The sequence below is a fragment of the Bacteroides sp. MSK.20.12 genome (genome assembly GCF_019052435.1).
Lineage (GTDB): Bacteria > Bacteroidota > Bacteroidia > Bacteroidales > Bacteroidaceae > Bacteroides > Bacteroides xylanisolvens.
The window spans coordinates 115,344-173,014 of the sequence record NZ_JAHQVH010000005.1 but is presented as its reverse complement, the minus strand read 5'-3'; the positions used below and the strand labels follow the sequence as shown (position 1 = coordinate 173,014).

The window sequence follows — 57,671 nt, the reverse complement described above, 5'->3', positions numbered from 1 at the left end:
ATCAACTACATTTATGTTAAAGAGAATGCGATCTTTTTTAGTGCTAGTAATGTTATTTATTACCGTCACGATGAGCGCGCAGGTTACTACAGCCACGATGAGTGGTAAAGTGACCGCACAGGATGAACCAATCATTGGAGCAACAATCGTTGCGGTTCATGAACCATCAGGTACTCGTTATGGTACTGTGACTAACGTTAGCGGTCAATTTAATCTGCAAGGTATGCGTACCGGCGGCCCTTACAAAGTAGAAATTTCTTATGTTGGTTATCAAACAGCAATTTACAAGGGAATTAATCTGTTGTTGGGAGAGAATTATGTTTTAAATGTTTCTTTAAAAGAGAGTTCTGAACTGTTGGACGAAGTAGTAGTGACTGCTTCTAAAGAGAGTAATATGAAGTCTGATAGAGCTGGTGCTATTATGAATGCTAATCGTGATATGATTAGTAACACTCCAACTATTTCTCGTAGCATTAGCGATATTATGCGTCTTTCTCCGCAAGGTGCTGATGTTGGTAACGGTTTTGCAGTAGGTGGTGGTAACTATCGTCAGTCATTTGTAACAGTTGATGGTGCTGCTTTTAATAATACATTCGGGTTGGGAGGTAATCTTCCAGCTAACGGATCTCCAATTTCTTTGGATGCTTTGGAACAAGTTACAGTTGCTGTAACTCCATTTGATGTGCGCCAGAGTGGTTTTACAGGAGGTGCAATTAATGCGGTAACTCGTTCGGGAGATAATCAATTCCGTGGAACGGTTTATGGTTATTTTAATAATGAGAACCTGCGTGGTGATAAGGTTGAGGATTATAAACTGACTCGTTCTAAATCACAGTATTATACTTATGGTGCAAGTTTTGGTGGTCCTATAATTAAAGATAAGTTGTTCTTTTTTGTGAATGGAGAATATGAGGACAATGTAACAGCTGGTTCAAGTTATCAACCACGTACATCTTTAGATCAAGAATATACGGGAAATGTACGTCGTCCTGTTGAAAATACAATTGTTGACGGAAATGAGACTTGGGTTGGCTTGAATGATATGAGACAATATTTGAAAGAGAAATATAACTATGATCCAGGACGTTATAATAACTATTCTGTAAATACTCCGGCATATCGTATTATGGCTCGTTTGGATTGGAATGCAAATCTGAATAATAAGTTAAGTCTCCGTTTTACAAAGACTCATACAAAAGATTCAAATTTCCCATCAAGCTCTACTAGTCCTTTGAGTGCTGATGATATTTATCCAGGTGATACAGGATTGGGTATTCCAAAAGGAAAGGACTCTGGACGTAGTACTAAATATTCTATGAGTTTTGAGAACTCAAACTATTATCAAGTGCGTGATTTTACATCTGTAGCTGGTGAATGGAACTCTCGTTTCGCTAATGGAGCTATGAATAATATGTTACGTTTTGCATATTCTTATCAGAATGAGCCGCGTGAATATGATGGTAATCCATTCCCGACCGTTGATATATTAAAAGATGGTGCATCATATGCAGGTTTTGGTATGGATGTATTTACACAAGGTAATTTACGTAAAACTTCAGTATATACAGTAACGGATGAGTTTAATTGGAATGTTGGGATAAATAAGTTTATGGCTGGTTTCCAGTATGAACATACTAAGGCTACAAATGGCTATATGCAAGCTGGTGGAGGTTACTATGTTTATAGCTCATGGGATGATTTTGTAAATGGTAAGAAACCTGCTGCTTTTGGTATAACTCACTCTAATGCTGCGGATTTATCACAGTTTTATGCAGAAATGAAATTTCAACAATTCTCTCTATATTTGCAGGATGAAATAGCATTGTCTGAAAATCTTAAGGTTACAGGTGGACTTCGCTTTGAATTACCAATTTATCCCTCATTGAAGAATAACTATAATGAAGACTTTGCAAAATTGGATTTTGGAGGAACTCGTTATTCTACTGATCAGTTACCTGATGCTAAGCTTTCTGTATCGCCTCGTGTTGGTTTTAACTGGGATTTGACAGGCGAACGTAAATATGTGCTTCGTGGTGGTACAGGATTATTCGTGGGACGTTTGCCGTTCGTATGGTTAGTATCTGCTGTCGGAAACTCAAATGTTGGGCAAACGCAATATTTTTATAATAAGGTGGATGCTAACACAGGCAAACAACCCGATTTCCATACAAATGTAAATGATATTTTGAAAGATCTTTATGATGGGAAATTTACTCCGAATGAAGTTGTTGCTCCACAATCTCCAACTATTATTGATACAAATTTGAAGATGCCATCCACTTGGAAAACATCTTTAGCATTTGATATGAAATTGCCTGGTGATATTGATTTTACAGTTGAGGGTATTTATAGTCGCGATTATAATCCTGTAGTTGTTTCCAATACAGGTTACAAACCATCTGAAACGACAGTAACTCTAGCTCCGGGAGATGTACGTAATACATATACAATGTATAGTGATGCAACTTGGAGAAATAAATATCAAAATGTATATTTGTTAGAGAATTGGAAAAAGGGTGCATACTATTATTCTATTTCTGCACAATTACGTAAGAATTTTGATTTTGGTCTTGATGTATCATTTGCTTATACTCACTCAAAGGCACGGTCTTACAGTGATGGTATTGGTGATCAGGTAACGTCTGCTTATAAGACTAATACTTATTCTGTTAATGGTATTAATGAACATGAATTGGGATATGGTACTTATGTAGCACCAGATAGAGTATTAGCGACAATCGGATATCGCAAAGAATACGGAAAACATTTTGCAACAAGTGTATCACTATTGTATGAAGGTATGCAAATGGGTTTTGCTGGTAGTTATTCATACAGTCGTTATTCATATACTTTTGGTGGAAATGTGGTTGGTGATTATGGAGCAAACAATCTGTTGTATGTTCCTGCAACACGTGAAGAATTAGACAGCTGGAACTTTGTAGATTCAAAAGATAAATCAGGTAATGTTACTTATGCAGCTAAAGATCAAAAAGATGATTTTTGGAATTACATTAACCAAGATAGTTATTTGAAAAGTCGCAAGGGTAAATATACAGAGAGAGGTGGAGCTAAAATGCCGTGGCATCATCAGATTGATTTTAAATTGAATCAGGACTTCTTCTTGAATGTTAATGGAAAGAAGAATATTCTACAAGTAGGTGTGGATATAAAGAATCTTCCTAACTTGCTTAATAATGATTGGGGGGTATATAAACAAGTAAATAATACTTCTTTGCTTAATTATAAGAATGGAGAGTTCACAATGAATAAGAATGGAAACAATGTGTTGACCGATACATATCGGACATATCAAAGTTTTAGATCTACTTATTCGGTACAATTTAGTGTACGTTACATTTTTAACTAATCGAGAATTAATCTTATAATATTAGAAAGCCGGACGACTTTGAGTTATCCGGCTTTTTTGTGTATAAAAATGGAATTGTATATAATTGGGATTTACAAATTGGTCATTATGAATATAGAGAGATAAATAAAAATAGAAGTAATCCCATGTTTAGGTTAAATAATGATTGTAAGGACCATAATAAGCGATTTACTACTTATATTATAATATGATTATTTTTTATATGTAGTTTACAACTTTACCCTCATCACCACCGGATTATGATCGCTATAATTAAGATCCGGCGAGAAGTAATCCGTGCTATTCAGTTCCGGTGAATGGAGAATGTAGTCGATTCTCAACAAATGCTTGAAGTACTTGAAAGTATACATATACCCATGCCCGCTCCTCTGAAAACCATCCTGCAACTTATCACCTTTTATAGTATGATAAACATACGAAGACGGCAGAGAGTTAAAGTCACCGCAGACTAGAGTAGGATAGGGGGAGGCGGCTATCAGTTGCTTGAGAAGATCAGCTTGTACGGCCCGTTTCCGGAAATTCTCATGTAAGCCGTCGATAAGTCCCAGGGCAGCATGTTCCACTCTTTGGGAATCATCCGTACGAAGTCCCTTTTCCAGTTTGCGCTTGTTCTGGCTTACTTCCGTTGTTTGGAGATGATTGTTGAACAGGCGGATAGTGCGACCATTGATTTCAATATCACATGCAAGACTGCAATTTTTCGAATCAGGATAGATGATAAGATGCTCCTCCTTGATAGGATAACGGCTGAAAACAGCCAGTTGCAACAGATTCTTCCCTTCGGGCGAAGAAGGAATATAGTGATACGGCCAATTAGAAAGAGCTGCGGATATACTATCGATGCCAAACTCATCGTTAATACCAAATTCTTGAAAACAGAGAATATCTGCTTGCAGATTTCTCATGTAAGAAGCAATCTCCTTGCATGAGTAGCCGGTATGTTCGTGGTTAAAGGCATCGACGTTGTAAGTAGCAACCGTCAACACTCCCGGAGTATATACATTCATTTTAACCATCGGTGACGAAGCCGGACTGAAAAAAGGCGATTGTAATACACAGCTCATATACCCCCAATTGCTGAATATAGCAATCAGAGGGATGAAAACCCAGCACCGCCAACGAATCGTCCAGTAGATAGCAGAAGCAAGATTAGCCAATAAAAGTATCGGTAGTATCAAACCGATGAAAGGCATAAATTTGAAACTATCCGGTGTGGCATTGCCTACGAAAGCACCCGCAATGGTAACTCCTGCCAAAATACTGGTCAGCACGATGGATATGTAATAAAACAGTCTGTAAAAGGCTTTCATTTAATCTAAATTATTTGCTGGTTATATCATGAGGGATTAAGCTCTCTACGAAGGAAGCAACCATTTATGAATCATTGCTTTCAACTTATCATCCGCTATTGGTTTAGCTATAAAATCATTGCATCCCGCTTCTTCAGCCGCTTTCCGGTCCTGTTCGTATGCAAAGGCACTTTGAGCAATAATAGGAACAGTGGCAGACAGTTCACGGATGATTTTTGTAGCTTCCAGTCCGTCCAGATTCGGCATCTTGATATCCATCAAGATAAGATCCGGTTTCACCTCATCGAACATCGTGACAGCTTCCATTCCGTCATGCGCACGTATAAGCCGGTGATCTTTACCTAAAATAGCCTCCAATAAGTCGAAGTTGCTGTCTGTATCTTCGGCAACCAAAATACAGGCATGCCGTGTATTTGCAGAACTGTCAACACTCGAATCTGCAGTTTTTCCGGCAGATGCTATTCCAGCAATGTTCCCTTCACCATTCTCTTTCTTTGAAGAATCCACATTTGCAGGATTTGCAATCGTGTATGGTAAAGTAAATGTAAACGTCGTCCCCTTGCCAAATTCGGAGTTGACGGAAATCTTTCCACCGAGCCGTTCAACAATAGACTTACAGATAGATAACCCCAACCCTGTGCCCTGCGCATGATTGTTCAGTTTTGCAAAACGCTCGAACACACGTCCCACTTTCTCCGGTTCAATTCCTGTTCCGGTATCCGTTACGTGGAATACAATCTGATTGTCCACCAGTTTGTAACCATAACTGATACTTCCTTCCTTCGTAAACTTGACAGCATTTCCAATCAGATTTGAAATCACCTGGAATACCCGGTTCTTGTCCGTTTCAATCATCAGACTTTCGTCCGAGGATTCATAGACAAGGCTTACTCCTTGCGGAGTACGGAATATATGAGCATCGTGCACTTCCCGGCAGAGATTATGGAGACTAGCCGGTCCGAAGGAAAACTCGATGGTTCCCGATTCAATCTTCGAGAGGTCGAGAATCTCGTTGATAAGTTGCAGGAGACGTTCGTTGTTCGCGTTTACGATGTTATAATACGTCTTCCGTTCTTCCGCATCATCGCTTTCGGCAATGAGATGCGAGAAACCTACGATAGCATTCAGCGGCGTACGTATTTCATGACTCATATTGGCGAGGAAGGCCGACTTCAGGCTATCAGACATTTCCGCTTTCTCTTTCGACGATTGAAGTTCCCGTTTTATTATTTCCAGCTCCGTGATGTCCCATTCGATGCTGACGATGATAGGCGAAGATAATTCGTCACCGTCCACCCGGATTTTCCGTTTGTCGAGGATAATCATGTTTCCGTTTCTGTCCTTTCCTTCAGCAGTCCAGTGCAGACCTTTTCCGGTGGTAGCCACCTGGATATCTTCTTGTCTCTTCTTTTCGGCTACGATAGGCGGGTAGAAATCGAAGTCATTCTTGCCGACAGGGTCGTTCTTATAAAGATCGCGGTTGTAGGCCTCCCGATTCCGGTAAATGTATCGGAAGTCGTTGTTGATTTCCTTCACTACAATCCCGGCAGGGAGATTGTTGATGGTTGTATCCATGATTTGGTTGAGCCGTTTGATTTGGGCTTCGTACCGAATCCTCTCGGAAATATCATGGGCAAACGACCAGTAACTTTCTTCTCCGGAATCATTGGTCACGTTGTACATCGTACCTTCATAAGCCAATATTCCTTTATTGATTTTAGATGGGTGATGGGCCACAAAGTTACTGCTGCCACCGTGTATGACATCTTTGCAACGTTCGTTCCAAGCCTCTTGTGTAGGCATATCTGCGGCGACATTGTAAATCTTTAATTGACTGATGTCTTCGTTTTCTGAAATACCATGATTGTACAGGAAACGACGGTTGGCAAAGATAATCGTGCCATCGGGCTTGGCGGCAAAGATACTTTCTTTGGCGTTGTTGATGGCATGAGTCAGTGTATTGATGTCATTTCTACGATGCTGTATGTCTGTGATGTTCTGGATATAGCCTTCGATGTTGAAACTACCGTCGGAGCGCTGTTCACGCAGATAAGTCTGGATACGCATATAGAAGATTTCTCCGTTCAGGCGGACACGGTAGCTGATGCTTTCCATGTTGAGTTCTTTTTCGTTCACCCGACACCATTCCATAAAACTCTGACGGTCTTCTTCTACAATCAGTTCCACATATTTCTCAATGGCAAGGTTTTGCACATTTTCCTCGCACAAAACACCGGTATATCCAAGATAATGAAAAATATTCTGTTTCGTATTGTACGTCCATTGTCCTATCTGGGCTACCTTTTGGATAGCCCGCAGGGTGAGATTTGCCTGTTCCAACTGTCTTTTTACGTTGCTTCTTTGCGTGATGTCGCGATATTGGCAAAGCACCATACCGTCATAAGGGAACATGAGGCATTTGAAGTAAAAAGTTTCGCCTTTCAGCACCAACTTGAAGTTCTTGCTGATGCTTCTTTGTTCTTCGAGTACAATCTGGAAGATGGGCATCACCCTCTCTCTCGTATATTCTGGTAAAAGCTCAAATATATTTTTTCCTAAAAGTATATCCTCTTGCAGAAACCATAGATCACAATGAGGCTCAATGTCTACGCAGACTCCGTGCCTGTCAACCAATAGCATTGTATCTGCCGTCAGTTTCAATATTCTTTGTGCGTTATTCGCATCATGTAATATTCTGTTCATGTCTGTTTTTTATTAGATGATAGAGACTAATGTCTTATAGTAAGGATAACAAAAGATAATAGCATTTGTTTTACTTTTCAGCGCGTTTCGCCTTTTCCCAGGCTCCGCTTCCTTTTTTCTTTTTCAGATAACGGATGCCTTTCAGCACATTGACATTCATAAATAAGAAATAGTAGGGGATAAAAAGCAACTTGTTTTTTATCTGTTTGGTGGATAGATAATATCCCCAATATCCCAATCCGTAAAAAAGAACCTGCATGGCAAGCAGCACTCCGTAGAATATCGCGGAACCGCCCAACAGCAGAATTGCAATATTCAGCGGGAAGAGAGCAAACAACAGGAACGGAGTAATAGACCATCGCAATACCCGGTGAGATGTATATTGAAAGCTAAGTATCCCGTAGCGGAAAGGATTCAGTAACGGACGAAGTCGCCAGATGGACTGCAATCCTCCGGCAGCGATGCGCACTTTCCGCTTTTCTTCTTCGCGCATATCTGCCGAACCGCTTTCGATGGCGTAAGCATTGGTGCAATAAGCAATGGTATAACCTTTCATGGTGATCCGGAGCGAAAGAATAAAATCATCGAGCAACGTATCCGGTTCCATTGCTTCGAATAGTTCACGACGCACGGCAAATAGTTCGCCTGCTGCTCCTACAGCAGAGTAGAGGCGGGCGTCAAGTGCTTTCAGTGTTGATTCGTATTTCCAGTAAATACCTTCCCCACCGGCAGCGGCTCCGTCTTTGGTCTGTACGGCGATCCGTTTTTCGCCGGCCACGCAGCCCACTTTCGGGTCTTGGAAAGCAAGTACGATTTCCCGTATTGCCTCCCGGTTTACCATGGTGTTGGCATCCGTAAAGACGACGAGCGGAGTGTCCACCAGCGTCATTCCACGTGTCATTGCGGCTGTCTTACCCTGTCGTAGGGGTTGGAAGTGTACGGTCGCTTTTCCCTGCCAACGGGTTTGCAGTCGTTCGTTTGTACTGTCGTCGCTTCCGTCTGTCACCCATACGATATGCAGTTTGTCCGCAGGGTAGTCCAGTTCAAGACTGTTCTCCATCTTTTCGTCTACAACATCTTCTTCGTTGAATGCTGTAATGAAGAGAGTCACTTCCGGCAAACCAGCGTCCGATGCCGGCAACGAACGCTTCACAGGTTTCACGAAAAGTTCTTTCAACTTGACGAGAACGTAAAGCACAATTCCGTAGCCCAGATAGGTGTAGAACACAATGAATAGGGCAAGCCAGAAAATAATTTCAAGGCAGAGGGTAATGGTTTCGTTCATGGTTAATATATATTTATTACTTTTTCTGTGTCTGATTTTTATAAACCGTTCACTTGATTCGCTTTTTTAATTCCTCCTTTTTATCCGAGTCTTTTAGCATATTTACAAAATAGAGGGCATCCGCTTTAACAGAAGCATCTGCTGTATTTGCTTCATACCGTTTCACGAAGTTTTCGGCATGTTCTGTCAGATACTTCCTGCAATCGATATTGAGCATAATCCCATTTTCATAGTTACTATAAGACAGTCCTGTAACACTGCTTCCGGCCTCAAGGGAGGTAATATCTTCTTTCTTTATACCAGATAGGTTGACTGTGAGAGAAGGATAATAAAAGTCTTCCTCACTGGGCAGATGAACGGTCAGTTTCAGTTTATGTTCATCTATCTTTGTCACTGCTGCTGTGCCGTGTGTACGATAGAAATTGTATTCATAATATTCTTCCTGGTTGGGTATCCACACGTTGTCCGCTCCCTTTTTTCCATAGTTATTGTTAATCCAGAGCAACAGATCCGCCCAAGAAGCATCTGTGCCATGAACACCGACATTGATAGCCATTCGTTCTTCCGGTGATAATTGTAGCTGTTTGTCGATTTCTTTTTTCAGATCCTCAATGGAATAGAACCCTCTGTTTAGTACCACCTTTTTTAAATCGTTTTCCGTTTTTGCCGGACATAGTGTTTCACCGTCGTTGGAAGTCATGGTCTGTATAGAAGAATGGACTTGTCCAGCGGTGATATATTCAGCAATTCCGCTTGGTTTAGCCAGCATTTTACATCCTCTGCCAGACAATTTCTCTTTGATGATATTCAAGGCAATGTCGTAATGTTTAAGTAGGTTATCGACAGTGATTTCTTCATTATCTATATTCACATCATGTATGGAGATGCCTGTTCCATAGTTCAGCATCTCTTTGACATCTCCCCATGTCAGCCCTGATTTCATGAAGAAGCGATAATATTCTTGCGTCTGTCCTTTGTAGATTTGTGTTTTGGCGTCCATCCATTCCCATTCCGGTGAGAGGGTGGTGGTAAATGAGAACCTGACTTCGTTTCCGGCTCCGTCCGTACTTCCCAATGTTTCACCAAGATAATAAATATCGGGTGGAAGGTCATCATATTGCAGGTGGCCGAGTTGATAATAATAACCGCTAGTCAAAGGTTTGCCATTGATGGCAGCCCACGTCCATGAGAAGGCGGCTTGTTTGCAGTCGTCTTGGGTAAGCATTAGGAGCCACGACTTATTGTATTTTAGTGCGGGAATAACCGTTTTTATGGTATTTTCTTCGGGCAAAGTGTTGCGGGTGTTGATTGTAATTTCCGCAGTATAGTTTTGGCTTTCATCCCCGAAAGGGTAGAAGAAGTCTGTGTCTACGATGATGTCTTTCCTTTGGGGAGAATTGTTGTTTCCTGAATTATCTTCTTTTTCATCGTCTTTGTCTCCTTGATATAAATTGATTTTTTTGATACAGGATACGTTAATAAGGCAGATTGCTAATAGCATGATGACTGTTTTTGTTTTTCCTAAAAACAATAAGCTGCTGAAGCGTGTCATTTCCAACAGTCTGATTATTCCCACGCAGAGAAGAATCAATAGAATGGAGATAGCTGGCGTTATAATAAAGTTGAACATGAAGAACCCGGTGTCCAACAGGTTGAACCGACTCAATACGTTGCCTTCAATCAAGATATGTATGGTATAGATGCCAAGTGTATATGTGCCCACTTTTTCGATTGCACGGAAATGCGGACGATAGATACGTTGCAGTAGCAAGAAGATAAACAGGCTTCCTGCGAAACCGATCAAATAGCGATAACAGATGATCGGCAATTTTTCCCATGGCGGATAACAAACGAACTTTCCTCCCAGATAATCGTACATACTCATTCCGGTGATGTAGATATAATCTTCTTTCTGATAGAAAGGGAGGAGTACAGCGAAAACGAGGAGTGAAGCGACCAGTAGTTTTCCCCGGTGTTTCATGATTACATCGATATATTTGTGCATAAAATACCCCATCCAAAAGAATGGATACATAAACTTGTCGAGGTGCAGACGTCCGTTGTCCGGCAATGCGAGGAAACACAGAAGCGAGATGACGAAAGCGGCTGTATCTTTTTTGAATATTTTCATGCTGACGATGGCAAGTGTGAAACAGATGAAAACGGAGCGTAAGAACCAGAAACGGGTGAATGTCTCTATAAAAAGAGATTTCAACGTTCCGGTTGGAGACGGGATCATTCCTTCATAGAGCATATATCCGATGTTGATTGCGACCAACACTAATGACCAGCCGAAACAAGGAATTATTAACTGTTTGAATCTTCGGGTTACATTCGGTATGAGTGGCTTTCCGATGGATTTACTGAAAAAGAAACCGCTGACCAACATGAATATGGGCATGTGGAAAGAACAGATAAATTCATGTACCGGATTGGTCCAGAAGTCGTTGCCGTCTCCCATATTTTGGATAGAATGTCCCCAGACTACAATAAAAATGCAGATACCTTTGATGAAGTCAATATATTCTATTCGTTTTCCCATACTTGTTTATTTGTTCTTTATCAGATTGCTGTCTTCGTCTTTATATTCTTTCTTTTTAGTAAATATTCCCCCCAGTCCTTTCAGACCTTTGGCAACGCGCACTTTAAAGCTGTTGAACAGGCTTCCGTCAGCTCCCACCGTTCCATATCCTGTTACGGCGCGTGCTTTGCGGTTGCGGATAAAGGCTATTTTGCCGAATTGCTTGAGTTGCAGAGCAAGATAACCGTCTTCACCTCGGATGATATCGGTGCGTATGCCGGTTTTCCGTGCATACTCTGTGCGATAGGCAAGAACCAATCCACGCACACTAAGTTCGGGACGTTTGAATGATTGCATCCACAAGTGCAAATCGCGGGCAGCTTCGTAGATTTTCAGTCCCCATCGCGAGTGTTTCTCATCCGGAATGTAGCTCCATAAAGAGCAGACGGCCACAATGCCCGGGCGTTCGAGGGTGTTTACCATCATTTCTACGTATTTCGGAGGGTACATAGTGTCGGAGTCAATATTGATATGATATTTACCTCGGGCATGGTTCAGTCCGCAAAGGCGGGCGAATCCGCAACTATGTTGGGTTTCTGTATAATAAGGTACACCGCATTGCCGGAATATCTCCGCCGTGCTGTCTTTCGATTCGTTGTCTACCCCGATAATTTCTACAGGATATTTGCATTCCATCTCGCTCAAAGACCACAGGCAGGCAAGCAGATGTTTCTCTTCGTTGTAGCCGATAATTGAAACGGTGACAAGCGGTTCATCACTTTGCAGCTTTGCAATATTCTGCCGCACTTCTTCAATGGCAGATGCGGGTGCTTCTGCAAACGGTTTTTCATAAACTTGTAAATACTTACTATACCAAATCATCTTTATAAAGGATTAAATTAAGTATTAAGTATCAAGTATTAGCCATGTGGGATAAATGTACTAGCAGCCACGCTTAATACTTGATACTTAATACTTAATACTTAAATTTGTTTCAAATAATTTTTTCCATTCTCGGGCAATATGTTCAATTTTAAAACGCTCTACGTCGGTGCGGGCTTGTATTCCCATCTTCCGGCGGACGTCTTCATGTTCTATCAGGTAGCAGATTTTGTCTGCCAGTCCTTCTATATCTCCATTTTCCACAAGCAGACCGTCTTTGCCATCGGTGATGATGTCTTTCGGGCCGCAGGGACACGTGAACGATACGGGTGGTACTCCACACGCCATTGCTTCGATGATCACCATGCCGAATCCTTCGAAACGTGAGGACAGAACAAAGATGGAACTTTCACAATATTTCTCAACAATATTCTGCACGTTATGTTCCAGGATACAGTTGGAGGTGATTCCGAGTTCGTCAATCTGCCGCTGGAGTTGCTCTCTCATGCCATCACCGTAGATTCGTAATACCCAGTCCGGATGTTTCTTGCTGACGATGCTCCATGCGGGGATAAGTCGGTCAAATCCTTTCTGCGGCACATATCTGCCTACTGCGATTACTTGTTTCCGTAATCCGTCGGACTGACGTTCGGGGAAGAAAGGAAGCGGATTATAGATTACTTTTACATTATCGAGTTCCGTCCATTCAGCGGCATCTTCGTGGCTAAGCACAATGAAATTCCGCAGTTGTTTCAATTGGCGGATGAGTTGGTGCCGCCAGTATTTCTTACCTAATTTTTTGAGGAATCCCGGTAGACGGTTGTTGTTGAAATCCCGATAGTTGGATTTGTTAAAATGTATCTCTCCCAACTTGACACTGCCGTCTTTCATTTGGTTGATGAAGTTGATGTCGCGGCGGAGAAGGGAGATTGTGATGTCCGGACGGATTTTACATAGACATTCGTTCAGCCTTTTCTTGAATAGCCGTTGCTTGGTGCTGTATTCAAGAATCCGTGCGAATAACGGGCGTCCGTATAATGCGTCGTAGTTGATGTCGAGTTGGTGTATGGTGATTGATGGGTGCAGTTTATAATATGGCTCCTTGTCTTTTCCGTCGGTAAGGATGATATGTATCTCGTAGCCGAAGTGCTCCGTAAAATAGTTCGCCTTTAGTGTGAGAACCCGCTCCATACCGCTGGGGTAATAGAGAGAGGGGATACAGTAGGCTATTTTTATCTTTTTATCCATCAGATATTGTTTGTTTTTTCAGATATATCTATGTGAAATCAGATTTCGGTTTCATGAATGACTTTTCTCATTTGTGCTGTCCATGACAGTGCTCTGACCGTTTCGCGTATCTCCGGTGGAGACATTTGTTGAGAGCGTTGGAAGTTTATCAGTCCGCAAATGTCGATGGGCGATTCATCCGGTGGCACTTTCCATACATAAGGCATCCGGTCGAAATCTTCGTCCGTTTCCGAGTAGGTGAACGAAAGCCCTCGTGCGGCATATTCACGGTTTTTTAGTGTTTTGATGTAGGTGATTCCGCTCCGGTGACGTCCCAGGCTGCCTATGGCAAAATCTGCTTTTTCAAATTGTTCGTCCAGTTTGTCACTGTGTAGGGGGCCGTGCAGGATGACGTACGGTTCCAGATGGTTGTCGCGGATGGCAGGCAGTATTTCTTCCTGTTCGCGTATGCCGGACAGGGGACCTACGATGTGGAAATAAACTTTGTATTCCGGATTTGTACGGTAGTATTCGGCTAGTCCGTGTATCAACCGGTCGAATCCGTGCCAGTAGTGCACTTCGGCCACTCCAATCAGATGAAGTTCGCGTGAGGTGTCGTTCATCGTTCGTTTGATAGGGATTGCTTCGAAGTCTATTCCGTTGGAGATCCGTATCGTTTTTCCTCCAAAAATATGTTCGGCGTTGGAGAAGGTGACGATACCGTCCAGCTCTTTGGCTAGCCGGTGGCGGAAACAGCGGTCGATGGCGAGATTGAATTTCATCGACCATGCCACATATTCCTGATCGTAAGGATAGGTAGGTATTTCCATTACCACTTTCGCTCCCATCCGTTTCAATTTTCTGACTAGTTGCAGGGTGAACGGGCTTGCGTTGTGAAAGGAACGCATATATATAAATTCTATTTTCTCGCGGCGTACATATTCAGTGATGGGGGAGTAGTAGACACGTTTCCATATCTTTGCAGTGAATCCGGTTCCGAAATCGGCAATGACTTCGTCGTCTATTATCCATCGGCGCTCACCGTTGGGAGTGGTTTGATAGTAACAGGTACGCACGTCCAATCCGCACTCTTTGAGGGCTTTTACCTGATAATGTATTTTTTTACTTATTCCATTCGCTTTATCAAAGCCGTGGAACATAAGAAATAAGGCTTTCATTCTTTGTTGTTGTCTCAAATCTATAATTGCTTATTTTGTTTTTTTATATACTTGCCAGCTATTTTTTTCACTTTTCCTATGATGTCATATTCATGTGTAGCCTGTATATATCCTCCAAAGATAATAAAACTAATGATACTTTTGGTAATAATTGTCACGAAAATGTTCATTCCTTCCGTTGTATACTGCACAGGCAGGAGGCACGCTGTCATTAACCCGCTGACTGCCAGCGGGGAAAGGAGTTGACGGACGAACGTCCATACCTTTCTCCGGAACGTTACGTGATACATCTGCCAGTAGCATTGCACGAAGTTGACGGTAAATGTCAATACGATACAGGTTGCCACTGCGGTGAGCGTGCCGAAATAGAAGATACCAATCAGCATTCCCGCCACGTTGAGGGTGGATGAGAATACGCCGCAGATGAACAGGCTCCGGGTGTCTCCGGCAGCCTGAAAAATGGAGCCGGAAGAGGAGAGTATAATTTGCACGCCTACCGAGAGGGAGAGTATGCGGAATACGGGTACGGAGGGCAGCCATTGGTTGCCGAATATAATCAGTGTCACTTCTTGTGCTGTAAAGAAAAGCAATACGCTCATGGGTAACCCTATGAAAGAGAGTATGCGGACAATGCGTTCATAGGAGGACGCCAGTTTTGCTTTGTCATCTTGGAAATCGCTGAAGATGGGGTGCATCACCGGAGTGATGACTTGTGTGATGTTTTGCAAGGGAAGCATCATGAGCCGGTAAGATTTTTCATAATATCCCAAGTCGGACATGCTCATGTGTTTTCCTATCAGCAGTTTGTCCAGATTACGACTGAAATAGTTGATGACGTTGAACAGGAATTGATAGGCCGAATATGAAAAGATCTTGCGGAGTGCTGTCAATCCCCATGTGAAGCGCAATCGTTGCGGATAGCGCTGGTAGGAAATGACAAATATCAGTATGCTGGAGATGATCGGGGTGATAATCAGTGCGTAGAGTCCTGCTCCGCAGAGGGCTGCCGTAACCGCTCCCGCACCTCCGGCTATCTGGATAGTGAAACTGCGGACAGCGATGTATTTGAATTCTTTGTTGCGATAGAACATGGCTCCGGGCACGATGGTGGCGGAGGCAAAGAAGAGGTTGACGGACAGAAGTTGGCACAGGATGCGCAAGATCTGGCTGTCGTAGTAGTCGGCAATCAGCCATGAGGCGGCGAAGAAAAGCAGGCTGATAGCAATTCCTGTCCATACGGTGAATGAAAAAATATCCGACAGTTCTTCTTTTGTCAGCGCTTTGTGCTGTATGATGGCCGGGGAGATTCCCATATCGGTGAACAGGTTGAAAAATGCGATGATTACGGTGGCGATAGCTACGATTCCGAAGTCGTCCGGGGAAAGCAGGCGTGCCAATATTCCGGCTACTACGAGGGAGATGATGATGCCGCTGTATTTGGCTAGTGCCGTGTAGAATACGCCCGAAAATAGTTGACGTTTGATGTTGTTAGCCATTGATTACATCTTTATAGGTTTGTGCATATTCCTTTCCTATTTTCCGGATGTTCATATTTTCCAATGCGTATGCATAGTTTTTTTCTCCTTGTCCCCATGCGGACAGTTGACGTGCTCTTTCAAGTGCCTCCAGAATGTCGGATCTGTCGTCCGGATGGAACGTCGGATTTCCGGTTGCGGATAGTATTTCTCCGATGTTTCCTGTTGTCGGGCCTACTACTACTTTGTGGAAGAGGAAACCTAGGGGGACATTTCCGGAGTTCAGAATATCTTTCCTTTGTATGAATATTACGTCTGAAGCAGCGATGTAATAGGGCAGGTCGCAGTTGTCTATCAATTCGTCATTGGCTCCGGCATGAAACTTCAGAAGGCGGTTGAGCAATGGCATGGCGAGATAGTAACCCAAGCGCGAAGCCCAGCGCTTGAAAAGATTCCATCCGTATTCGTTGCGTCTGGAGAAGGGGTAGAGGCGGGGAGCCAACAGTAGCTTGTTCTTTTCATTCCATTTGCAGAAAGCACTGGCTACCATGCGGATTTCTTCGCGGTTGCGGAATTTTCCGAAGGCGGTGACGATGAATGCTTCTTGTGGCAGGTTCAGATATTGACGTGCGCGCTCTATGCTGATATCTTCTTTGTAGGTGTATTGGTAGATGTGGTGCGGGATGACAACATTCCGGCTGCCGGGATGTTTTTCAATGAATTCCGTCAGGCTGTAATGTCCCATGTGTACCACGATATCGCTTTCCGACTCGATGATGTCGTAGGCTCGGCTGATGACTTCATTGGCGTAGTGGGGGCGGATATTATGTCGTGTGTATACGAAATGGGCTCCCCGTGAGCGGAAGAAAGCGATGCGTTCTTTCAGGCGGCGGATGACGTCGTGGTCTTCGCATATCCAGCCCACTACCTCCTCCGGCCATTGGAAATGGATGATGTCATAAGTGGTGTCCGATTCCCAGAATTCTTTTTGGGAGCATCGCACGTCGATTCCAGCCATTCTGATAGCATCGCATAAGATAGGAACAAATAGATTGTCGGTTTCTCCGTTTTCTCTGAAAACGATCAGTGCTTTTATTGATGGGCTGTCTGTTTCGCTATCACTCATTTTTTAAGTTTTAAAGACCTTTATTACATTGCAAATGTAATAAAACTTATGATAAGTTTCTCCTTTTCTGTGTTTTAATTGCAGTTTAAGTTGCTATTTGAGGAAATCTGAAACAGGTCTAATGTTTTTATAAGCCGTTTTTCTTCTTGGGTATAAGGAATGTGGTGACTTTCAATATATTGCTTGAGGAAGAGACAAGCATGTATGAAAATGTCTGCTTTCATATAGCTGGTGAAATTTATGTAACGGTAGTAGGAGGCTTCACTGATGTCGATATGCACGCAGAGGTCTACTGTGGCTAGCCGTGACGTTTTCAGGAGCTTTTTTATCAGCATTATTCTGTTCTGGTAATGCTCGTTCACTATTTTATTTTCTTCTATTTCTTCCAACGTTTGGTTGCGTTTTGTGTCCATATTGTTTGGGATTATTAATAATTTTTGGCAAAGGTCGGATAAAAAATATATAATCCCCCTCTCATTTTTGCGATAGCTGGAATAAAATACATTTTGCACCTTTGCGCCCCGGAAGTATTAAATGTGGAATAATAAATGATAAATGAAAATGAAGAAAGATCAGTATTTCAATTTGGAGGTAAATTTGTTGAATGACGACAATATTGCCTGTATGATGACGGAAATGAATGCCGCGGAAGCACTCGGAATTTACGTGATGTTGCTGTTGCATCTGCGCACTAAAGATACTTATGAGGCGTCGTGCAAACCGGTTTTACTGAAGGCCATGGCCCGGCGGTATGATGTGGATGAAGTTGCGGTGGAGCGGGTACTTCGCGAATTCGATCTCTTCGAACTGGATGAGGAACGACAGATGTTTCGTTCTTCCTACTTGGATAGGGTGATGAAAAGCTTGGAAGAGAAGCGGAAAATGGACATCGAAAACGGTAAAAAAGGAGGGCGTCCGAAAAAGGTGGCAAAAAGTGCTGAAACGCCCGTCAGTAAAGGGAGAAAACCCACTGAAAACCAGAAGAGGAGAGAAGAGGAGAGTAAAGAAGAGGAGAGTAAAGGAAGTGTTTCTGTTGTAAACAATAATAGGAGTAATATAGAAACACCGTCTCTTGTGAGCCGTTTGGCGGATGAAGGCAATCATTGTCCGTTACAACCCGTGTTGCCTTGGGAAAAGTTGGTGGACCAACTTTCTACTTTCCAGTCATATATGGAATTGGCCGGGCAGCATTCCGGTTTGGGAAAGCTTTTTGTAGACCATCAAAAACTTATTCTGGAAATCTTCAAAAAACATATCCGCCTTTATGACAAAGGAGCCGGACTGCTTTTCCCGGAGGACGTGAAACGGTATTTTTCAAATTATATCGCGGCCGGTTCCGTTACTTGCCGCACGTTGAGGGAAACCTTGCTGAAAGAGCTTGAGAATACGGTCGACAAGGATGTGAACCGCTTTGAAAGCGTCGTCGACGGGCGGCGAACGTATCTGGGACATCTTATTCCGGTTGATGCGCCGCCACGTCCCGATGCATCAGCTGTGTGGGATGATGTGAAGAAAAGATGGGCGCATTAATCCGGCAGATGACTGGCTTCGTCCGGCAGGTTGCCGATGTTCGTCCGGTAGGTAACGGAAGTTCGTCCGGTAGGTGGCAGACACTCGTCCGGCAGGTAAGTCCTCTGCGTGTGAATGATTATTTTAAACTATTTTTTAATTAGAAAAAAGGAAAAAAATATGAGAAATTTTGCCAACTATGATGTCGACATCCACGGTAAATCGAGTGGAGTCCTCAAGACGATTTGTAAAAAATGTCTTCCTACCCGCAAGAATAAGCGCGACCGTTCGCTACGTGTCAACGTCGACACGGGCCACTGTCACTGTTATCATTGTGGCGCTGATTTCTACGTCCCCGATGATGTGGAAGAGCGCAAGAATGCCGAACATGTGGCAGCCCGCAAGCGTCGTGCGGCAGCCATTCCGCAGCATTTTCAGCGTCCTGTGTTTGATGCCTCGAAAACCACACTTTCCGAAGACACGGAGCGTTGGCTGGTGGAGACGCGTTGCATCCCGCAGTCCGTCATAGCCGCCCTACGCATCACCGAACAGGAAGAATTTATGCCGCAATCCGGCAAAAAGGAACGTTGCATCTGCTTCAACTATTTTGAAGGGGAACAACTGATAAACACCAAATTTCGCGCTCTCCCGAAACTTTTCAAAATGGTGCAGGGTGCCGAACTGATTCCCTACAACATCGACTCCATCCTGGGGCAAACCTCCTGCATCATCCACGAGGGGGAACTGGATGCTGCTTCTTCCATCGCCGCCGGATTCAAAAGCGCCATCTCCGTGCCGGCCGGAGCCAATTCGAACCTCTCCTGGCTCGACCGTTTTATGGAGACGCACTTCGAGGACCTGGAAGAAATCATCATTGCCGTTGATGCTGATTCTGCCGGAATCCGGTTGCGCAATGAACTCATCAACCGGCTGGGAGCTGAACGCTGCCGGGTGGTGACTTACGGTCCGGAGTGTAAAGATGCCAACGAGCATCTCTGCAAATATGGTATCGCCAGTCTCCGTATCGCCATCGAACAGGCAGCAGAAGTTCCGCTCGAAGGTATCTTCACCGCTGCCGACTTGCATGACGATCTGCGGGCTCTTTTCGACAACGGCTTCGGTCCCGGAGCGGAAACGGGATGGGAGGAGATGGATAAGATCTGCACGTATGAACGTGGGCGAAGTGTCTACGTCACCGGAGTTCCCGGTGCAGGAAAATCCGAGTGGGTGGACGAATTGGTGTTGCGTCTCTGCCTGCGGCATCAATGGAAAATAGGTTTTTTTAGCCCGGAAAATACCCCTATCGTCTATCATCTCCGCAAACTGATTGAGAAACTCACCGGACACCGTTTTCAAAACGGCTGTGGCATGACGGAGGGACTCCTTGCGAACTCGGAAGATTTTCTGACTGAAAACGTCTCTCATATCTCTCTGAAAGGTAATGTTTCTCCGGATCGTGTACTGGCCAAGGCTCATGAACTCGTTGTCCGCCGTGGCTGCCGCATCATTGTCTTCGACCCGCTCAACCGTTTCGACCATAACCCGCAGCCTGGACAGACGGAAACGCAATATATTTCGAACCTGTTGAATAAATTTACAGAATTTGCCGTGCAACATAATTGCCTGCTCGTGGTCGTAGTCCATCCTCGTAAAATGAACCGTAATCCTGTCACGGGCATTACCCCTCGTGTGGAAATGTACGACATCAACGGCTCTGCCGATTTCTATAACAAAGCGGATTACGGTATCATTGTGGAACGTGACAAGGAGGTTGGTGTCACACGCGTATACGTGGACAAGGTGAAATTCAAGCATCTTGGTGTCGGTGGAATGGCATCCTTTGTCTACGATCCCGTAAGCGGACGATACCTGCCCTGTGAAGAATCTCACGACCCTTCTCTCTCCGCTGACCAGCGTGTCCGAAATACAATGTTCGACAATTCCTGCTGGCTACCTGAAAAAGAGCTGTTTTAAAGTATTAGGTATTAAGTATCAAGTATTAAGTATTATGATGTTATCCATTGTTGCGATGCGTTTACCATACTTAATACCTAATACTTAATACTTCAATTAGGGTTCTTGGAGTACTTCGACGATGAGCCTTACTTGTGCGGGAGTGTAGTATCTGCTGCGTGGATTCATGCCGGTGGCCAGGAGCCGTTCTTTTAGTCCGGGTGCAGCTTCAATCCATTCGTTGAATCGGTCTACTGCGCTTTGTTGCAGGATATTGGGGAGGTACAACAAGGCAAGTTCGCCTTTCCCATAGGTGCGGTATTGGAATGTTTTTTCCTCTTCTTTTTCGGGGAGAATCTTGTTTTTTGTTTTCATTTATAGTTGTGCTTTTAGGTTGCTGTATTTGAAGTAAAGTTACTCATTTTTAGTGGAATAGGCAAGTTTTGAGAACGGATGTTCGGGTGTATTCATAAAAGAATTGATACTAATAGAATACCGATTCTTGAAATTTATCGTATCTTTGTTTACGTTTCACGTTAAAAGCATAGAAAAAGGATGGAAGGAATATTCAGGCGTTATCCGATAGGGATACAGAGTTTCGAAGATTTACGCAATAATAATTGTGTGTATATTGATAAGACAGAGTTGATTTATCGTTTGACTAATTCGGCTAAGACTTGTTTTCTTAGTCGCCCTCGACGCTTTGGAAAGAGTCTGTTAGTTTCCACTCTTGAAGCCTATTTCTCTGGTAAAAAAGACCTGTTCAAGGGGCTGATGATGGAACAGTTGGAGAAAGACTGGACGGTTTATCCCGTGTTGCATATTGATTTCAGCATCAGTAAGTATATGGATGCGGGAATGTTGCGCTCTGCTATCAACAATCGCTTGGTGGAATGGGAACGAATTTACGGATGTGATACGAGCGAAGACACTTTCAGTCTCCGTCTGAAAGGTATTATCAAACGTGCTTACGAGCAGAGCGGACGTCAGGTTGTGTTACTTGTAGACGAATATGATTCTCCTATGTTGGATAGCAACAACAATGAGGAGTTGCAAGCTGAAATACGTGGCATCATGCGCGATTTTTTCAGTCCGTTGAAAGCGCAGGGAGAATATCTTCGTTTTCTTTTTCTGACCGGTATCAGTAAATTTAGTCAGATGAGCATCTTTAGTGAATTGAACAATCTTCAGAACATAAGTATGCAAGATGCTTATAGTGGCATTTGCGGTATAACGGAAAATGAATTGCGTACACAGTTGGAAGAAGATATAAGAAGGATGGCCGAGGCGAATGGTGAAACGTATGATGAAGCGTGTATGCATCTGAAGCAACAGTATGATGGGTATCATTTCAGTAAGAAATGTGAGGATGTGTACAATCCGTTTAGCTTATTTAATGCATTTGCGCAGAAAAGTTATGAGAATTTCTGGTTTTCTACCGGCACTCCTACTTTCTTGATAGACATCTTGCAGCAAAGCGATTTCGATATTCGTCAACTGGATGGCGTTTCGGCTACTGCCGAGCAGTTTGATGCACCTACCAATGTCATTACAGACCCGCTTCCGGTACTTTACCAAAGCGGTTATCTCACTATCAAAGAGTATGACCGGGATTTTCAGATCTATACGTTGGCTTATCCTAACAAAGAAGTTCGGAAAGGCTTTATCGAATCATTAATGCCGGCTTATGTGCATTTGCCTGCTCGCGAGAATACATTTTATGTAGTATCGTTTATCAAAGACTTACGGGTCGGCAATCTGGATCAATGTATGGAGCGGATCAAATCATTTTTCGCCTCTATCCCCAATGATATGAATAATAAGGAGGAGAAACACTATCAGACCATCTTCTACCTCCTGTTCCGGTTGATGGGGCAATATGTGGATGCAGAAGTAAAGAGCGCTGTTGGCAGGGCTGATGTTGTGATAAAGATGCAGGAGGCTATCTATGTATTCGAATTCAAAGTAGACGGTACTCCTGAAGAAGCGTTGGCACAGATCAATAGTAAGCAGTATGCGATTCCTTATCAGGCAGATCATCGGAAAGTTATCAAAGTGGGAGTTAATTTCGACAGTAGTACGCGAACTATTGGAGAATGGATCATTGAAAACTAGGGAATAATCTTACATATTCCTACATATTTCCACATATTTCGGTATAATTCGGTGTAATCCGTTTTAATCCGGCATAATCCGGTGTAGTCCGGTGTAGTCCGGTGCAATCCGGTAAGTCGTCAATGTGTTGTCGTATCTTTGTTTCATCAACAGAAAGGGAGAATGTACTTCTTTTCGTAGAAACAATTTTTAAATATGGCAACAGTTACAGTTGTGCGCTACAAGCGCAGAAAACGGCTCGGTGATGATAAATCACCGATGATGTATCTTCTCAAGCCCAAGGCTGGGGAGTCGAAAATCTATTCAATTGATTCACTGGCACAGGAAATCGAGTCTATCGGGTCGCTTTCGGTGGAAGACGTGTCGCATGTGATGAAATCCTTTGTCCGTGCGATGAAAAAAGTGCTTGTGGCAGGGAATAAGGTGAAAGTGGATGGACTGGGTATTTTTTATACCACGCTGACCTGTCCGGGTGTGGAACAGGAAAAGGATTGTACGGTGAAAAATATCACTCGCATCAATCTCCGTTTCAAAGTCGACAACTCATTGCGTCTTGCCAATGACAGCACGGCAACTACTCGTGGCGGGGATAATAACATGATGTTTGAATTGTATGCGGAGAAGAAGTCCGCTGCCGGAGGAAACGGCGGTGACGGCTCCGATGATGATGGTAAAGGCGATGGGGGAGAACCCGGTGGTGGTAGCGGTGGAGGAGAAGCTCCGGATCCGGCAGCATAAACCGCTTTGATTGACTCTGTTCTCAATTTATTAATTTATCATCTCAATCTATTAAAATGTTAGATAAAATTATCGAAATCATCATGACGATTCTGCCTTTCCTGGGCAGTAGCCGCAAGAAGCGCCAGATGATGGCGCAAGAAGTGAAAGAGTTCAGTGAACTAGTGAAAGACCAGTATACTTTTCTGATGCAGCAGTTGGAGAAAGTGTTGAAGGATTATTTCGACCTTAGTTCGAAAGTGAAAGAGATGCACGCGGAGATTTTCTCGTTGAGAGGACAGCTGACGCAAGCTGCGGCTCTGCAGTGTAGTAGCAAGGAATGTGTGCAACGAGTACAGATGGTCACTGAAACGGAGGGATGAATTTATGCGAACCATCAACTTGATTGTGATCCACTGTTCCGCCACAAGGGCGGACAGGGATTTTACGGAAGATGATTTGGAAGTGTGCCACCGTCGGCGTGGTTTCAACGGGACGGGGTATCATTTTTATATCCGTAAAAATGGAGATATAAAGACCACCCGTGAGATTGAACGAATCGGTGCGCACGCAAAAGGACACAACCAGAACAGTATTGGCATTTGTTATGAGGGCGGACTTGACTGCCACGGTCATCCCGCCGATACCCGTACCGAATGGCAAGTTCATTCAATGCACGTACTGATTCTTACGCTCTTACGCGATTATCCCGGCTGCCGGGTGTGCGGACATCGGGATTTGAGCCCCGATCTGAATGGAAACGGAGAGATTGAACCCGAAGAGTGGATTAAAGCGTGTCCGTGCTTCGAAGTGAAAAAAGAATGGAACTGATCACTGAAGAATGTCATAATAGACTTCTGTGACTTGCTGTGATACGCGTCGGCTGTCGAAACGTTCCTGAATGACAGCCATAGCTGCGTTTCCATAACTTTCTATCCATTCCGGATAATGGAGATATGTCAAATAACATTCCGCCAACTCCTCCGGTTGACCGAAATCTGCAATCAATCCGCTTTCCTGATGTGTGATTACTTCTCTGGTACCGTCTGTAGGGGTCACTACCAATGCTTTTTTCATAGCCATCGCTTCGAGCAACGCAATGGAAAGCCCTTCCCATAAACTTGGTAGACAGAAAACATTGATAGCGTGCAATACATCCGGCACATCATTACGAAATGGTGAGGTCCGGATGTATTCTTCTATTCCGTTTTGCCGGATTGCTTCCTTGGTCTCTTCTTCCATATCGCCTTCTCCTACCAGCAGTGCTTTGATTCTGGCATCTTTCTGGTGAGCGATAGCAATACTTTTTACGAAATCCAACGGAGCTTTCTGGAGAGTGATCCTGCTGACGAAGCCTATCACGAAATCATCTTCTGTAAATCCGAATTCCTTACGCAGGTCTTTGCGGTTTCCATCCGGATTGAATCGTTTCAGGTTGATACCATTTTCTATCACGAGTGCATTCTTCAGTCCGAAAGTTTCTTGGCCGGTAATCCAGTTGCTTTCGGATACACAGATGACTTTTCGGCTTAATTTACAGATAATTTTCTCACTCCATGCCCGGAGACTTTTGATTAGAAACGACTGGTCTTGATGAAAGCTCCATCCATGCACGGTGTATACCATCGGAATATGTAGCTTCCGGGCAATGAACGCTACATTGGAGGCCGCACGACTTCCGTGGGCGTGAATGAGTTGTATGTTTTCATCAAGTATCAACTTCTTGATTTGTTTTGTGATACGTATGTCAAAAGGATGCGCAGTGTTAATGACGTAACATCTGACACCTCTTCGGGTGAGCTCGTCAATCATTTGTCCGCCTGTGAACGCTAGTACGATGGGATTGACGCGTTCGTCAAACCCTGCTATGAGGTCGAGCAGATGAGATTCTCCGCCACCCACTTGGCCTTGTCTGATTACTTCCAATACATTAATGGTCATGTTCGGTATGTATAAATTGTTTGTTGACTCCTTTCAGTTTAAACAGATTACTCACAATGCCTGCCAGCAATGAGGGCAATTGAAGGATGCCTTGTAGCAGTCGCTTATTGAGCATACGCTTTGGAATTGCCGTAAATAATGCCAGAAAGAGGGAAAAGGACAATATCCACCATTTGATACTCATGTGCGGATGGACAATTGTGAATATGATTGTGAAGAAAAATGTGCAGAAAATCAGTACGATACGTGGTAGGAGTGTCCATTGGAATACCTTGTCACAGTAGTTGATATTACCGCGAAGCAGTTCTCCGGGAAAAGAGGGGAGTGCCCGGCTCAACGAATCGAACTGGGCAGCGATCCAACGTTTGCGCTGGTTTTTGATCACTTCTTTCTTTTGCGTTTTTTCATCTTTCACGTGGACGTGTTCCAGATATTCGATATGGATGCGCTGTTTAAGTAGCAGCGATTCCAGTTCTTTGTCTTCTCCTGCTGTCTCTAGTTGGGGAACATGCTGACGGAACCACTGTGCTTCCAATGCCATGCCGGAGCCAATAAGGGCGGAAGAAAATCCGAGAGCAATATGCCCGCTACGAAATATTGAGTTGTTGATTTCTTCGCTGGCGGCATCAAGAACGGCGACATCTGTATTCATATTTTTGGCGGTGCGATGTGCCTGAATAGCTTTTTCGCCTGCTTGAAAGGCACGATTGATTTCAGACAAAAAATCTGGGTCTGTTGTGTTGTCGGCATCCATGATGACGATCATGTCATAAGGAGTGTCAGCTGTAGCTTTCATGGCGAGATTCATGGCTTTTGCCTTGGAGCTGTCAGTATAGTCGGCTGTCAGCAGGCGGATCGGAAGTTGGCGTAAGGCTTCATTGGTGCTTTCTTGCATCTGGTCTGAAATCACGATGATGTCGTAGAATTCTGCCGGATAATCTTGCTGTAAAAAAGATTGGATAGTCGGCAGAATGACTTTATCTTCTTTATAAGCTGGGAATAGTACGGCGAATTTATTGTGTTTGGGAGTATTGGGATAGTTATGACGACGGTAGAATTTGGATGCCAAGGCAAACAAAAGCAAATAACCTATATTGATAGCCAATATTGTGTATAGTATAATTTCTGCGATGTACAGTATAGTTGTCATATTTGTTCTTTTTTATGGGGAATACGAATAAATGCTGATATGCCTTTCAGTGTGGCGGTTAGAAGTTCAGGATGACCTTTTAACAGAAAGCTTATTCCATTTTTTCCGGCTGCCACAGTCATTTGATAGGCTATAGAGAGAAAGCGTCTGCTTCCGTCAAGGTTTCGCCATGCATAGAGCAAACGGTTGCGTGTCAGGTAGTAGGTGCGGAGCGCACTCAATTGCCCTGTGCTCTGGCTTTCTTTGTGAAAAACCGTGCAACGGGGTTCATACCATAACTCGTAGCCGACACGTGTTATGTGAGTGCACCAGTCGAGCTCTTCATAATATAGAAAGAATATCTCCGGCATCATTCCGGCTTTCTCTATCACTTCACGCTTCACCATCATAGCTGCTCCATGCAAATAGGGAGTAGTATGCGGGGTGTCGAATCTTCCGTCGTCCGGACATCCGAATCCAATTCCTTCATTACGAAGAGTAATAGAGCTAAGCGGAGTATATCCTGCGAATTGTATGTTTTGGGGTGGAAAGGCAAAGCGTATTTTCGGCGATACGCCTCCGATTTCCGGACGGCTTTCCAGTCGCTCTATCAGGCAAGTGATGTTGTCTGATTCAATATAGGTGTCATTGTTTATCAAGAAAAAATATTTGCCTTTTGCTACACGGAGTCCGATATTGTTTCCGCCCGAAAAACCTTTGTTTACATCGCTGCGAATGGTGATTACCGTAGGGTATAACGCACGTATCTTCTCTGCTTCGTTTTCGCGTGAAGCATTGTCTACCACTATGATTTCATAACTTATGGAATGAATCTTGTCCAGAAGTGACTCGATTAGCTTACAGGTGTCTTTAAAACCGTTGTAGCAAATGGTGATGAATGAAATTGTAGGGCTTTCCATATCTTTTACTGTCCTAATAAAGTTGCTATTGTTTTTCCATAACGTTTGTTGTTCTTTATGTATATGATACCTTTATATATATAGAAAGGTATATATATTTGAAAAACAGTACTGATAATAGCCCATAATTTCCAGTCCAATGCATATTTTTTCATCAGAAATGATTGGATAATAACTAACGGATACCATGAAAATAAGTAAATAGCGTATGAACTGTTGGAAAGATGGTCAAGAAACTTCAGATTGTATTTTATGTATAGTGAACTTAGTGAGAAACTGAACGCTATTCCGATAAAAGCATATACTATTCCTATGAATGGTGTATCCCAGACTATGAAATAGATTAATGCAGAGTAGATTATTAAAAGTCCGCTTGCTGTGTATATATTTGCGAGTTTTGCTTTGTCGCTAATCATTGAATTATATTGGGCATATATACATCCGGTGATGAAAAATATCAAATAGCTAGCCACTCCACCTAGATTTAAAAATTCAATATGTTTGAGAGGGTTGAATTCGTATAATAAAATGAGCAGAGGAAGGCAGACTAAAAAGGTATATTTAAACTTTAGTTTCTTGTTTGCTTTGTATAGTATTATTGTGATGATACTAACAATAAATAAAGTAGGGAGAAACCAGAAGAATTTGATAACGTTGTCCATAGGATACAATAGCATGTGAATGTATGAATGGATGGAGAAATCTATAGGGCGTAGAGCGTGTGCACTTAATAGTACTTTGGGGATATAAGTAATGGAACTAATAATGAAATAGGGAACAAGGAGCCGGATCGCTCTTTTGACTATGTATCCTTGTTTGCCCAATAAACTTATATCTGATATTTCTTGCTGTTTATGCATAGTTGCATAATTTAATAAATAGCCTGATATGAACATGAATAATGGCATGTGAAAACTATATATCCATTTATGACCATAATAGGACTCTACGGCTGTAAAAGAATGTCCTATACATACCATGATGATAGCAAAAGTATTTAAGACTAATATCTGTTGGTTCTTTTTCATAACTTCTTGTTTTCTAGTACCATTCTTTTTTCTATATGCGGAGCTGCAAGACAGAGTGCAAATCCTATATAAATGGGGAGTTGGTTAGGGTATTGCATGACATCACTTACGTAAGAGGCAATGAAGAACCCGGCATTCATACACACCCAGGCTGCTACTAATCCCCGCAGACTCTTGTCGCGTATTTTAAACATCAATATCCACGAACACCAGACAAAAAGAATTCCATGAATGGCAAGGTAAAGAAGCAGCCCGACAATTCCTGTCTCTACCCACACGCTGACCAACCATGAGTCGGGAGGGTAGGGCATCTGTTCTTTTGAATTGAAATTACCCGCTTTTGACAGTCCGATTCCATAACCAAACGGCTTTTTCGACATCAGTTCTTTTATTAATATCCGGTTTTCCACACGCACCATATAGGATGCATCTTCAGTGGGATGGAAAGAGGAACGCATTTTACGGATATACTGATTCCCATTTCCGGCATTTGTATAATAAAAGAAACAGAAAATGGCTATTGATGCAATAACACCTGCCAGTAATGCTTTCCAGTTTTTAGCGATGATAGTTACCATCAACAAACCGCCCATGATGACTCCCATTGCTGTTCTTGTTCCGGATATTCCCATCCCATAAAGCGCGCAGATAGCGATGAAGAAAAAATAAACGCGTTTCCATTTCGATCCTGCATAAAAAGAGGAGATGGCAAATACGACTGCCGACAGCGCAGCATGCACCCCGTAATTAGCGGCATCGGAGAAACATGAGAAATAACGTATGCCGGACCAGATGAGATGCGTACGCCATCCTCCCAATGCATACAGAAAGTGAAGGTCTTTTTCGCTGAAACCGTGGTTTTTTTGCCAATAACCTTTTATGGTAAATATGAGAACAAATATGGACCATACTATTAATAATAACTCAATATCTTTTTTCGTACGGATGACAATAGGAACAATAAAAGCACATATCAAAGGAATCAGCGCATAAGGAGTGAGGCCAATGTTCCATGCTTCCATTACATTATTAGGATTCAAGATTTCGAAGAAATAATAGACTAGCCAGACTGTGCACATATAGGTCATTATGTTTTGTCCGGGTTTCCAGTTTGTTTGCTTGTCATTGGCCAATTGTATCAAACAGATGGTTGTAAACATCAATATGAGTGCCATAGAGGCTAAACCAGTCTTGGTGTTTACAAACATTCCTGATATAATCACCACAAATTGAGCGGCAAATAACAAGTGGAAAGTTATTATTCTATTCGTCATCATCCTCCTCTTCTGCTGATCCTTCTTTGGTTTTCTTTGTTAGGTTGAACCTTATTTTTTCTGTGAGCGACAGTTGGCTAAGACGATAACCGATATTCCGCAGTATGGTGTATGGTGGAAGTTGCCCGGTGAAATCTTCAATTGCTGCCCGGGAAGCATTTGTCAGGCATATACGGAATGGAACGTTTGTTTTATCCAATTGCAGCATGAGCTGTTCGCAAAGTTGCTTGTCAATCGTTTTCCACCCACGGTTTGCGGGAGCTACCAAGATGTTTGCGTTTGCATCATGTAACAAAGCACTGGGGATGTTGCTTTGCGCTAAAGGTGGATAGGCGACGATCAGCACATCTTCTCCCTGCAGGGTATAAAAGTCTGTGATGTTTTTGGCAAGTAAATATTGAGTGGAATCTGTGTTGAAATCCACCCCATAGGTGATAAACCTTGCATTTAACATACGGCTTTGCATATATCCGCAAATCAGATTTCCGACTTCTACTTCTCCGGAATCTTCACAAGTGCTAAATAGGTTGATTATATATACTCCGGGAGATTTTCGCTCGGTGAGGAAACGGAGCAATGAGTTAGTCAACTCTTTCACGGATGACTGGACGTAGGTTTTCGTCATTCCGCCATAGCGGGAGGAAAACATACTGGGAATAGCACCTATCACGTTGAAATCTGTCACACGTTTAGTACGAGCTGCGTCACGCAATGTTTTGTCGAACATTTCTACTAACAGCAAAAAAACAATAATAAGTATGAAACTACCTGCACAGGCAGCCATTATGATTTGCTTTCTGTTTGTTGCTCCCGGAGAAATAGGATAGGTTGGCTCATTCAGAACTTTCAGTGTGGCGGAAGTCATCTCCAGATTTTTCCTTCGTAATAATGCTTCATTATAACTTTGCAGAACGGTCAGGTAGTTACGTTCCGTGAAATTGATGGTTCGCTCTTTTTGTTTGATGGTGGTACCCACGGGGGCATAAAACATATAGCGTTCACTGAGTTCACGGCGTGCATTTTGTACGACCAGCAGTTCGGCTTTCGCTTTTTCATTGGCCAATGTCTGTTCCAGCCATTGTTCTATGATATTCGTTCGCGAAGTTCCTTCTTTCGTATATTTATGTCCTACGTATGAATCCGTTAAATGATTCAAATCTTTTTGTAGCTCGTGCAGTTGCTTCTTTTGACTTTCCAGATTGTCGGTATCTTGTTTCTTGGAGTCGGACATGGCTTCTATTTCAGCAATCTTTCCGGTGACATTGGATACTTGACGTAACTTGTCAATAAATTCCAGATTCTTTAATACTTGTTTGGCATTGCTGTCCATGTGTTTTTCTAATTCCGCAAGCATGGCACTGCTGCTATTGAATGCAAAAAGGGCATCTTGTTCTCTTAATTCAAACTCTTTATTAATAGCTGCTATTTCTTTGGTTTCGTCAAGATAGTTGATTACGCGTTTCTGAACATTGTATTTGGTAAGGTCTTCTTCTTCGTTGCGAAGTTTACCACCGATTCTTCTCAATTCTTCTTCAAAGTATTTGATTACTTTGTCTGTCTCTCCATAACGGATACGGCGATATTCATCAACGAACTCATCCATCAAAATGCTTACGGTATTGTATGCGATACCCGGATCGCTGGAAGCATAGCTAATATCCAGCAAGTCACTTGTCAGACGGCGTTGTACTTTGATGTTTTTCAAAGTGTTGTAACTGTAAAAATGGGGATTGTAGTAAAATAGCCCGTAGACGTAATTGTCTTTGTGAGGGCGCATATACTTTTCCAGATTAGACACTGTCTTATCTTCACTTGTTTTGTCGATCAGTGCCAGTATTTCTTTTCCATGCGGACTGTTCTTTAAGTGATTGTAAGTGTAATTGTAACTGGAAGGGGTGATTCCGTCAACTTCTTTGTTCGGATCTCCTTTGATAAGAACTCTGGCATATAATCTCATGGATACTCTCTTGAGGGTACTCTCGGCCTGCATTATGCTTATCAGGTTATCCATAGAATTTTGTACCATAGCCCAATCTGTGCGCTTGTCACTCTCCAAATTGTATCCCGATGCTACTCCTGTATATAAAGTGGCTTTTACTTCGTATCCTCCAACCATGTGGCGGGTGTAATAAATAACAAATAGTGTGAAAAGTGCGGTACCTACTAGTATCATCCAGAGGTGGCGGAGTAAGGTCCGTATGGTAGAAATGATAAAATCCATATTTTGTGCGTTATTATTTTTGTATAAGGGGGGTACGTGAAATCACTTCGAGTATCATCAGACTCTTTGTCAATTCGAATTTACTTTTTTCGTATGCTTCGCGAGCTTGAGATTGACGTTCCTTGTCTACTGATAGTTCTGACGAATCAATGGTGCCATTGGCAAAATTCTTTTCAGATATTTCATATTGTACGTTGGCAAGTACCCAACCCTCACTTCTCATCTGGAGAACTTTAATTTGTGAAGTAGCCATTGCATACAACTCAATAATATTCTTTTTGATTTCGTCATACTTCACTTCCCGTTCCAGTTCTGCACTTCGCAGCGTGAGTCTTTGCCGACTGACGCGTCCTTTGAGATCGAACAGATCATCTAAGGGGATGCTTAAACCCGCGCCTATCGTGTAACCGTTCTGTGCCTGGGTGGAGTAGGTAAGGTATGGGGCGACTGCCACGTCCGTATAGGTGGACTCATTACCGAACATTCCGTATTGATAGCTCCCCCGTAAACTGAAGAAACCTAGAAATGACCATTTCTCTTTTTGGAGTAATTTGCGCTCAATTCTCGCCTTTACGTCCGCCATCTCATAAATGGGGCTGTTCTTGGCATTTTCGAATAAAACTGATAGTGGGGGGAGAACTATTTTACTATAATCTTCTTCACTTAGTTGAGAATAGTCAGACACTTCTTGTGCAACTACACGGGTGGTAGAGATGAACAGAAGTAATAACCCCGAAAAAAAATATATAAATTGCTTCATAAAAAAATCCTATTATTTGCTCTTGCTGTGTTATAGCTTGCGCAAATATAAGGATTAATTTCATTTATGTGCAGTCTTTTATTATCTATTTTACAATCTTTCTTGTAAATTGTGCACAATTTGTCGCGTAAATGGCGTCAAAAGGCTTCTGTCATGTTGAAGTAGAACAAATTCTGCTTGTTCACCATGTCTCTGCCGAAATCAAGGCGTACATTCATACGGGGTTGAACTTCGATACGTAATCCCAATCCGAGGTTGGGAAGCACACCTTCTATCTTGCCCGGAGTGGGTCCCATGAATCCGCATCCTCCCCAGGCTACATATCCTATATGACTTAACATCTTTTTTACCCAAGTGCTTTTGTCCGTATTTATCATCTGGCGGTATTCGGCCATCATGACATGCGAGGACTTGTCGCGAAACTGTCCCATGTAGTAACCGCGAAGATCGAAGGGGGTCCCGCTAAGTACATATTTTGTTAGGGGTACATCTCCGAATGCGTTTTTGCTTTGCACTGTCCAGGCTATCACTTTGCGGCGTCCTACTGTTTTGTATTGGCGGTAATCGATTTCCAATCGATAAAAATTATTATCACTGCCGAACGTTTTATTGTACATCATTCCCCGGAAGTCAAGGTAAGTTCCGCTATAAGCATTGGCGGGAATATCACGTGTGTCATACGTCAATAGGAAGCCGAGTCCCGAACTGAAATTTTTGTATCCGTGCTCCGTACCTCCTGCCGCAATGTACGAGGGCTCATTAACCATCCCCGCAGCCGGTTTAGTTATCTTGTCATAGTTCAAATCGACTTGAGGACCTGCAAAGAAATTACTTTCTCCCAGACGGAACAAGAACCAGGGGTTTACTTGAATGCCGCTATAACGGTACTCGCTGGTATCTTCTCCACGTTCATAATCTTTATTAGTGGAATATCCGATGCCATAAAAATTCTCGATTGTATTTTTATAAGAGAAGGTTCCGAAGATACGGAAACGGTCGCCTTTAAAGAAGAGCTGTGGTTTCGTCATCAGATTCAAGCCGCCCTTGAACATCAAGGCGATGGCCATTGGCACTACTGAACGCCGTTGAGTGGTATCACTCGGATTCATCCGAAACGTCATCAGTGCGCTACCGCCTACTAATAAACCGAAGTCCGGCGTATAACTGGGACCACCTAATATGTTATAGTGCAAATTCCGGTTTGCCACGCGCTGGCGACGCAACTCGCGCTTGGAAAGGGCAGGAATGGTGTCTGACGGGGCGCCTTCAAAATCTGTAGGAGTAGTATCACTGATAGAAGTTGTAGACATTTGCAGTTCATCGCTTTTTACTGCCGTACTATCAGCCGTAGCTGACATCATATTGATGGATGGAAGCATCACCAATATTCCTATTATATATTTCTTCATATTTCTCTTTGAGGAATTCGACTGCAAAGAAAACTATTTTATTCCGATTAGTTTTGATGTTCTTAGATAATAAATCTAAAAAAGAATCGTATTTTTGCAGAATAAGATGTTTTTCGATATGCTGGTAAATAAAATTGCATGATTTAATCCCATACACTAAAACAATATTTGTTAGCATATCATGATCCGTCAGCCTATTAATTAATTATTTATATCAAATGAATAAACAGATTTTATCAATTTTTGTTTTCTGTGCTTTTTCTTATTCTACACAAGCGCAAGAAGTGAAAGGAGGCATCAGCGACTCCATGATGCAACAAATCAAGCAGAGTTATGCAAACACTCCCACCGACAAGGCTATTCGCAACGCCATCGGCAACAACGACATCCGTAAACTGGCTCTCAACCAGGATAACCTGAAAGGCATGGATACGCATTTTTCTATCAAAGTGTCTTCTAAAGGTATCACCGACCAAAAATCTTCTGGTCGTTGCTGGCTTTTTACAGGTTTGAATGTGATGCGTGCCAAAGCGATCGCCAAGCATAACCTCGGTTCCTTCGAATTCTCGCAAACTTATCCTTTCTTCTTCGACCAACTGGAGAAAGCCAACCTCTTTCTACAAGGTATTATCGATACCAGCAGTAAGCCGATGGATGATAAAATGGTGGAATGGCTCTTCCGTAATCCTTTGAGTGACGGTGGAACATTCACCGGTGTAGCCGATATTGTCAGTAAATACGGGCTTGTTCCCAAAGATGTGATGCCGGAAACCAACAGTAGTGAAAATACCTCCCGTATGGCAGGTCTGATTGCCCTGAAACTTCGTGAACAGGGGCTTCAACTCCGTGATCTCGCTGCGCAAGGTGTCAAGCCTGCTGCCCTTGAGAAAACAAAAACAGAGATGTTGAGCACCATCTACCGCATGTTAGTGTTGAATCTCGGTGTTCCTCCTACTGAATTTACCTGGACTGAATATAACGCTAAGGGTGAGCCTGTGTCTACCGAAACTTACACTCCACTTTCTTTCCTGAAAAAGTATGGTGACGAAAAACTGATTGATAATTATGTCATGTTAATGAACGATCCGAGCCGTGAATATTATAAGTGTTATGAGATAGACTACGACCGCCACCGTTACGACGGCAAAAACTGGACGTATGTCAATCTCCCCATCGAGGATATCAAAGAAATGGCTATTTCTTCTCTCAAGGATAGCACAATGATGTATTTTTCTTGCGATGTAGGTAAGTTTCTAAACTCTGACCGTGGTCTACTGGATGTCAAAAACTACGACTACGAATCTCTTATGGGTACTTCTTTTGGCATGAACAAGAAGCAACGTATCCAAAGTTTTGCCAGTGGCTCCAGTCACGCCATGACTCTTATGGCCGTCGATCTTGACAAAAATGGAAAACCGACGAAATGGATGGTTGAAAATAGTTGGGGGCCTGCTGCCGGTTATCAGGGTTATCTCATTATGACAGATGATTGGTTTAACGAATATATGTTCCGTCTAGTAGTAGAAACGAAATATGCATCGAAAAAAGCTCTCGAGGTGTTGAAACAGAAGCCTATCCGACTTCCTGCTTGGGATCCTATGTTTGCTGAATAGTTCTTTTTCTTTCGTCTTGATACGAAAGAAAAAGAACCAAAAAGAAAGAATCAAGGCTGCGTTTTTCCGGCTACTCCGGTGCTTCCTCCGGCTAAAGGGCAGAAACTCGCTACGCTCAAACAGTCTGCCCTTCTTAACGCCGAAGGAAACACCTGCGCTTGACGCCGGAAAAACGAGGCCGGGGAACCCATGCGGCGTGGCGGCCTTTGGTATACGGAAGATTGCATTGTTTTAAAGGACGTATAGCATAGAAAACGTTGCTAAATAAAAGGTTTTGGGTTTTCAGTGTGAAAGGATTTATAGCGTAGAATACTTTTCTAAATAAGAGATTTTGTAGCATGAAGAACTTCCAGCATAAAAAGCACATTATCTAAAGAACTTTGCATATTACAAATGCTACTAATAAAAATGCTTTGCTATAAAAAGCCGCAGACGTTATACGACTGAATATAGCAAAGCTGAACAATATATAATAGAGATATAGAATACGATATAATAGAGATAGTAGAGATAGAAAAATAGAAAGATACAGAGAGTTCCTTTCCTAATACCCCTCACGAACATTATACAGCGGACCAGCCGGCGGCTTTCCCCGGCCTACTTTTTTCTCCGTCAGGCGAGCGCCCGTAACGTAGCGTTAAGAAGGGCAGACTGTTTGAGCGTAGCGAGTTTCTGCCCTTTAGCGAAGTGAAGGAAGCGAGTAGGAGAAAAAGTCAGCCTTGAATTTTTCTTTGCTTCTTTCTTTTGTTTCAAGACAAAAGAAAGATGATTACGAGAAAGATGATTTACGTGTACGAACACGAAAGGAATTACGGAAATATATCCGTAATTCCTTTCTTTTTTCCTCCCGAATCCCAATCTTATTTATTACTTTTGCGGCAAATTTATGAAACCATTATTTTATATAGCATGGCAAATGTAATAAAGTTACGTAAAGGCCTTGACATAAACCTGAAAGGAAAAGCTGCTGAAACGTACGCAACAGTAAAAGAACCGGGATTCTACGCACTTGTACCCGATGACTTTCCTGGAGTGACGCCTAAGGTAGTTGTGAAAGAGCAGGAATATGTAATGGCTGGTGGACCCTTGTTTATCGACAAGTATCATCCTGAAGTGAAATTTGTTTCGCCGGTGAGCGGCGTGGTGACGAGTGTAGAACGTGGTGCTCGTCGTAAGGTATTGAACATCGTAGTAGAAGCTGCTGCAGAGCAGGACTATGAAGATTTTGGGAAAAAGAATGTTGCTTCGATGGATGCTGAAGCTGTGAAATCCGCTCTGTTAGAAGCCGGACTTTTCGCGTTTATCAAACAGCGTCCTTATGACATCATTGCAGATCCGACGGTAACCCCGAAAGGAATCTTCATCTCCGCATTCGATACCAATCCATTGGCTCCGGATTTCGAGTTCGCCCTCAAAGGCGAAGAAGCAAACTTTCAGACAGGGCTTGATGCTCTTGCCAAATTGGCAAAAACCTACCTGAACATCAGTGTGAAACAGAACGCTGCTGCACTGACACAGGCTAAGAACGTTACAATCACCGCATTCGACGGACCGAACCCTGCAGGTAATGTAGGCGTTCAGATCAACCACCTCGACCCCGTATCCAAGGGCGAAACGGTATGGACTATTGATCCGCAAGCCGTAATCTTCATCGGTCGCCTCTTCAATACAGGCCATGTAGATTTCACCCGTACAGTAGCTGTGACAGGTTCCGAAGTGTTGAAACCTGCATACTGCAAACTACAGGTAGGCGCATTGCTCACCAACGTGTTTGCCGGCAATGTAACAAAAGACAAAGACTTGCGCTATATCAGCGGTAACGTGCTGACAGGAAAGCAAGTATCCCCGAACGGATTCTTGGGCGCATTCCATAGCCAACTGACTGTTATCCCCGAAGGTGACGACATTCACGAAATGCTTGGATGGATCATGCCACGCTTCAACCAGTTCAGTGCCAACCATTCTTATTTCAGCTGGTTGATGGGTAAGAAGGAATATACGTTGGATGCCCGTATCAAAGGTGGCGAACGTCACATGATTATGTCGGGTGAATACGATAGGGTATTCCCGATGGATATCCTGCCCGAATATCTGATTAAAGCAATCATCGCCGGTGACATCGACCGTATGGAAGCACTTGGCATCTATGAAGTGGCTCCTGAAGATTTCGCTCTTTGCGAATTCGTCTGCTCTTCGAAGATGGAACTGCAACGCATTGTTCGTGCCGGACTCGATATGCTCCGTTCAGAAATGGCGTAATCGAATAAGAGATTAAATAATAAAAATTAAAATAAGCGATAGTTGAAATCTTGCGAAACGGCTCTCTGTGGATACAGCATAAACCCAGTACAGCCAATTTTCAACTCTCAACTTTCAATTTTCAATTAAATAAATGAAAGCGTTAAGAAATTATCTCGATAAGATAAAGCCGAACTTTGAGGAGGGCGGCAAATTCCACGCATTCCAGTCGGTGTTTGACGGCTTCGAAACATTCCTGTTCGTGCCCAGCAAGACTGCGAAAACGGGAACGCACATACATGACGCAATCGATAGCAAGCGCATCATGTCGATTGTGGTTATTTCGTTAATACCGGCTTTGCTGTTCGGTATGTACAACGTAGGTTACCAGCATTTCACTCACACAGGTGCTACTGGCAGCTTCATCGAAATGTTTATTTACGGATTCCTGGCAGTACTGCCTAAAATAATCGTATCATACGTAGTAGGTCTTGGCATTGAGTTCGTCGTAGCTCAATGGAAGAAAGAAGAAATCCAGGAAGGATTCCTTGTTTCCGGTATCCTGATCCCGATGATCGTTCCGGTAGACTGTCCGCTGTGGATTCTTGCCGTAGCTACTGCATTCTCTGTTATCTTCGCAAAAGAAGTATTCGGTGGTACAGGTATGAACGTATTCAACGTTGCGTTGATTACTCGTGCATTCCTGTTCTTCGCATACCCGACCAAGATGTCCGGTGATGCCGTTTGGGTGTCAGGCGACAGCATCTTCGGTTTAGGACAAAGCGTAGACGGACTCACCGTTGCCACTCCACTGGGACAGGCTGCTACAACAGGTAGTGTTCCTGCGTTCAACATGGATATGATCACAGGTCTGATTCCGGGTTCTATTGGTGAAACCAGCGTAATCGCTATCCTGATTGGTGCCGTTATCTTGCTTTGGACAGGTGTTGCAAGCTGGAAGACAATGATTTCCGTATTCGTCGGTGGCGCATTCATGGCATGGGTATTCAACTCAATCGGCATGGAAAACAACACAATGGCTCAAATGCCTTGGTACGAACACCTCGTTCTCGGTGGTTTCTGTTTCGGTGCTGTATTTATGGCTACTGACCCTGTGACTTCCGCACGTACAGAAAGAGGTAAATATATCTTTGGATTCCTGATCGGTGTGATGGCTATCGTTATCCGCGTACTGAATCCGGGTTATCCGGAAGGTATGATGCTTGCCATCCTGCTGATGAACATCTTCGCTCCGCTGATTGACTACTGTGTAGTACAAAGCAATATCAGCCGTCGCGAGAAACGCACTATCAAGTCTAACCAATAAATACCGAAAGAAAATGAATACGAATAGTAATAGTTATACTATCATTTATGCTTCGGTAATGGTTATTATCGTAGCATTCCTGCTGGCATTCGTTAGTTCTTCACTGAAATCTACACAAGACAAGAATGTGCAGTTGGACACTAAGAAACAAATCCTCGCTGCATTGAACATTAAGAATGTGGAAGATGCGGATGCTGAATATCAGAAATATGTGAAAGGGGATATGCTGATGAACGTAGACGGTACGCTGACCGAAAATACGGGCGAATTTGCTACCAACTACGAGAAAGAAGCAAAAGAACAACAACGTCTGCACGTGTTTGTATGCGAAGTGGACGGTCAGACTAAATATGTAGTTCCTGTTTACGGTGCCGGTCTTTGGGGCGCTATCTGGGGATATGTTGCACTGAACGAAGATAAAGATACCGTTTACGGTACTTACTTCTCACACGCTAGTGAAACTCCGGGGCTGGGTGCTGAAATTGCAACCGACCATTTCCAAAATGAATTTGTAGGTAAGAAGACTTTGGAAAATGGAGCTATCACTTTGGGAGTCGTAAAAAATGGCAAGGTAGAGAAACCTGATTACCAAGTGGATGGTATCTCCGGTGGTACAATCACTTCAGTAGGTGTAGATGCCATGTTGAAGTCCTGCCTGAATAGTTACTTGAGTTTTTTAACTAAATAATAAGGAGGAGAAAGATAGAATATGGGACAACTGTTTTCAAAGAAAAATAAAGAAGTATTCTCTGCTCCGCTGGGAATTGATAATCCGGTAACCGTACAGGTGCTTGGTATCTGTTCTGCACTTGCTGTTACCGCAAAGCTGGAGCCTGCCATCGTGATGGGACTTTCAGTAACGGTGATTACTGCATTTGCCAACGTTGTTATTTCACTGTTGCGTAAGACGATTCCTAACCGCATCCGCATCATCGTCCAGTTGGTTGTGGTAGCTGCTTTGGTAACTATCGTAAGTGAAATCCTGAAAGCGTTTGCTTACGACGTAAGCGTACAGCTTTCTGTTTATGTAGGTTTGATTATCACCAACTGTATCTTGATGGGACGTCTGGAAGCATTTGCCATGCAGAACGGTCCTTGGGAGTCTTTCTTGGATGGTGTAGGTAATGGTTTAGGCTATGCCAAGATTTTGATTATCGTTGCTTTCTTCCGCGAATTGTTTGGCTCGGGAACATTGCTTGGTTTCAATATCCTGAATTATGAACCGATTCAAAATATCGGATACGTAAACAACGGCTTGATGTTGATGCCGCCGATGGCATTGATTATCGTAGCATGCATTATCTGGTATCAACGTGCACGTCATAAAGAATTGCAAGAACAAAGTAATTAATTATTTCTGATTTCTGAATTATGATTTATGTCTAGCTTTATAGTCATAGTCGCATGATAAGTCTGCTGAATCATAAATTATAAATCATAAATCATAAATCAAAAAGAATTATGGAACATTTATTAAGTTTATTCGTCCGCTCTATCTTTGTGGACAACATGATATTCGCATTCTTCTTGGGTATGTGTTCATACCTGGCTGTTTCGAAGAATGTGAAGACTGCCGTAGGACTGGGTATCGCCGTGACTTTCGTGTTGCTGGTGACGCTTCCGGTCAACTACCTGTTGCAAACTAAGGTGCTGGCTGCCAATGCTATTATTGAAGGTGTCGACCTTAGCTTCTTGAGTTTTATTCTTTTCATTGCCGTAATTGCCGGTATCGTGCAATTGGTGGAGATGGTGGTAGAACGCTTCACTCCGTCACTGTACGCTTCACTGGGTATCTTCCTGCCGTTGATTGCTGTTAACTGTGCGATCATGGGTGCCTCTCTGTTTATGCAACAACGTATCAATCTGGGTCCGAGTGATCCGAAATACATTGGTGATATTTGGGATGCCCTTTCTTATGCATTGGGTTCTGGTATCGGTTGGTTGCTGGCTATCGTAGGTCTGGCTGCTATCCGCGAGAAAATGGCTTACTCTGACGTACCTGCTCCATTGAAGGGCTTGGGTATTACATTTATCACAGTAGGTCTGATGGCAATCGCATTTATGTGTTTCTCTGGTTTGAACATCTAAAAAGAAAGGAATAAGACAATGGATATGAATTTAATATTAGCGAGCATTGGGGTATTCCTTGTGGTTATTCTGTTGCTTGTTGTAATCTTGTTGGTTGCCAAGAATTTCCTGGTGCCGTCAGGAAACGTAAAACTGACAATCAACGGCGAAAAGGAATTGGAAGTGGCTTCCGGTTCTACTTTGTTGAATACGCTGTCTGTAAATGGGATATTCCTGTCATCTGCTTGTGGTGGTAAGGGATCTTGCGGACAGTGCAAATGCCAAGTACTCGAAGGAGGCGGCGAAATCCTACCTTCTGAGGTTCCTCACTTCAGTCGCAAACAGCAGCAAGACCACTGGCGTCTGGGCTGTCAGGTGAAAGTGAAAGGCGATATGTCAATCAAGATTGACGAATCTGTACTTGGCGTGAAAGAGTGGGAGTGCGAAGTAATCTCCAACAAGAACGTGGCTACATTTATCAAAGAGTTCATCGTTGCTCTGCCTAAAGGCGAACACATGGACTTTATCCCGGGTTCTTACGCACAGATTAAGATTCCTAAATTCTCAATGGACTATGACAAGGACATTGACAAGAGCTTGATTGGTGATGAATATCTTCCTGCATGGGAGAAATTCGGTTTGCTGGGTTTGAAGTGTAAGAACGACGAGGAGACAATCCGTGCTTACTCTATGGCCAACTATCCTGCCGAAGGTGACCGTATCATGTTGACAGTACGTATCGCTACTCCGCCGTTCAAACCGAAAGAACAAGGTCCTGGATTTATGGACGTAATGCCGGGTATCGCTTCTTCTTATATCTTTACTCTTAAACCGGGTGACAAGGTAATAATGAGCGGTCCTTACGGAGACTTCCACCCAATCTTCGATTCTAAGAAGGAAATGATGTGGATTGGTGGTGGTGCCGGTATGGCTCCGTTGCGTGCGCAAATCATGCACTTGACCAAGACATTGCATACTACTGACCGTAAGATGTCTTACTTCTATGGTGCCCGTGCGCTGAACGAAGTGTTCTATCTGGAAGATTTCCTGCAAATCGAAAAGGACTTCCCGAATTTCACTTTCCATTTGGCTCTCGACCGTCCGGACCCTGCTGCTGATGCTGCAGGCGTGAAGTACACTCCGGGATTCGTTCACAACGTAATTTACGAAACTTACCTGAAGAATCACGAAGCTCCTGAAGATATTGAATACTACATGTGTGGTCCTGGTCCGATGTCGAAAGCTGTTGAGAAGATGCTCGACGATCTTGGCGTTCCGGCACAGAACCTGATGTTCGACAACTTCGGAGGATAATTCGCAGAAGAGAACAAACCGGTCGGAACAATGACCGGAAAGGTTACATAAACACAGAGCGGGAAATCTGAAAAGCAGTAATGCTTCTTCGATTTCCCGCTTTTTTTTACTATTATCTCATAATGTCTTTCCGTTATGGTTTGTATCTATTTTATGTCTGTTTTAAAGATAGTTCTCCTTTTTTATCCGTACTTATCTATTATATTCGTATATTTGGCTACACAATAGAATTATTAAAGTACAATAGGTTATGGAATATCATCGTATATCTTTTATTCACAATGATACAGAGTATTCATTTGTCAAAGCTATGAGTTCAAGTTTAACGGGATATGCCTTGGTTACAGCTTGTAGGGCAGAAGTAACCATTTACATGAAAGAGAATAATCTGAAAGGTTATTATATATTGACCGGCATGGCTAAAGTTTGATTGTATTTTTATCTCCGTACTCTTTCCTTTTTGTATCTTTGCCCCCATGTTAGAGAAAAATGAAATTATACAGTCGGCTCTCCGCAATTTGAAGATTGAGGAGCTGAATCCGATGCAGGAAGCATCACTTGAACAAGCTACCGGAAGAAAAGACGTTATACTGTTGTCACCGACAGGATCGGGCAAGACATTGGCCTATCTGTTACCTTTACTCCTTACTCTAAAACCGAACGATGACAGCGTGCAGGTTTTGATTCTCGTTCCTTCGCGTGAGCTGGCCTTACAGATAGATTCTGTATTCAAAGCAATGGGGACTTCCTGGAAAACCTGCTGTTGTTACGGTGGACATCCTATCGCCGAAGAAAAGAAAAGTATATTGGGCAATCATCCTGCTATCATCATCGGTACTCCGGGACGTATCACCGACCATTTATCAAAAGGGAATTTCAATCCTGAAACCATTGAAACTTTAATTATCGATGAGTTCGACAAATCATTGGAATTTGGTTTTCACGATGAAATGGCAGAGATCATCACCCAACTTCCGGGATTAAAAAAACGTATGTTGCTTTCAGCTACCGATGCAGAAGAGATTCCCGAATTTACAGGATTGAACCGCACGGTTAAGTTGAATTTCCTTTCGGACGATTCTGAAGAACAAGAGTCGCGCTTGAAATTGATGAAGGTGCTTTCGCCTTCCAAAGATAAGATTGATACTTTATATAACCTGCTTTGTACATTGGGGAGCAGTTCGAGCATCGTGTTTTGTAATCATCGGGATGCGGTGGACCGTGTACATCAGTTATTGGCAGATAAAAAACTACTCGCAGAACGTTTTCATGGTGGTATGGAACAGCCGGACCGTGAACGTGCGCTTTACAAGTTCCGTAATGGCAGTTGTCATGTATTGATTTCTACCGATCTGGCAGCCCGTGGACTGGATATTCCGGAAGTCGGACATATCATCCATTATCATTTGCCGGTCAATGAAGAAGCCTTTACGCACCGCAACGGACGTACAGCGCGTTGGGATGCGACCGGAACGTCTTATCTGATTCTTCATGCCGAAGAGAAACTTCCTTCTTATATCCCGGAAGAAATGGAAACAGTGGCGTTGCCTGAAAACCCTCCCCGGCCTCCGAAATCGCTCTGGGCTACTATATATATAGGTAAAGGAAAGAAGGAGAAACTTAGTCGGATCGATATTGCCGGATTCTTATATAAAAAAGGAAATCTGACTCGCGAAGATGTCGGAGCGATTGATGTCAAAGAACATTATGCTTTCGTTGCCGTTCGCCGGGCTAAGGTGAAGCAACTCCTGAATCTGATTCAAGGAGAGAAAATAAAAGGAATGAAGACTATTATTGAGGAAGCGAAGTAAAATTCTTTTTTTTGTAATATAGAACTCTTAAAGTCCTCTTTTATTATGTACAATCGTCCCTATGTTCACTAGTCATTGAGCATAGGGATGATTACTTTATTTCCAAAGATATTTTACTTTCCACTTTATTTCCCTGTTAATCTAAGCTGAATTCACTGTTACAGTTTATAAATATTCATTTTTATTGCATTAATCTTTTGTTTTATCATCAATATCTCCGGTTCTATTTCAATCTCGACTTTTATCCCATACTTGACATCTATAGATAACAATATGGTGTATATATCCTGTATAAACCAATAAAAAGAAAGGAAAATCTGCTTTAAAACAGTATTTTTATAAGGAAAGATTTGTGCGATGGGAATAAATTCGTAAATTCGCAAGGTCAAAAGACAAAAGTAACGAAATTGTTAAACCAAAAACAAACTTCAAATGAAAAAGCATAATTTCAATGCAGGACCTTCCATTCTTCCGCGTGAGGTGATAGAGGATACAGCGAAGGCTATTTTAGATTTCAACGGCTCTGGTCTCTCTTTGATGGAAATCAGCCACCGTGCCAAAGACTTCCAACCTGTGGTTGACGAAGCAGAGGCATTATTCAAGGAATTACTCAATATCCCCGAAGGCTATTCGGTACTGTTCCTGGGTGGAGGTGCTAGTATGGAGTTCTGCATGGTTCCTTATAACTTCCTGGAAAAAAAAGCTGCTTACCTGAACACTGGTGTGTGGGCTAAGAAAGCAATGAAAGAAGCTAAAGGGTTTGGTGAAGTTGTAGAAGTTGCTTCCTCTGCTGAAGCTACATATACTTATATCCCAAAAGATTACACAATCCCGACAGACGCAGATTATTTCCACATCACTACTAACAACACGATTTACGGTACAGAATTGAAGAAAGACCTCGATTCTCCGGTTCCGATGGTTGCCGATATGTCTTCTGATATTTTCTCACGTCCGATTGACGTTTCTAAATATATCTGTATTTATGGTGGTGCACAAAAGAATCTGGCTCCTGCAGGTGTTACATTCGTTATTGTTAAGAATGATGCTGTAGGTAAGGTTTCTCGTTACATTCCGTCAATGCTGAATTATCAGACACACATTGATAATGGTTCTATGTTCAATACTCCTCCGGTAGTGCCCATCTATGCTGCATTGCTGAACCTTCGTTGGATCAAAGCACAAGGTGGTGTGAAAGAAATGGAACGTCGTGCCATTGAAAAAGCGGATATGTTGTATGCTGAAATCGACCGCAACAAAATGTTCGTGGGTACTGCTGCCAAAGAAGACCGTTCACGCATGAACATCTGTTTCGTGATGGCTCCCGAATACAAAGACCTTGAAGCTGACTTCTTGAAGTTTGCCACTGAAAGAGGTATGGTAGGTATCAAAGGACATCGTTCTGTGGGTGGTTTCCGTGCATCTTGCTACAATGCTTTACCGAAAGAAAGCGTACAAGCTTTGATTGACTGCATGCAGGAATTTGAAAAACTTCATTAATATATTATTTTCACCACAGATTACACGAATTAGCACAGATTCCTAAATTCTATAATCTGTGAGAATCTGCGTAATCTGTGGTGAGTTTTTATAAATAGAATTAAATTATGAAAGTACTTGTAGCTACAGAAAAACCGTTTGCTAAAGTTGCAGTAGACGGCATCCGTAAAGAAATAGAAGCGGCCGGATTCGAGCTTGCTTTACTTGAGAAATATACAGATAAGGCTCAATTGCTGGATGCAGTGAAAGATGCTAATGCTATCATTATCCGTAGTGATATTATTGATGCAGAGGTGCTTGATGCTGCCAAAGAATTGAAAATCGTAGTACGTGCCGGTGCGGGATATGACAACGTTGACTTGGCTGCTGCCACTGCTCACAACGTATGTGTGATGAACACTCCGGGACAAAACTCTAATGCTGTTGCCGAACTTGCTTTGGGTATGATGGTATATGCTGTCCGTAACTTCTATAACGGAACTTCCGGTACAGAATTGATGGGTAAGAAACTGGGTATTCATGCTTATGGAAACGTAGGTCGTAATGTAGCCCGTGTTGCCAAAGGTTTCGGAATGGAAGTGTATGCTTACGACGCATTCTGCCCGAAAGAAGTAATCGAAAAAGATGGTGTGAAAGCACTTGATTCGGCAGAAGAACTGTATAAGACTTGTCAGGTGGTATCTCTTCATATTCCGGCAACTGCCGAAACGAAAAATTCTATCAATTATGCTCTGTTGAAAGATATGCCGAAAGGTGCTATGTTGGTAAACACTGCCCGTAAGGAAGTTATCAACGAAGCAGAACTGATTAAATTGATGGAAGATCGTGCAGATTTCAAATATATCACAGATATTATGCCTGCTGCTAACGCAGAGTTTGCAGAGAAATTTGCCGGACGTTATTTCTCAACTCCAAAGAAGATGGGGGCTCAAACTGCTGAAGCAAATATCAATGCCGGTATTGCTGCCGCTCAACAAATTGTAGGCTTCCTGAAAGATGGTTGCGAGAAATTTAGAGTAAACAAATAAGATTCTTTTAGAAATAAGTAGTATATTTGAGCCACAGATTTTCAATAAGTCTGTGGCTTTAATTTTTTACATATAAAATACTAATATCATGGCAATAATTAAACCTTTCAAGGGCATTCGTCCTCCGCAAGACCTCGTAGAACAGGTCGCTTCACGTCCTTATGATGTATTGAATTCAGAAGAAGCCCGCGCAGAAGCGGAAGGTAACGAAAAGTCTCTTTATCATATTATTAAACCGGAAATAGATTTCCCTGTCGGTACGGACGAACACGACGAACAAGTGTATGCTAAAGCTGCCGAGAATTTCCAACTGTTCCAGGATAAAGGCTGGTTGGTGCAGGATAATAAGGAAAATTATTATATCTATGCCCAAACGATGAACGGGAAAACGCAATACGGATTGGTAGTTGGTGCATACGTTCCCGATTATATGAATGGGATTATCAAAAAACATGAGCTTACCCGTCGTGACAAGGAAGAAGACCGTATGAAGCATGTCCGTGTGAACAACGCTAACATCGAACCTGTTTTCTTTGCTTATCCGGATAATGAGAAGTTGGATGTTATTATCAAGAAGTATACGGCAAGCAAGCCTGTTTATGACTTCATCGCTCCGGGGGATGGTTTTGGACATACTTTCTGGATTGTCGATCAAGATGAGGATATTGCTGCTATTACTGCCGAATTTGCTAAAATGCCGGCTCTTTATATTGCCGACGGACATCACCGTTCTGCCGCTGCTGCACTAGTGGGAGCAGAGAAAGCAAAGCAAAATCCGAATCATCGGGGTGATGAAGAATATAATTACTTCATGGCTGTTTGCTTCCCTGCAAACCAGCTAACCATCATCGACTATAATCGTGTAGTGAAAGATCTCAATGGTTTGACTCCCGAGCAATTCCTGGCTGCACTTGATAAAAACTTTATAGTAGAAGAGAAGGGTGCGGATATCTATAAACCATCCGGCTTACATAACTTCTCACTCTATCTGGGTGGTAAATGGTACAGTCTGACAGCCAAAACAGGTACATACAATGATAACGACCCTATTGGCGTGCTTGATGTTACCATCTCTTCCAACCTGATTTTGGATGAAGTTTTGGGTATAAAGGATTTGCGTTCGGACAAGCGTATTGATTTTGTGGGCGGCATCCGTGGATTGGGAGAACTCAAGAAACGTGTGGATAGCGGTGAAATGAAAGTGGCTCTGGCTCTTTATCCCGTATCTATGAAACAATTGATGGATATTGCAGATACAGGTAATATCATGCCACCGAAGACAACTTGGTTTGAACCTAAACTTCGTTCGGGGTTGGTAATTCATAAATTGGATTAGGAAATTCTATCGGATGATGCAAAAAAGACGTTGCTGATGTAAGCTATATCAATAAATGTAACACCCGATTAAGATAAAAAAAATAGTGACGGTATATGCCCGGGATAGTGACGGTATCCTTGTGGTATACTGTCACTATTTTTATTGGATAGCGTCACTATCTTATAGATGAAAATCTGCCAACAAAGATTTTTATATTTCCAGCTACATCTCATCGATAAGTGGAACATTAATATTTCCAAACGATAGATTGACTTTTCTTATTAAAGCCGTATCTTTGCAGCATGACTGCTGAAGATACTTATAAAACCATCATTGAACCTTCCGAAGGTATTTATACGGAAAAACGAAGCAAGTTCATTGCTATAGCCCTTCCTGTGCGTACTCTCGATGAGATAAAAATACATCTTGAAACGTATCAGAAAAAGTATTATGACGCACGACACGTATGTTATGCCTATATGTTGGGAGCTGCACGAAAGGATTTCCGTGCCAATGACAATGGAGAACCTTCCGGAACAGCGGGAAAACCCATTCTCGGACAGATAAATTCAAATGAACTGACGGATATCCTGATTATAGTAGTTCGTTATTTTGGAGGAATCAAGTTAGGGACAAGCGGATTGATCGTGGCTTACAAGGCTGCCGCTGCTGAAGCTATTGCTGCCGCTACAATTATAGAAAAGACAGTAGATGAAGACGTGACGGTAATGTTTGAATATCCTTTCATGAATGACGTGATGCGCATTGTGAAAGAGGAGGAACCGGAAATTCTCAATCAGTCGTATGACATGGATTGTAGTATGACGTTACGTATTCGTCGTTCGATGATGCCTAAATTGCGTGCTCGTTTGGAAAAGGTGGAGACAGCTCGGATTCTTGATGAGGAGAATGTATTGTAAATAAGATATTTAAAATATTGCATGAGAAATAAATATCATATAATTTTCAATTTGTTTTTAAGCTTCTTTGCTTTGATAAGCGTTCAGACGCAAGCACAAGCACAGGAGACTCAAAAGCTCGCTCCTAATAATATCCCTGTTCCGTGGTATTCGCAGAAAATCACAGGATGTCCTTACTCGCATTGCTCTCTGGCTTCTTCGTTAATGGTCTTTGACTACTTTAAAGGCATGACGACTGATACACAACGTACAGCCCAGGATGCAGAAAAGAAACTGATTGAGTATCAACGTAACTACTTTCTGAAAAAACGTGCCCCTTTCCGTCGTCGTACATCGATAGGGCAGGGAGGATACTATTCTTTTGAAATTGATTCTTTGACACGTTATTATGAAAATATGATAAGTGCCGAACATTTTCAGCAGAAAGATTACCGGGTATTGAAAGATTATATTGATCGTGGTATACCTGTGCTTGTGAATGTGAGATATACAGGAGCAGTTCGTGGTTTGCGTCCCGGTCCGAGAGAGCACTGGATGGTGCTTCGTGGCATTGACGATAAACATGTGTGGGTAAATGACCCCGGACGTTCGCCGGAGATGCGGAGTAAAGGAGAAAATATCTGCTATCCAATAAAGAAACAGCCGGGCAATCCTTCCTATTTTGATGGTTGCTGGACGGGACGATTTATCATAGTCACTCCTAAAGAATGGATTCGAAACTCCCTGTTTGCACAAGTAGGCAAGCTTCCTCCTTTGGAGGAAGTAACTCATATAGTACCTCCTGTTGCGTTGCCTGTAACCTTACCGCAGGTTATTAATCAGTAAGCAATTCATTGTGAAGATAGAAATTTCTTAGTGAAATTAGGATAAAAAGAACATTAGTAAAATAAAGAAGAACAAAGATATATGGCATTCGAAGCAACCAAAAAAGAATGGTGCGAACTCTATTCTTTCTTTCGTCTCCTAACAGACGGAAAAGTAGTGCTAGGCACAGCAGACGCAAAGGCGGGAGAAACATCTTGGCCTATTGCAATGATTCAACGGGAAGAACATGATGGAACACGTCAATATTATATTGAGGAAGATACGATTCGTATAGAAGCAGAGAGCGGAACTAAATTCATGCCTCGCGAAGACTTTGGTATTGTAGCTGATTTGATATTGCGGGCTGTGAAATCTTCTTCGGAAGATGACGTAACCTCTCCGGAAGGAGTAGAAGAGTTTTTAGATGAAGCTGCCATTTTCGATTTGGAAGCAAAAACAGAAGATCGTACTGATTTCTCTATTGCATTTTGGCATCCGGAAGCTCCGTTGAGAGGTTTTAATGTTCGTTCACGGTTGGGTGTAATGAATCCGTTACTGGACGGAGGACGTGCTGCAAATCTAAAACTGGAACAGAGTGGAGTCAAATTTGCCACTCCTACAGTGAATAAAATCAATGCTTTGCCTGAATCTCCCAATGAGGTTGCCGAGCGAATGATGATGATCGAACGATTGGGAGGTGTACTTAAATATTCTGATGTAGCCGACCGGGTATTCCGTAGCAATCTTCTAATGATTGACCTGCATTTTCCACGTGTTTTGACAGAAATGGTTCGTATTATGCATTTGGATGGTATCTCTCGGATTAGTGAGCTGACGGAAGTTATCAAACAAATGAATCCGTTAAAGATTAAAGATGAACTGATAAACAAGCATAAGTTTTATGAGTTTAAGATGAAGCAGTTCTTGATGGCATTAGCTTTAGGTATGCGTCCCGCAAAGATTTATAATGGATTGGATTCGGCTGTGGAAGGTATTCTGTTGGTGGGCGGAAGTGGAGAGGTGCTCTGTTATCATAAATCAGAAAAGCAAGTAATGGAAGACTTTTTGTTTCAAAATACCCGTTTGGAAAAAGGATCTTTGGAGAAGGATAAATACGGATTTTTGGAGAGAGAGAATGGAGTCTATTATTTCAAACTGAATGCAAAGATTGGGCTAGTTAAAAGGTAAATGATAAATTAGAATTCTGTGGTGAAATTTTGATTCGATATATATAAAAAACTTGTTATTCATGAAAACGAATGAAGTTTTAGAGAACATTAAAGCACGTCGTAGTGTACGGGCTTATACTAGTCAGCAAGTTTCAGAAGAAGATTTGCAGGCTATTCTGGAAGCTGCAACTTATGCACCCAGTGGAATGCATTTGGAAACATGGCACTTTACTGCTATTCAAAATGTAGATAAATTGACAGAACTGAATGAACGCATTAAAGGAGCTTTTGCAAAAAGCGATGATTCCCGTTTGCAAGAGCGTGGACATAGCAAGACCTATTGTTGTTATTATCATGCTCCGACTTTGGTGATTGTATCCAATGAACCTACACAATGGTGGGCTGGTATGGATTGTGCTTGTGCAATAGAAAATATGTTTCTGGCTGCCCATTCTTTAGGAATCGGCTCTTGCTGGATCAACCAGTTGGGCACAACGTGTGATGATCCTGAAGTTCGTGAATATATTACCTCTTTAGGTGTTCCTGCCAATCATAAAGTCTATGGTTGCGTAGCTTTGGGGTATGCTGATTCGAAGATTCCGATGAAAGAGAAAAAGGTGAAGGCTGATACGGTAACGATTGTCAAGTAGAAAAAATATTCAGAATTGTAGTTGGATTTACATTCCATATCACAAAATATGAGCCTTGGGGATAATTGATGCATCCCCAGGGCTTTTGTTTATTCAGTCTTGGGCTGATAAAAATAATCCCAGGGCTTACATTCATTGAGCCCCGGGATTATTTCTTATTGAGACGCTTCTAAAAATCTTTTCTAATGAATTGATTTCTATAATAAATCACCTTTATTCAAAAGTGCCATAACGAGTTGGTAGTAACTTACGGTCTCCCAATGTGTTATCTACACGAGCTACATTGACCCAGAATTTGTTATCACGTACACTTTCTATCGGATAAGCCGCTTTTTCGCGTGTGTACGAATGTTCCCAACGATCACTAACAATCTCGTATTCCGGATGCGGAGCATTAATCAACACATTATCATCCTTATCAGCTTCGCTGTTCTTCACTTCCTGAATCTCCTTCCAGATATTCAGCATGACATCTACGAAATTGTCCAGTTCTGCCAAACTCTCGCTTTCTGTCGGTTCAATCATCAATGTACCGTGAACAGGGAAGGAGAGGGTAGGAGCATGATAACCATAGTCCATCAAACGTTTGGCAATATCATTTTCCGAGATGCCTGCTTCTTCATGTACTTTCCTACACTCCAGAATCATTTCGTGTCCTACGAAACCATTGGCTCCCCGATAGACAACTCCATACGTATCTTTCAGGCAAGCAGCCAGATAATTAGCATTCAGGATGGCGATCTTAGTTGCCTGCGTCAATCCCTCTGCACCCATCATGCGGATATATCTATACGTGATAGGCAAAATACCTGCACTACCAAATGGGGCAGCTGATACTTGATTCTGCGAATTGCCGAAGATTCCATGTCCGGGAAGGAAAGGAACCAGATGTTCGGCCACACAGATAGGACCTACTCCCGGACCTCCGCCACCATGAGGGGAAGCGAATGTTTTATGAAGATTCAAGTGGCAGACATCCGCACCGATGAATCCCGGATTGGTCAATCCCACTTGGGCATTCATATTGGCTCCATCCATATATACTTGTGCGCCACAGGCATGAATGATGTCGCAAATTTCCTTTATTTCTGTTTCGAAGATACCATGTGTAGAAGGATAAGTAATCATCAGCGCTGCCAATTCATCCTTATTTTCTTCAGCCTTGGCACGCAGGTCATCCATTTCTACATTTCCTTGTTCGTCGCATGCACAGGTGACAGTCACAAATCCGGCCTGTATAGCTGACGCAGGATTTGTTCCGTGAGCCGAAGCCGGAATCAGGACTTTGTTCCGATGTCCCTGACCGATACTTTCGAGATAAGCACGGATTACACGAAGTCCTGCATATTCTCCCGCAGCACCCGAATTGGGTTGCAGGCTCACCCCTGCAAATCCGGTGATAACTTTCAGATCTTCACTTAAATTCTTAATTAATTCCCGATATCCCTCTGCCTGATCTTCCGGAACCAGCGGGTGCATACCCATAAATTCGGGACGACTTAAAGGTAACATTTCCGCAGCTGCATTCAGCTTCATGGTGCATGAACCGAGAGAAATCATCGATTGTGCAAGCGAAATATCTTTGCGATCCAAACGTTTGATATAACGCATCATCTCTGTTTCCGTGTGATATTTGCTGAATACTTCGTGCGTCAGGAAAGGAGTTGTCCGTTTCAAAGCCTTGTCGATATTGCTTTTTTCCGGAATATCGTCTACTTTCTGATAATCTTTTCCGGCAGCGATGGCAAAGATAGAGAGCAATACATTGGCGGCTGCCACATCTGTTGTTTCATCAATACTGAAACCGACATCACCATTTTCATAATAACGCAGATTTACTTCTTTACTAAGCGCTATGGTACGGATTTGTTGTGCCGAAACGTGTTCGGGCAACTCAAAACGTAAGGTATCAAAATATTGAACGTTGACTTGTGTGTATCCACATTTCTTCAGTTGCTTTTCAAGAAATACAGTGATACTGTGAATGCGCGACGCAATTGTAGTGATACCCTCCTGACCGTGGTAAACAGCGTAAAAGCCTGCCATGGTAGCTAATAATGCTTGTGCGGTACAAATGTTTGAAGTAGCTTTTTCCCGTTTGATATGCTGTTCACGTGTCTGCAAAGCCATCCGGTAGCAAGGTTTGCCATATTTATCTTTAGACCATCCGATGATTCGTCCCGGCATATTCCGTTTGTATTCGTCTCTGGTAGCAAAGAAAGCAGCCGACGGACCACCATAGAACATTGGAGTACCCAAACGTTGTGTAGTTCCGAATACAATATCTGCTCCCCATTCTCCCGGAGGAGTCAGCAGGGCAAGACTCAAAATATCGGCGGCGACAGCTACCTTGCAATCTGCGGCATGAGCTTTTTCTGTAAATTCGGAATAATCCTCTGCGTTTCCATTCGAGTTTGGATATTGTAGAACGCAGGCAAACACTTCCGGTGAAGGTTCAAAATCCTTATATTTACCTACACGCAGTTCGATGCCTTGCGGCACAGCGCGTGTAGTCATAACAGCCAATGTTTGTGGGAAGATATTCTCGTCTACAAAGACTACGTTCGCATTGGCTTTCTGTTGCGCACGGGAACGGATGGCATACATCATGCTCACGGCTTCGGCAGCGGCAGTTGCTTCGTCCAGAAGTGAACAGTTGGCAAGTGGCATGGCAGTAAGGTCGCACACGGCTGTCTGAAAATTCATCAACGCTTCCAGGCGTCCTTGCGACACTTCTGTCTGATAAGGAGTGTAAGAAGTGTACCATACCGGGTTTTCGAATACATTCCGCTGGATAACAGCCGGGGTAATCGTGTTGTACCATCCCAAACCGATATACGTAGTATATAGTTTATTTTTATTTGCCAGTTCGGCGATATGTTTTCCAAATTCGTATTCCGTCAGCGGACTAGTCAATGCCAGCGGCTCTTTCAGCCGTATATTGGCGGGAATTGTTTTATCAATCAGTTCGTCCAGTGAGTTCACGCCAATTTTGTGTAGCATCAGGGCTGTGTCTTGTTCATTGATGCCGATGTGACGGCTAGCTAACAAATCGGTTTTCATGTCTTAATGATTTATGATTAATGATTTCTGAATTATGAATTCTGATTTATGCTTTCTTATGTTTTCCCGATTTATAAACCTCAATCAGCCGCAACACCTACTTCATCCGCACGGCAAATCATAAATCATAAATCAGAATTCATAACTCATTAAATCTTCTCTTATCTAAAAAATGGGTTTTCAGCTTTCTCCATTCCGATCGTCGTAGGAGCACCGTGTCCGGGGTAAACGACAGTTTCGTTGGGGAGGACAAACAGACGGCTGCAAATGTGCTCTATCAGTTCATCGAAGTTGCCTCCTGTGAGATCGGCACGGCCGATGCTGCCCTGAAATAGGACGTCGCCGGAGAACATGCAGTTGTCTTCCTTGCAATAGTACACCAAGCTACCGGGTGAATGTCCGGGCACATGTATCGCTTCTAGTTTGGTATGTCCGAAAGTGATAATATCTCCGTCATGCAGGTATTTGCCCAGTGGTACAGGTTCTTCCTGCAACTGAAAACCAAACATTCTGCTTTGTTTCGGTGCTTCGTCAATCCAGTACTCGTCCGCTTTGTTTGCTTCTGCCGATAATCCGAATTCTTTCAGCATGAACGGATTTCCGAAGATATGATCCAGGTGCAAATGAGTATTCAGCAGATGCTTTACATTCAGCTCATTGGTAAGAATGAACTTTTTCAGAGCCTGCTTTTCCTCTTCATAAAAACAGCCGGGATCGATTACGACTGCTTCTTTAGTGTCGTCCCATAATACGTAACAGTTTACGGGAAACATATTAAATTCAAATCTCTTTATTTTCATGGTTTCTTTATGATTTATCATCTATCAGAACATATAGTCTTGTTTAAATCGGAACATATACCACTTTCTTAGTTTGAAAGAACTCTTCTTCGAAATTATCGCTCAAGTTATAAATGACCGTTTTATGCTTGAACGGCATCGTTTCATGTTCCAGCTCGCCACCTTTGAGGCAGATCAGTCCGTTGGGTAATGCATTCTGTTGTTTTGAAGAGATATTCTTTTTGATAATCTTAATCAAATCCGCCAAAGGCATTACGGCACGGCTGACAACAAAGTCGAACGTTCGTTTCTCCTCTTCTGCGCGGGCATGACGGAATGTTACATTTTTCAGTCCGATAGCGTTTGCCACTTCGGTTGCTACCCGTACTTTTTTGCCGATACTGTCCACGAGGTGAAATGTTACTTCGGGAAATAAGATGGCTAAAGGAATACCGGGGAAACCTCCTCCTGTACCCAGGTCCATAATGCTGGTTCCGGGGCGAAATTGGATTGTTTTGGCAATGCCTAACGAATGGAGCACGTGATGCTCATATAAATTCTCGATGTCCTTGCGGGAGATTACGTTGATTTTAGAATTCCAGTCAATGTAGAGGTCGTATAGAGCTGCAAACTGTTTGCGCTGCTCTTCCGTCAGATCAGGAAAATATTTCAGTATGATTTCCACTGTTTGAGTTTTGAGTTATAAGTTTTGAATGATAGATGTGGATGAATATCCTATTCTGTCACACGGGAGTGATAACAATAGGATATTCATTGGTGTTCAGCTTTTTATGAAATTTAATTTTTCAGTTCTCCCAGAATTGGGTTACTGCCTAGTAAATGCTCCATCATAGAAAATGGGATTGTTACCTTTACAGGTCCCATAGAATAAGGAGTGATATCGTATACATTATAATAGAAGGTGATTCCTTCTTTGCTTAGATAGAAATTTTCTGTCGGAGCGATGTCCCCGGTGGAAGCATATCCCATGTCTTCCAATGCTTCGTGAGTGTTCACTTTATTGTCCGCCATGAGCTGGTTCCAGATCAGGTCGGTCAATGCGTCTTTGTAGTCTCCGACAAAAATATCATCAAGACGGAGCGGGCGCATCAGGGTGAGGTCCATGTTCAGGAAAGTAGCCATGTAAATGCCATGTGCACCTCCGGTATATTCGTTGTAGTCGATACGATATACAAGCAGGTCTTTATCATACAGTTGTACGTGGCTCTCTATACCTTTATAATAAGAATACCAAGCTCCGATGGAAGATTCGTCTTCCTTGTCTTTCTCGTCCTCGGCATACATCGGTTCGAGGTCGCGGCGGTATTCGCTGATATAGTTCTCGGTATATTGCTTTACAACTTCTTCCGGCTTTTCGCCGATGTATTTATCACCGAAGCAGGCCGAAATGAAATAAGAATTCAAACTATCTTTCAGCATATCATCCGATGATTTTACCGGATAGGCAAAATTAATAATAATATTGCAGGCCGGTTTGGCTGTATCACTGAAGAGGTGTGCTGTCTCATTCACTTGAATGCTATCAAACTGTAACGCACCTGTGTTTTTGTTCATCTTGTCATGACAAGAAAACAAAAAGCCGCTTACCGAAAGTATAATTGCAAGCAGACTGACATATTGTTTTTTCATACCCGTTTTTTCTATAAATTCAACATTTGTATTATCATTCACTATTGACAAATATAGATGAAATTCGTGAATCGGGCTAATAAAAACAGAAAAATTTGCAGCTATTTATCCTCTAAAACAGGATTGCCGGATACCATCCACACGTCAATGCTTGCAAACTTTAGTGATATCCACGGTGAATCCATCTTCAGCAGGCATAAATTTCCCTTTCATTTTCAGAAATTCGATAAGGGTATCTACATCCATGTTTTCTGCCGAGCAAGCATAAAAACGTTGCTGTGAGCCAAACTTCTTAATGATTGCTTCCCGCAATGATGATTCCGAGTAGCTATTTCCTTCCATCATGTGG

At 42.7% G+C, this 57,671-nt stretch carries 48 protein-coding genes (1 of these 48 only partly in view); 24 read left to right on the top strand and 24 right to left on the bottom strand.

The genetic code is table 11. From position 1 onward, the window contains the following. Window positions 1-13 precede the first annotated feature (13 nt). The gene (locus tag KTR06_RS04720) at window positions 14-3,367 is read left to right on the top strand and encodes a TonB-dependent receptor domain-containing protein (protein WP_217290013.1); all 3,354 of its coding nucleotides are present in this window, start codon (window positions 14-16) and stop codon (window positions 3,365-3,367) included. A gap of 230 nt (window positions 3,368-3,597) precedes the next feature. Here the strand turns inward: KTR06_RS04720 and KTR06_RS04715 are convergent, their stop codons facing one another. The 10 genes from KTR06_RS04715 to KTR06_RS04670 all read right to left on the bottom strand — a co-directional run bounded on the left by KTR06_RS04715 (window position 3,598) and on the right by KTR06_RS04670 (window position 17,508). Further along, window positions 3,598-4,698 carry an endonuclease/exonuclease/phosphatase family protein gene (locus tag KTR06_RS04715; protein WP_217290012.1) on the bottom strand — a complete coding sequence of 367 codons (1,101 nt, stop codon included), beginning with the start codon at window positions 4,696-4,698 and terminating at the stop codon, window positions 3,598-3,600. A gap of 45 nt (window positions 4,699-4,743) precedes the next feature. Next, window positions 4,744-7,401: an ATP-binding protein gene (locus KTR06_RS04710; RefSeq protein ID WP_217290011.1), complete on the bottom strand. Its 2,658-nt coding sequence runs from the start codon at window positions 7,399-7,401 to the stop codon at window positions 4,744-4,746. Window positions 7,402-7,471: 70 nt separating this feature from the next. After that, window positions 7,472-8,686 carry a glycosyltransferase family 2 protein gene (locus KTR06_RS04705; protein WP_004311596.1) on the bottom strand — a complete coding sequence of 405 codons (1,215 nt, stop codon included), beginning with the start codon at window positions 8,684-8,686 and terminating at the stop codon, window positions 7,472-7,474. A gap of 49 nt (window positions 8,687-8,735) precedes the next feature. Continuing rightward, a complete protein-coding gene (locus tag KTR06_RS24685) occupies window positions 8,736-11,228 on the bottom strand; it encodes an acyltransferase family protein (protein WP_004311597.1) in 2,493 nt (830 codons plus the stop codon). A 6-nt stretch (window positions 11,229-11,234) separates the two neighbouring features. Beyond that, the gene (locus KTR06_RS04695; protein WP_004311598.1) at window positions 11,235-12,089 is read right to left on the bottom strand and encodes a glycosyltransferase family A protein; all 855 of its coding nucleotides are present in this window, start codon (window positions 12,087-12,089) and stop codon (window positions 11,235-11,237) included. An 87-nt stretch (window positions 12,090-12,176) separates the two neighbouring features. Next, complete coding sequence (locus KTR06_RS04690; RefSeq protein ID WP_004311599.1) at window positions 12,177-13,337, bottom strand: glycosyltransferase family 4 protein; 1,161 nt, start codon at window positions 13,335-13,337, stop codon at window positions 12,177-12,179. Window positions 13,338-13,375: 38 nt separating this feature from the next. Continuing rightward, on the bottom strand, window positions 13,376-14,494 hold the full coding sequence (locus KTR06_RS04685) for a glycosyltransferase (protein ID WP_004311600.1): 1,119 nt from the start codon (window positions 14,492-14,494) through the stop codon (window positions 13,376-13,378). Window positions 14,495-14,514: 20 nt separating this feature from the next. Further along, window positions 14,515-15,990, bottom strand: coding sequence for a lipopolysaccharide biosynthesis protein (locus KTR06_RS04680; protein WP_004311601.1), 1,476 nt, complete (start codon window positions 15,988-15,990; stop codon window positions 14,515-14,517). Further along, window positions 15,983-17,095 (bottom strand): glycosyltransferase family 1 protein, encoded by a 1,113-nt coding sequence (locus KTR06_RS04675; RefSeq protein WP_217290010.1) that lies wholly within the window; start codon window positions 17,093-17,095, stop codon window positions 15,983-15,985. Before KTR06_RS04675 ends, KTR06_RS04680 begins: the two co-directional genes overlap by 8 nt. 74 nt (window positions 17,096-17,169) lie before the next feature. After that, a complete protein-coding gene (locus tag KTR06_RS04670; RefSeq protein WP_004318597.1) occupies window positions 17,170-17,508 on the bottom strand; it encodes a hypothetical protein in 339 nt (112 codons plus the stop codon). 148 nt (window positions 17,509-17,656) lie between these two features. On the opposite strand from KTR06_RS04670, the gene KTR06_RS04665 reads away from it, so the two are divergent. Genes KTR06_RS04665 through KTR06_RS04655 form a run of 3 tightly spaced genes read left to right on the top strand, consistent with a single transcriptional unit; the run spans window position 17,657 to window position 20,578 of the window. Beyond that, the gene (locus KTR06_RS04665; RefSeq protein ID WP_004318595.1) at window positions 17,657-18,625 is read left to right on the top strand and encodes a Lin1244/Lin1753 domain-containing protein; all 969 of its coding nucleotides are present in this window, start codon (window positions 17,657-17,659) and stop codon (window positions 18,623-18,625) included. Further along, on the top strand, window positions 18,613-18,768 hold the full coding sequence (locus KTR06_RS04660; protein ID WP_164497289.1) for a hypothetical protein: 156 nt from the start codon (window positions 18,613-18,615) through the stop codon (window positions 18,766-18,768). Before KTR06_RS04665 ends, KTR06_RS04660 begins: the two co-directional genes overlap by 13 nt. 16 nt (window positions 18,769-18,784) lie before the next feature. Beyond that, entirely contained in the window at window positions 18,785-20,578 is a 1,794-nt protein-coding gene (locus KTR06_RS04655; protein ID WP_118219700.1) for a bifunctional DNA primase/helicase, read from the top strand. Between the two features lie 96 nt (window positions 20,579-20,674). On the opposite strand, the gene KTR06_RS04650 is transcribed toward KTR06_RS04655, so the two are convergent. Further along, on the bottom strand, window positions 20,675-20,932 hold the full coding sequence (locus tag KTR06_RS04650) for a DUF4248 domain-containing protein (protein ID WP_004318591.1): 258 nt from the start codon (window positions 20,930-20,932) through the stop codon (window positions 20,675-20,677). Between the two features lie 180 nt (window positions 20,933-21,112). Between KTR06_RS04650 and KTR06_RS04645 the strand changes: the two genes are divergently transcribed. The 4 genes from KTR06_RS04645 to KTR06_RS04630 all read left to right on the top strand — a co-directional run bounded on the left by KTR06_RS04645 (window position 21,113) and on the right by KTR06_RS04630 (window position 24,220). Next, the gene (locus KTR06_RS04645) at window positions 21,113-22,672 is read left to right on the top strand and encodes an ATP-binding protein (RefSeq protein WP_004318590.1); all 1,560 of its coding nucleotides are present in this window, start codon (window positions 21,113-21,115) and stop codon (window positions 22,670-22,672) included. A 195-nt stretch (window positions 22,673-22,867) separates the two neighbouring features. Further along, the gene (locus KTR06_RS04640) at window positions 22,868-23,410 is read left to right on the top strand and encodes an HU family DNA-binding protein (protein WP_004318588.1); all 543 of its coding nucleotides are present in this window, start codon (window positions 22,868-22,870) and stop codon (window positions 23,408-23,410) included. Window positions 23,411-23,466: 56 nt separating this feature from the next. Next, entirely contained in the window at window positions 23,467-23,772 is a 306-nt protein-coding gene (locus KTR06_RS04635; RefSeq protein WP_004300375.1) for a hypothetical protein, read from the top strand. Window positions 23,773-23,776: 4 nt separating this feature from the next. Beyond that, complete coding sequence (locus KTR06_RS04630) at window positions 23,777-24,220, top strand: N-acetylmuramoyl-L-alanine amidase (protein ID WP_004311609.1); 444 nt, start codon at window positions 23,777-23,779, stop codon at window positions 24,218-24,220. Here KTR06_RS04630 and KTR06_RS04625 read toward each other — a convergent pair whose 3' ends face one another. From KTR06_RS04625 to KTR06_RS04590, 8 genes are all read right to left on the bottom strand, one after another. Continuing rightward, a complete protein-coding gene (locus tag KTR06_RS04625; RefSeq protein WP_004311610.1) occupies window positions 24,221-25,330 on the bottom strand; it encodes a glycosyltransferase in 1,110 nt (369 codons plus the stop codon). It lies immediately after the preceding gene. Beyond that, window positions 25,320-26,480 carry a glycosyltransferase family 2 protein gene (locus KTR06_RS04620; protein ID WP_120070271.1) on the bottom strand — a complete coding sequence of 387 codons (1,161 nt, stop codon included), beginning with the start codon at window positions 26,478-26,480 and terminating at the stop codon, window positions 25,320-25,322. The genes KTR06_RS04625 and KTR06_RS04620 overlap by 11 nt, the downstream gene beginning before the upstream one ends. Beyond that, window positions 26,477-27,379, bottom strand: a complete 903-nt coding sequence (locus KTR06_RS04615) for a glycosyltransferase family 2 protein (protein WP_004311612.1) — start codon at window positions 27,377-27,379, stop codon at window positions 26,477-26,479. Before KTR06_RS04615 ends, KTR06_RS04620 begins: the two co-directional genes overlap by 4 nt. Before the next feature lie 5 nt (window positions 27,380-27,384). Continuing rightward, window positions 27,385-28,407: an acyltransferase gene (locus KTR06_RS04610; protein ID WP_004311613.1), complete on the bottom strand. Its 1,023-nt coding sequence runs from the start codon at window positions 28,405-28,407 to the stop codon at window positions 27,385-27,387. Then, window positions 28,404-29,684 carry an O-antigen ligase gene (locus KTR06_RS04605; protein WP_217290009.1) on the bottom strand — a complete coding sequence of 427 codons (1,281 nt, stop codon included), beginning with the start codon at window positions 29,682-29,684 and terminating at the stop codon, window positions 28,404-28,406. Before KTR06_RS04605 ends, KTR06_RS04610 begins: the two co-directional genes overlap by 4 nt. Continuing rightward, window positions 29,671-31,902 (bottom strand): hypothetical protein, encoded by a 2,232-nt coding sequence (locus tag KTR06_RS04600; RefSeq protein ID WP_004311615.1) that lies wholly within the window; start codon window positions 31,900-31,902, stop codon window positions 29,671-29,673. Before KTR06_RS04600 ends, KTR06_RS04605 begins: the two co-directional genes overlap by 14 nt. A gap of 13 nt (window positions 31,903-31,915) precedes the next feature. Continuing rightward, the gene (locus KTR06_RS04595; protein WP_217290008.1) at window positions 31,916-32,662 is read right to left on the bottom strand and encodes a TolC family protein; all 747 of its coding nucleotides are present in this window, start codon (window positions 32,660-32,662) and stop codon (window positions 31,916-31,918) included. 137 nt (window positions 32,663-32,799) lie between these two features. Then, on the bottom strand, window positions 32,800-34,071 hold the full coding sequence (locus KTR06_RS04590; protein WP_008017378.1) for a BamA/TamA family outer membrane protein: 1,272 nt from the start codon (window positions 34,069-34,071) through the stop codon (window positions 32,800-32,802). 218 nt (window positions 34,072-34,289) lie between these two features. Between KTR06_RS04590 and KTR06_RS04585 the strand changes: the two genes are divergently transcribed. The 16 genes from KTR06_RS04585 to KTR06_RS04510 all read left to right on the top strand — a co-directional run bounded on the left by KTR06_RS04585 (window position 34,290) and on the right by KTR06_RS04510 (window position 51,830). Then, window positions 34,290-35,684, top strand: a complete 1,395-nt coding sequence (locus KTR06_RS04585) for a C1 family peptidase (protein ID WP_004315907.1) — start codon at window positions 34,290-34,292, stop codon at window positions 35,682-35,684. Between the two features lie 909 nt (window positions 35,685-36,593). Next, window positions 36,594-37,943 carry a Na(+)-translocating NADH-quinone reductase subunit A gene (locus KTR06_RS04580; RefSeq protein ID WP_074557183.1) on the top strand — a complete coding sequence of 450 codons (1,350 nt, stop codon included), beginning with the start codon at window positions 36,594-36,596 and terminating at the stop codon, window positions 37,941-37,943. 133 nt (window positions 37,944-38,076) lie between these two features. Continuing rightward, entirely contained in the window at window positions 38,077-39,249 is a 1,173-nt protein-coding gene (locus KTR06_RS04575) for an NADH:ubiquinone reductase (Na(+)-transporting) subunit B (RefSeq protein ID WP_004311620.1), read from the top strand. A gap of 13 nt (window positions 39,250-39,262) precedes the next feature. Then, the gene (locus KTR06_RS04570; RefSeq protein WP_004315905.1) at window positions 39,263-39,937 is read left to right on the top strand and encodes a Na(+)-translocating NADH-quinone reductase subunit C; all 675 of its coding nucleotides are present in this window, start codon (window positions 39,263-39,265) and stop codon (window positions 39,935-39,937) included. 21 nt (window positions 39,938-39,958) lie between these two features. Then, entirely contained in the window at window positions 39,959-40,600 is a 642-nt protein-coding gene (locus tag KTR06_RS04565; protein ID WP_004300389.1) for an NADH:ubiquinone reductase (Na(+)-transporting) subunit D, read from the top strand. A gap of 110 nt (window positions 40,601-40,710) precedes the next feature. Beyond that, window positions 40,711-41,337 (top strand): NADH:ubiquinone reductase (Na(+)-transporting) subunit E, encoded by a 627-nt coding sequence (nqrE, locus tag KTR06_RS04560; RefSeq protein WP_004315904.1) that lies wholly within the window; start codon window positions 40,711-40,713, stop codon window positions 41,335-41,337. 18 nt (window positions 41,338-41,355) lie between these two features. After that, window positions 41,356-42,630 (top strand): NADH:ubiquinone reductase (Na(+)-transporting) subunit F, encoded by a 1,275-nt coding sequence (nqrF, locus tag KTR06_RS04555; RefSeq protein ID WP_008022130.1) that lies wholly within the window; start codon window positions 41,356-41,358, stop codon window positions 42,628-42,630. A gap of 250 nt (window positions 42,631-42,880) precedes the next feature. Then, window positions 42,881-43,060: a hypothetical protein gene (locus KTR06_RS04550; protein WP_004306317.1), complete on the top strand. Its 180-nt coding sequence runs from the start codon at window positions 42,881-42,883 to the stop codon at window positions 43,058-43,060. Between the two features lie 46 nt (window positions 43,061-43,106). Beyond that, entirely contained in the window at window positions 43,107-44,441 is a 1,335-nt protein-coding gene (locus KTR06_RS04545) for a DEAD/DEAH box helicase (protein WP_008643837.1), read from the top strand. Between the two features lie 432 nt (window positions 44,442-44,873). After that, complete coding sequence (serC, locus tag KTR06_RS04540) at window positions 44,874-45,941, top strand: 3-phosphoserine/phosphohydroxythreonine transaminase (protein ID WP_008022134.1); 1,068 nt, start codon at window positions 44,874-44,876, stop codon at window positions 45,939-45,941. A 107-nt stretch (window positions 45,942-46,048) separates the two neighbouring features. Continuing rightward, a complete protein-coding gene (locus KTR06_RS04535; protein ID WP_015531234.1) occupies window positions 46,049-46,969 on the top strand; it encodes an NAD(P)-dependent oxidoreductase in 921 nt (306 codons plus the stop codon). Between the two features lie 88 nt (window positions 46,970-47,057). Continuing rightward, window positions 47,058-48,305 (top strand): DUF1015 domain-containing protein, encoded by a 1,248-nt coding sequence (locus tag KTR06_RS04530; protein ID WP_015531233.1) that lies wholly within the window; start codon window positions 47,058-47,060, stop codon window positions 48,303-48,305. A 284-nt stretch (window positions 48,306-48,589) separates the two neighbouring features. After that, on the top strand, window positions 48,590-49,207 hold the full coding sequence (locus tag KTR06_RS04525; RefSeq protein ID WP_009041156.1) for a YigZ family protein: 618 nt from the start codon (window positions 48,590-48,592) through the stop codon (window positions 49,205-49,207). 21 nt (window positions 49,208-49,228) lie between these two features. Continuing rightward, complete coding sequence (locus tag KTR06_RS04520) at window positions 49,229-50,032, top strand: C39 family peptidase (protein ID WP_192498819.1); 804 nt, start codon at window positions 49,229-49,231, stop codon at window positions 50,030-50,032. Between the two features lie 81 nt (window positions 50,033-50,113). Continuing rightward, window positions 50,114-51,199 carry an HpaII family restriction endonuclease gene (locus tag KTR06_RS04515; RefSeq protein WP_074910286.1) on the top strand — a complete coding sequence of 362 codons (1,086 nt, stop codon included), beginning with the start codon at window positions 50,114-50,116 and terminating at the stop codon, window positions 51,197-51,199. A gap of 61 nt (window positions 51,200-51,260) precedes the next feature. After that, window positions 51,261-51,830, top strand: a complete 570-nt coding sequence (locus KTR06_RS04510) for a nitroreductase (RefSeq protein ID WP_008643824.1) — start codon at window positions 51,261-51,263, stop codon at window positions 51,828-51,830. Window positions 51,831-52,043: 213 nt separating this feature from the next. On the opposite strand, the gene gcvP is transcribed toward KTR06_RS04510, so the two are convergent. From gcvP to KTR06_RS04485, 5 genes are all read right to left on the bottom strand, one after another. After that, window positions 52,044-54,893 (bottom strand): aminomethyl-transferring glycine dehydrogenase, encoded by a 2,850-nt coding sequence (gene gcvP / locus KTR06_RS04505; protein WP_217290007.1) that lies wholly within the window; start codon window positions 54,891-54,893, stop codon window positions 52,044-52,046. Between the two features lie 161 nt (window positions 54,894-55,054). Next, complete coding sequence (locus tag KTR06_RS04500; protein ID WP_004311627.1) at window positions 55,055-55,693, bottom strand: MBL fold metallo-hydrolase; 639 nt, start codon at window positions 55,691-55,693, stop codon at window positions 55,055-55,057. Between the two features lie 43 nt (window positions 55,694-55,736). Continuing rightward, window positions 55,737-56,357, bottom strand: coding sequence for a 16S rRNA (guanine(527)-N(7))-methyltransferase RsmG (rsmG, locus tag KTR06_RS04495; protein ID WP_008022144.1), 621 nt, complete (start codon window positions 56,355-56,357; stop codon window positions 55,737-55,739). Between the two features lie 113 nt (window positions 56,358-56,470). Beyond that, entirely contained in the window at window positions 56,471-57,322 is an 852-nt protein-coding gene (locus KTR06_RS04490) for a DUF3298 and DUF4163 domain-containing protein (protein WP_008640601.1), read from the bottom strand. A gap of 144 nt (window positions 57,323-57,466) precedes the next feature. Next, window positions 57,467-57,671: the 3' portion of a YecH family metal-binding protein gene (locus KTR06_RS04485; protein ID WP_004306297.1), read on the bottom strand. It continues 29 nt past the right edge of the window; 205 of the gene's 234 nt are visible here — the last part of the coding sequence; its start codon lies beyond the right edge, outside the window; the stop codon is at window positions 57,467-57,469.

Coding starts and splice junctions, on each gene's coding strand:
- KTR06_RS04720 (WP_217290013.1), top strand. CDS start 14: ATGTTAAAGAGAATGCGATCTTTTTTAGTGCTAGTAATGTTATTTATT.
- KTR06_RS04645 (WP_004318590.1), top strand. CDS start 21,113: ATGGAAGGAATATTCAGGCGTTATCCGATAGGGATACAGAGTTTCGAA.
- KTR06_RS04580 (WP_074557183.1), top strand. CDS start 36,594: ATGGCAAATGTAATAAAGTTACGTAAAGGCCTTGACATAAACCTGAAA.
- KTR06_RS04630 (WP_004311609.1), top strand. CDS start 23,777: ATGCGAACCATCAACTTGATTGTGATCCACTGTTCCGCCACAAGGGCG.
- KTR06_RS04500 (WP_004311627.1), bottom strand. CDS start 55,693: ATGAAAATAAAGAGATTTGAATTTAATATGTTTCCCGTAAACTGTTAC.
- KTR06_RS04650 (WP_004318591.1), bottom strand. CDS start 20,932: ATGAAAACAAAAAACAAGATTCTCCCCGAAAAAGAAGAGGAAAAAACA.
- KTR06_RS04610 (WP_004311613.1), bottom strand. CDS start 28,407: ATGAAAAAGAACCAACAGATATTAGTCTTAAATACTTTTGCTATCATC.
- KTR06_RS04705 (WP_004311596.1), bottom strand. CDS start 8,686: ATGAACGAAACCATTACCCTCTGCCTTGAAATTATTTTCTGGCTTGCC.
- serC (WP_008022134.1), top strand. CDS start 44,874: ATGAAAAAGCATAATTTCAATGCAGGACCTTCCATTCTTCCGCGTGAG.
- KTR06_RS04530 (WP_015531233.1), top strand. CDS start 47,058: ATGGCAATAATTAAACCTTTCAAGGGCATTCGTCCTCCGCAAGACCTC.
- KTR06_RS04625 (WP_004311610.1), bottom strand. CDS start 25,330: ATGACCATTAATGTATTGGAAGTAATCAGACAAGGCCAAGTGGGTGGC.
- KTR06_RS04680 (WP_004311601.1), bottom strand. CDS start 15,990: ATGGCTAACAACATCAAACGTCAACTATTTTCGGGCGTATTCTACACG.
- KTR06_RS04620 (WP_120070271.1), bottom strand. CDS start 26,480: ATGACAACTATACTGTACATCGCAGAAATTATACTATACACAATATTG.
- KTR06_RS04575 (WP_004311620.1), top strand. CDS start 38,077: ATGAAAGCGTTAAGAAATTATCTCGATAAGATAAAGCCGAACTTTGAG.
- gcvP (WP_217290007.1), bottom strand. CDS start 54,893: ATGAAAACCGATTTGTTAGCTAGCCGTCACATCGGCATCAATGAACAA.
- KTR06_RS04570 (WP_004315905.1), top strand. CDS start 39,263: ATGAATACGAATAGTAATAGTTATACTATCATTTATGCTTCGGTAATG.
- KTR06_RS04535 (WP_015531234.1), top strand. CDS start 46,049: ATGAAAGTACTTGTAGCTACAGAAAAACCGTTTGCTAAAGTTGCAGTA.
- KTR06_RS04660 (WP_164497289.1), top strand. CDS start 18,613: ATGGGCGCATTAATCCGGCAGATGACTGGCTTCGTCCGGCAGGTTGCC.
- KTR06_RS04695 (WP_004311598.1), bottom strand. CDS start 12,089: ATGATTTGGTATAGTAAGTATTTACAAGTTTATGAAAAACCGTTTGCA.
- KTR06_RS04715 (WP_217290012.1), bottom strand. CDS start 4,698: ATGAAAGCCTTTTACAGACTGTTTTATTACATATCCATCGTGCTGACC.
- KTR06_RS04520 (WP_192498819.1), top strand. CDS start 49,229: ATGAGAAATAAATATCATATAATTTTCAATTTGTTTTTAAGCTTCTTT.
- KTR06_RS04690 (WP_004311599.1), bottom strand. CDS start 13,337: ATGGATAAAAAGATAAAAATAGCCTACTGTATCCCCTCTCTCTATTAC.
- KTR06_RS04670 (WP_004318597.1), bottom strand. CDS start 17,508: ATGGACACAAAACGCAACCAAACGTTGGAAGAAATAGAAGAAAATAAA.
- nqrF (WP_008022130.1), top strand. CDS start 41,356: ATGGATATGAATTTAATATTAGCGAGCATTGGGGTATTCCTTGTGGTT.
- KTR06_RS04655 (WP_118219700.1), top strand. CDS start 18,785: ATGAGAAATTTTGCCAACTATGATGTCGACATCCACGGTAAATCGAGT.
- KTR06_RS04615 (WP_004311612.1), bottom strand. CDS start 27,379: ATGGAAAGCCCTACAATTTCATTCATCACCATTTGCTACAACGGTTTT.
- nqrE (WP_004315904.1), top strand. CDS start 40,711: ATGGAACATTTATTAAGTTTATTCGTCCGCTCTATCTTTGTGGACAAC.
- KTR06_RS04600 (WP_004311615.1), bottom strand. CDS start 31,902: ATGGATTTTATCATTTCTACCATACGGACCTTACTCCGCCACCTCTGG.
- KTR06_RS24685 (WP_004311597.1), bottom strand. CDS start 11,228: ATGGGAAAACGAATAGAATATATTGACTTCATCAAAGGTATCTGCATT.
- KTR06_RS04640 (WP_004318588.1), top strand. CDS start 22,868: ATGGCAACAGTTACAGTTGTGCGCTACAAGCGCAGAAAACGGCTCGGT.
- KTR06_RS04665 (WP_004318595.1), top strand. CDS start 17,657: ATGAAGAAAGATCAGTATTTCAATTTGGAGGTAAATTTGTTGAATGAC.
- KTR06_RS04675 (WP_217290010.1), bottom strand. CDS start 17,095: ATGAGTGATAGCGAAACAGACAGCCCATCAATAAAAGCACTGATCGTT.
- KTR06_RS04605 (WP_217290009.1), bottom strand. CDS start 29,684: ATGATGACGAATAGAATAATAACTTTCCACTTGTTATTTGCCGCTCAA.
- KTR06_RS04550 (WP_004306317.1), top strand. CDS start 42,881: ATGGAATATCATCGTATATCTTTTATTCACAATGATACAGAGTATTCA.
- KTR06_RS04635 (WP_004300375.1), top strand. CDS start 23,467: ATGTTAGATAAAATTATCGAAATCATCATGACGATTCTGCCTTTCCTG.
- KTR06_RS04685 (WP_004311600.1), bottom strand. CDS start 14,494: ATGAAAGCCTTATTTCTTATGTTCCACGGCTTTGATAAAGCGAATGGA.
- KTR06_RS04545 (WP_008643837.1), top strand. CDS start 43,107: ATGTTAGAGAAAAATGAAATTATACAGTCGGCTCTCCGCAATTTGAAG.
- KTR06_RS04525 (WP_009041156.1), top strand. CDS start 48,590: ATGACTGCTGAAGATACTTATAAAACCATCATTGAACCTTCCGAAGGT.
- KTR06_RS04585 (WP_004315907.1), top strand. CDS start 34,290: ATGAATAAACAGATTTTATCAATTTTTGTTTTCTGTGCTTTTTCTTAT.
- KTR06_RS04515 (WP_074910286.1), top strand. CDS start 50,114: ATGGCATTCGAAGCAACCAAAAAAGAATGGTGCGAACTCTATTCTTTC.
- KTR06_RS04490 (WP_008640601.1), bottom strand. CDS start 57,322: ATGAAAAAACAATATGTCAGTCTGCTTGCAATTATACTTTCGGTAAGC.
- KTR06_RS04510 (WP_008643824.1), top strand. CDS start 51,261: ATGAAAACGAATGAAGTTTTAGAGAACATTAAAGCACGTCGTAGTGTA.
- KTR06_RS04595 (WP_217290008.1), bottom strand. CDS start 32,662: ATGAAGCAATTTATATATTTTTTTTCGGGGTTATTACTTCTGTTCATC.
- KTR06_RS04565 (WP_004300389.1), top strand. CDS start 39,959: ATGGGACAACTGTTTTCAAAGAAAAATAAAGAAGTATTCTCTGCTCCG.
- KTR06_RS04710 (WP_217290011.1), bottom strand. CDS start 7,401: ATGAACAGAATATTACATGATGCGAATAACGCACAAAGAATATTGAAA.
- KTR06_RS04590 (WP_008017378.1), bottom strand. CDS start 34,071: ATGAAGAAATATATAATAGGAATATTGGTGATGCTTCCATCCATCAAT.